This is a genomic window from Serratia sp. JUb9 (genome assembly GCF_014298095.1).
In the GTDB taxonomy this organism is placed as follows: domain Bacteria; phylum Pseudomonadota; class Gammaproteobacteria; order Enterobacterales; family Enterobacteriaceae; genus Serratia_B; species Serratia_B rhizosphaerae.
Genome location: NZ_CP060416.1, coordinates 2,409,975 through 2,467,645, shown reverse-complemented (window position 1 = coordinate 2,467,645; position 57,671 = coordinate 2,409,975). Strand labels below are relative to the sequence as shown.

At 59.6% G+C, this 57,671-nt stretch carries 52 protein-coding genes (2 of these 52 cut by a window edge); 27 read left to right on the top strand and 25 right to left on the bottom strand.

Annotated features, from left to right (window positions below):
* Positions 1–1,477, top strand: the 3' portion of a protein-coding gene (locus HF675_RS11715; RefSeq protein WP_187044649.1) for a sigma 54-interacting transcriptional regulator. The gene continues 503 nt to the left of window position 1, outside the view; the window shows 1,477 of its 1,980 coding nt (coding positions 504–1,980); the start codon falls outside the window, past its left edge; the stop codon is at positions 1,475–1,477.
* Between the two features lie 43 nt (positions 1,478–1,520).
* Here HF675_RS11715 and dpgD read toward each other — a convergent pair whose 3' ends face one another.
* The 8 genes from dpgD to HF675_RS11675 all read right to left on the bottom strand — a co-directional run bounded on the left by dpgD (position 1,521) and on the right by HF675_RS11675 (position 11,193).
* Complete coding sequence (dpgD, locus tag HF675_RS11710; protein WP_187044648.1) at positions 1,521–2,333, bottom strand: enoyl-CoA-hydratase DpgD; 813 nt, start codon at positions 2,331–2,333, stop codon at positions 1,521–1,523.
* A gap of 47 nt (positions 2,334–2,380) precedes the next feature.
* Positions 2,381–3,640, bottom strand: a complete 1,260-nt coding sequence (locus HF675_RS11705) for an enoyl-CoA hydratase/isomerase family protein (protein ID WP_187044647.1) — start codon at positions 3,638–3,640, stop codon at positions 2,381–2,383.
* Positions 3,641–3,647: 7 nt separating this feature from the next.
* On the bottom strand, positions 3,648–4,289 hold the full coding sequence (gene dpgB / locus HF675_RS11700) for an enoyl-CoA-hydratase DpgB (RefSeq protein WP_187044646.1): 642 nt from the start codon (positions 4,287–4,289) through the stop codon (positions 3,648–3,650).
* A 22-nt stretch (positions 4,290–4,311) separates the two neighbouring features.
* Positions 4,312–5,469 (bottom strand): 3,5-dihydroxyphenylacetyl-CoA synthase DpgA, encoded by a 1,158-nt coding sequence (dpgA, locus tag HF675_RS11695; RefSeq protein WP_255427353.1) that lies wholly within the window; start codon positions 5,467–5,469, stop codon positions 4,312–4,314.
* 24 nt (positions 5,470–5,493) lie between these two features.
* Positions 5,494–6,747 carry a PLP-dependent aminotransferase family protein gene (locus HF675_RS11690; protein WP_187044645.1) on the bottom strand — a complete coding sequence of 418 codons (1,254 nt, stop codon included), beginning with the start codon at positions 6,745–6,747 and terminating at the stop codon, positions 5,494–5,496.
* A 102-nt stretch (positions 6,748–6,849) separates the two neighbouring features.
* Entirely contained in the window at positions 6,850–8,091 is a 1,242-nt protein-coding gene (locus tag HF675_RS11685) for an ATP-grasp domain-containing protein (RefSeq protein WP_187044644.1), read from the bottom strand.
* Between the two features lie 205 nt (positions 8,092–8,296).
* Positions 8,297–9,481, bottom strand: coding sequence for a sugar efflux transporter (locus HF675_RS11680; protein ID WP_105231238.1), 1,185 nt, complete (start codon positions 9,479–9,481; stop codon positions 8,297–8,299).
* Positions 9,482–10,284: 803 nt separating this feature from the next.
* Entirely contained in the window at positions 10,285–11,193 is a 909-nt protein-coding gene (locus tag HF675_RS11675) for a LysR substrate-binding domain-containing protein (RefSeq protein ID WP_187044643.1), read from the bottom strand.
* 201 nt (positions 11,194–11,394) lie between these two features.
* Here HF675_RS11675 and HF675_RS11670 point away from each other — a divergent pair, with 201 nt between their 5' ends.
* The 4 genes from HF675_RS11670 to HF675_RS11655 all read left to right on the top strand — a co-directional run bounded on the left by HF675_RS11670 (position 11,395) and on the right by HF675_RS11655 (position 15,384).
* The gene (locus HF675_RS11670) at positions 11,395–12,144 is read left to right on the top strand and encodes an SDR family NAD(P)-dependent oxidoreductase (protein ID WP_105231240.1); all 750 of its coding nucleotides are present in this window, start codon (positions 11,395–11,397) and stop codon (positions 12,142–12,144) included.
* 67 nt (positions 12,145–12,211) lie between these two features.
* Complete coding sequence (locus tag HF675_RS11665; RefSeq protein ID WP_105231241.1) at positions 12,212–13,510, top strand: MFS transporter; 1,299 nt, start codon at positions 12,212–12,214, stop codon at positions 13,508–13,510.
* Positions 13,511–13,525: 15 nt separating this feature from the next.
* Entirely contained in the window at positions 13,526–14,377 is an 852-nt protein-coding gene (locus HF675_RS11660) for a transketolase (RefSeq protein ID WP_187044642.1), read from the top strand.
* The gene (locus tag HF675_RS11655) at positions 14,374–15,384 is read left to right on the top strand and encodes a transketolase family protein (RefSeq protein WP_105231243.1); all 1,011 of its coding nucleotides are present in this window, start codon (positions 14,374–14,376) and stop codon (positions 15,382–15,384) included. Before HF675_RS11660 ends, HF675_RS11655 begins: the two co-directional genes overlap by 4 nt.
* Positions 15,385–15,415: 31 nt before the next feature.
* Here the strand turns inward: HF675_RS11655 and HF675_RS11650 are convergent, their stop codons facing one another.
* Positions 15,416–16,513 (bottom strand): tRNA-dihydrouridine synthase, encoded by a 1,098-nt coding sequence (locus HF675_RS11650; RefSeq protein ID WP_187044641.1) that lies wholly within the window; start codon positions 16,511–16,513, stop codon positions 15,416–15,418.
* A 107-nt stretch (positions 16,514–16,620) separates the two neighbouring features.
* On the opposite strand from HF675_RS11650, the gene HF675_RS11645 reads away from it, so the two are divergent.
* Positions 16,621–17,493 carry a LysR family transcriptional regulator gene (locus tag HF675_RS11645; RefSeq protein ID WP_105231245.1) on the top strand — a complete coding sequence of 291 codons (873 nt, stop codon included), beginning with the start codon at positions 16,621–16,623 and terminating at the stop codon, positions 17,491–17,493.
* A gap of 13 nt (positions 17,494–17,506) precedes the next feature.
* Here the strand turns inward: HF675_RS11645 and HF675_RS11640 are convergent, their stop codons facing one another.
* Positions 17,507–17,749, bottom strand: coding sequence for an acyl carrier protein (locus tag HF675_RS11640; protein ID WP_111737031.1), 243 nt, complete (start codon positions 17,747–17,749; stop codon positions 17,507–17,509).
* Between the two features lie 219 nt (positions 17,750–17,968).
* On the opposite strand from HF675_RS11640, the gene HF675_RS11635 reads away from it, so the two are divergent.
* Together HF675_RS11635 and HF675_RS11630 are read left to right on the top strand one after the other, a co-directional pair.
* Complete coding sequence (locus HF675_RS11635) at positions 17,969–18,316, top strand: helix-turn-helix transcriptional regulator (RefSeq protein ID WP_105233358.1); 348 nt, start codon at positions 17,969–17,971, stop codon at positions 18,314–18,316.
* A gap of 3 nt (positions 18,317–18,319) precedes the next feature.
* A complete protein-coding gene (locus HF675_RS11630) occupies positions 18,320–18,853 on the top strand; it encodes an SRPBCC family protein (protein ID WP_105231247.1) in 534 nt (177 codons plus the stop codon).
* Positions 18,854–18,907: 54 nt separating this feature from the next.
* Here the strand turns inward: HF675_RS11630 and HF675_RS11625 are convergent, their stop codons facing one another.
* The 3 genes from HF675_RS11625 to HF675_RS11615 all read right to left on the bottom strand — a co-directional run bounded on the left by HF675_RS11625 (position 18,908) and on the right by HF675_RS11615 (position 21,174).
* Entirely contained in the window at positions 18,908–19,339 is a 432-nt protein-coding gene (locus tag HF675_RS11625) for a hypothetical protein (protein ID WP_105231248.1), read from the bottom strand.
* On the bottom strand, positions 19,336–20,034 hold the full coding sequence (locus HF675_RS11620) for a hypothetical protein (RefSeq protein ID WP_105231249.1): 699 nt from the start codon (positions 20,032–20,034) through the stop codon (positions 19,336–19,338). Before HF675_RS11620 ends, HF675_RS11625 begins: the two co-directional genes overlap by 4 nt.
* 258 nt (positions 20,035–20,292) lie before the next feature.
* Positions 20,293–21,174, bottom strand: a complete 882-nt coding sequence (locus tag HF675_RS11615) for a LysR substrate-binding domain-containing protein (protein WP_187044640.1) — start codon at positions 21,172–21,174, stop codon at positions 20,293–20,295.
* Between the two features lie 106 nt (positions 21,175–21,280).
* Here HF675_RS11615 and HF675_RS11610 point away from each other — a divergent pair, with 106 nt between their 5' ends.
* A complete protein-coding gene (locus HF675_RS11610; protein ID WP_187044639.1) occupies positions 21,281–21,985 on the top strand; it encodes an SDR family oxidoreductase in 705 nt (234 codons plus the stop codon).
* A gap of 87 nt (positions 21,986–22,072) precedes the next feature.
* Here the strand turns inward: HF675_RS11610 and dcp are convergent, their stop codons facing one another.
* The 5 genes from dcp to guaD form a co-directional block, all read right to left on the bottom strand.
* Positions 22,073–24,274, bottom strand: coding sequence for a peptidyl-dipeptidase Dcp (gene dcp, locus HF675_RS11605; protein ID WP_105233360.1), 2,202 nt, complete (start codon positions 24,272–24,274; stop codon positions 22,073–22,075).
* A gap of 96 nt (positions 24,275–24,370) precedes the next feature.
* Positions 24,371–25,153, bottom strand: a complete 783-nt coding sequence (gene xdhC, locus HF675_RS11600) for a xanthine dehydrogenase accessory protein XdhC (RefSeq protein ID WP_187044638.1) — start codon at positions 25,151–25,153, stop codon at positions 24,371–24,373.
* Complete coding sequence (gene xdhB, locus HF675_RS11595; protein ID WP_187044637.1) at positions 25,137–27,539, bottom strand: xanthine dehydrogenase molybdopterin binding subunit; 2,403 nt, start codon at positions 27,537–27,539, stop codon at positions 25,137–25,139. The genes xdhC and xdhB overlap by 17 nt, the downstream gene beginning before the upstream one ends.
* The gene (gene xdhA, locus HF675_RS11590; RefSeq protein WP_187044636.1) at positions 27,532–28,956 is read right to left on the bottom strand and encodes a xanthine dehydrogenase small subunit; all 1,425 of its coding nucleotides are present in this window, start codon (positions 28,954–28,956) and stop codon (positions 27,532–27,534) included. The genes xdhB and xdhA overlap by 8 nt, the downstream gene beginning before the upstream one ends.
* Positions 28,953–30,284 (bottom strand): guanine deaminase, encoded by a 1,332-nt coding sequence (gene guaD / locus HF675_RS11585; RefSeq protein WP_187044635.1) that lies wholly within the window; start codon positions 30,282–30,284, stop codon positions 28,953–28,955. The genes xdhA and guaD overlap by 4 nt, the downstream gene beginning before the upstream one ends.
* 632 nt (positions 30,285–30,916) lie before the next feature.
* Here guaD and HF675_RS11580 point away from each other — a divergent pair.
* The 3 genes from HF675_RS11580 (at position 30,917) to ydfG (ending at position 33,899) form a co-directional block, all read left to right on the top strand.
* The gene (locus HF675_RS11580; protein ID WP_111737025.1) at positions 30,917–32,350 is read left to right on the top strand and encodes an MFS transporter; all 1,434 of its coding nucleotides are present in this window, start codon (positions 30,917–30,919) and stop codon (positions 32,348–32,350) included.
* A gap of 140 nt (positions 32,351–32,490) precedes the next feature.
* Positions 32,491–33,015 (top strand): GNAT family N-acetyltransferase, encoded by a 525-nt coding sequence (locus HF675_RS11575; protein ID WP_187044634.1) that lies wholly within the window; start codon positions 32,491–32,493, stop codon positions 33,013–33,015.
* A gap of 134 nt (positions 33,016–33,149) precedes the next feature.
* Positions 33,150–33,899, top strand: coding sequence for a bifunctional NADP-dependent 3-hydroxy acid dehydrogenase/3-hydroxypropionate dehydrogenase YdfG (gene ydfG / locus HF675_RS11570; protein WP_105231258.1), 750 nt, complete (start codon positions 33,150–33,152; stop codon positions 33,897–33,899).
* Between the two features lie 34 nt (positions 33,900–33,933).
* Here the strand turns inward: ydfG and HF675_RS11565 are convergent, their stop codons facing one another.
* Positions 33,934–34,260, bottom strand: coding sequence for a YnfA family protein (locus HF675_RS11565; protein WP_105231259.1), 327 nt, complete (start codon positions 34,258–34,260; stop codon positions 33,934–33,936).
* A 167-nt stretch (positions 34,261–34,427) separates the two neighbouring features.
* On the opposite strand from HF675_RS11565, the gene HF675_RS11560 reads away from it, so the two are divergent.
* Entirely contained in the window at positions 34,428–34,796 is a 369-nt protein-coding gene (locus HF675_RS11560; protein ID WP_105231260.1) for a DUF1283 family protein, read from the top strand.
* Positions 34,797–34,886: 90 nt separating this feature from the next.
* Positions 34,887–35,186, top strand: coding sequence for a DUF1161 domain-containing protein (locus tag HF675_RS11555; RefSeq protein ID WP_105233362.1), 300 nt, complete (start codon positions 34,887–34,889; stop codon positions 35,184–35,186).
* A gap of 36 nt (positions 35,187–35,222) precedes the next feature.
* Here the strand turns inward: HF675_RS11555 and HF675_RS11550 are convergent, their stop codons facing one another.
* Positions 35,223–36,710, bottom strand: a complete 1,488-nt coding sequence (locus tag HF675_RS11550; protein WP_105231261.1) for an MDR family MFS transporter — start codon at positions 36,708–36,710, stop codon at positions 35,223–35,225.
* Between the two features lie 515 nt (positions 36,711–37,225).
* On the opposite strand from HF675_RS11550, the gene HF675_RS11545 reads away from it, so the two are divergent.
* From HF675_RS11545 to clcB, 6 genes are all read left to right on the top strand, one after another.
* Positions 37,226–37,942 carry an ABC transporter permease gene (locus tag HF675_RS11545; RefSeq protein WP_187044633.1) on the top strand — a complete coding sequence of 239 codons (717 nt, stop codon included), beginning with the start codon at positions 37,226–37,228 and terminating at the stop codon, positions 37,940–37,942.
* A 10-nt stretch (positions 37,943–37,952) separates the two neighbouring features.
* Entirely contained in the window at positions 37,953–38,861 is a 909-nt protein-coding gene (locus tag HF675_RS11540) for a glycine betaine ABC transporter substrate-binding protein (protein ID WP_105231263.1), read from the top strand.
* Positions 38,862–38,870: 9 nt separating this feature from the next.
* The gene (osmW, locus tag HF675_RS11535; protein WP_105231264.1) at positions 38,871–39,518 is read left to right on the top strand and encodes an osmoprotectant ABC transporter permease OsmW; all 648 of its coding nucleotides are present in this window, start codon (positions 38,871–38,873) and stop codon (positions 39,516–39,518) included.
* A complete protein-coding gene (gene osmV, locus HF675_RS11530; RefSeq protein ID WP_187044632.1) occupies positions 39,518–40,657 on the top strand; it encodes an osmoprotectant ABC transporter ATP-binding protein OsmV in 1,140 nt (379 codons plus the stop codon). Before osmW ends, osmV begins: the two co-directional genes overlap by 1 nt.
* A gap of 206 nt (positions 40,658–40,863) precedes the next feature.
* Complete coding sequence (locus tag HF675_RS11525) at positions 40,864–42,234, top strand: cytochrome c peroxidase (protein ID WP_111737022.1); 1,371 nt, start codon at positions 40,864–40,866, stop codon at positions 42,232–42,234.
* 117 nt (positions 42,235–42,351) lie between these two features.
* Positions 42,352–43,632, top strand: a complete 1,281-nt coding sequence (clcB, locus tag HF675_RS11520) for a voltage-gated ClC-type chloride channel ClcB (protein WP_111738052.1) — start codon at positions 42,352–42,354, stop codon at positions 43,630–43,632.
* Here clcB and bioD read toward each other — a convergent pair.
* The 3 genes from bioD to HF675_RS11505 all read right to left on the bottom strand — a co-directional run bounded on the left by bioD (position 43,629) and on the right by HF675_RS11505 (position 46,750).
* Complete coding sequence (gene bioD / locus HF675_RS11515) at positions 43,629–44,300, bottom strand: dethiobiotin synthase (protein WP_187044631.1); 672 nt, start codon at positions 44,298–44,300, stop codon at positions 43,629–43,631. The two genes, clcB and bioD, sit on opposite strands and share 4 nt — an antisense overlap.
* A gap of 173 nt (positions 44,301–44,473) precedes the next feature.
* Positions 44,474–45,691 carry an ROK family transcriptional regulator gene (locus HF675_RS11510; RefSeq protein ID WP_105231268.1) on the bottom strand — a complete coding sequence of 406 codons (1,218 nt, stop codon included), beginning with the start codon at positions 45,689–45,691 and terminating at the stop codon, positions 44,474–44,476.
* Between the two features lie 150 nt (positions 45,692–45,841).
* Complete coding sequence (locus HF675_RS11505) at positions 45,842–46,750, bottom strand: LysR family transcriptional regulator (protein WP_105231269.1); 909 nt, start codon at positions 46,748–46,750, stop codon at positions 45,842–45,844.
* 126 nt (positions 46,751–46,876) lie between these two features.
* On the opposite strand from HF675_RS11505, the gene HF675_RS11500 reads away from it, so the two are divergent.
* The 3 genes from HF675_RS11500 (at position 46,877) to HF675_RS11490 (ending at position 49,911) form a co-directional block, all read left to right on the top strand.
* Entirely contained in the window at positions 46,877–48,163 is a 1,287-nt protein-coding gene (locus tag HF675_RS11500; protein WP_172606340.1) for an MFS transporter, read from the top strand.
* 172 nt (positions 48,164–48,335) lie between these two features.
* Positions 48,336–49,274: a DNA replication terminus site-binding protein gene (gene tus / locus HF675_RS11495; protein WP_187044630.1), complete on the top strand. Its 939-nt coding sequence runs from the start codon at positions 48,336–48,338 to the stop codon at positions 49,272–49,274.
* Positions 49,275–49,533: 259 nt separating this feature from the next.
* Positions 49,534–49,911, top strand: coding sequence for a hypothetical protein (locus tag HF675_RS11490; protein ID WP_234008573.1), 378 nt, complete (start codon positions 49,534–49,536; stop codon positions 49,909–49,911).
* 60 nt (positions 49,912–49,971) lie between these two features.
* On the opposite strand, the gene fumC is transcribed toward HF675_RS11490, so the two are convergent.
* Positions 49,972–51,369, bottom strand: coding sequence for a class II fumarate hydratase (fumC, locus tag HF675_RS11485; protein WP_105231272.1), 1,398 nt, complete (start codon positions 51,367–51,369; stop codon positions 49,972–49,974).
* Between the two features lie 169 nt (positions 51,370–51,538).
* Here fumC and manA point away from each other — a divergent pair, with 169 nt between their 5' ends.
* From manA to HF675_RS11470, 3 genes are all read left to right on the top strand, one after another.
* Complete coding sequence (manA, locus tag HF675_RS11480; protein WP_105231273.1) at positions 51,539–52,717, top strand: mannose-6-phosphate isomerase; 1,179 nt, start codon at positions 51,539–51,541, stop codon at positions 52,715–52,717.
* A gap of 176 nt (positions 52,718–52,893) precedes the next feature.
* On the top strand, positions 52,894–54,441 hold the full coding sequence (locus HF675_RS11475; RefSeq protein WP_187044629.1) for a YdgA family protein: 1,548 nt from the start codon (positions 52,894–52,896) through the stop codon (positions 54,439–54,441).
* 340 nt (positions 54,442–54,781) lie between these two features.
* Positions 54,782–56,020 (top strand): hypothetical protein, encoded by a 1,239-nt coding sequence (locus tag HF675_RS11470; protein WP_187044628.1) that lies wholly within the window; start codon positions 54,782–54,784, stop codon positions 56,018–56,020.
* A gap of 19 nt (positions 56,021–56,039) precedes the next feature.
* Here the strand turns inward: HF675_RS11470 and malI are convergent, their stop codons facing one another.
* The gene (gene malI, locus HF675_RS11465) at positions 56,040–57,065 is read right to left on the bottom strand and encodes a Mal regulon transcriptional regulator MalI (protein ID WP_187044728.1); all 1,026 of its coding nucleotides are present in this window, start codon (positions 57,063–57,065) and stop codon (positions 56,040–56,042) included.
* A 214-nt stretch (positions 57,066–57,279) separates the two neighbouring features.
* On the opposite strand from malI, the gene malX reads away from it, so the two are divergent.
* Positions 57,280–57,671, top strand: the beginning of a protein-coding gene (malX, locus tag HF675_RS11460; protein ID WP_187044627.1) for a maltose/glucose-specific PTS transporter subunit IIBC. It continues 1,231 nt past the right edge of the window; the window shows 392 of its 1,623 coding nt (coding positions 1–392); the start codon lies at positions 57,280–57,282; the stop codon falls past the right edge of the window.

The following is a 57,671-nucleotide window of genomic DNA, read 5'->3' as shown; positions in this document are numbered from 1 at the left end:
TGATAAACACTGCGCCGCCGCGCCGGTCAGGGACGAAAACGGCGTGACGATCGGCGTGCTGACGCTGACCGCCAACTCCGGCAACTTCCACTACCATACGCTGGGCACCGTGCAGGCGGCGGCAGAGGCGATTTCCCAGCAGCTGATGCTGCGTCAGCTGCTCGAGGAGCAGCAATCGGTGCTGGAATCTATCAATGAAGGGGTGATCGTCCTGGGGCAACGGGGCAATATCCGCCAGCTCAACAGCTACGCCCGCCAGGTGCTGGGCATCTCTCCACGCGCGGACAATCAGGATATCGACAACGTTCTGCAGCCGGAAGCCTGCTCGCTGAAGACGCTGAACGCCTGTAAAGACCGCAGCATTACTTTCTGCCCGGACGGCGGCAGCCGCATCACCTGCCTGATTTCCGTCGTCTGTACGCCGGACGGCGGTAAAGTCATTTCACTGCGGGAAAACCGCCGCATCCGCGATATCACCCACAAGGTAATCGGCAGCAGCGCCAGCTACCACTTCGACATGATCCTCGGCCAGTCGGCCGCCATGCAGGCGATACGCAACCGGGCGCGCACCGCCAGCCGCAGCGACAGCACCGTGCTGCTGGGCGGCGAAAGCGGCACGGGGAAAGAGCTGTTTGCCCAGTCAATCCACAATAGCAGCGCGCGGCGTAACGGCCCTTTTCTGGCGGTCAACTGCGGCGCAATCCCGCGCGATCTGGTGCAGAGCGAGCTGTTCGGCTACGAAGACGGCGCATTCACCGGCTCACGCCGCGGCGGCGCGGCGGGCAAATTTGAACTGGCCGACGGCGGCACGCTGTTTCTGGATGAGATCGGCGATATGCCGCTGGATGCGCAGGCCAGCCTGCTGCGCGTGCTGCAGGAGAACGAGGTGACGCGCATCGGCGGCAACCGCCCGCTGAAGGTCAACGTACGCATCATTGCCGCCAGCCACCGCGATCTGGAAAAAGAGGTCGCCGGCGGCGCTTTCCGCCGTGACCTTTGGTTCCGCCTGAATGTTATCGACCTGCAGATCCCGCCGCTGCGTCAGCGTAAAGAAGACATCAGCGAACTGGCGGACGGCTTCTGCGAGCAGATCTGCCGGACGCTGGGACGAGAGAAGGCGCGCTTTACCGCCGCCGCCTTGCGCCGGCTGGAAGCCTACGGCTGGCCGGGCAACGTGCGTGAACTGGAGAACATCGTCGAGCGCACCCTCAACCTGACGGACAGCCGGGTGATTGACGAGCAGGATCTGCCGGATGTTCTGCAAACCGCCGGCGCGGCGCGCGGCCACGCGATAAGCGGTAGCCACAGCCTGCAGGAAAGTGAAAGAAATCTGATTATCCTGTGTCTGACGGAAAAGGCCGGCAACCTGCGCCAGGTGGCGCTGGCGCTGAACCTGTCGCGCGGCGCGTTGTATAACAAGCTCAAGCGCTATGGCATTGATGCCGACGACTACCGGCGCGACAAAGCGGTGCGTTAACCCCGTCGTTGCCGCGCCGGGCCGGCAGATAGCCTGGCGATATTCACGTGCCCGACCAAACCGGCGGCCTTTTTTCCAGAAAGGCGTCCACCCCCTCAAGCAGGTCCTGGCTGTGCAAGCGCCGCTGTTCTGCGGCATACTGCGCCTGAAAAGCCTCCGGCAGGCTTTTATCGGCGCTGTCGTAGGCGATATTTTTAATCGCGCGCGTCGCCGCCGGCGAGCAGCGCAGAATATCATTCACCAGTTGTTCAACCGTATCCGCCAGTTTCGCCCCGTCGACCACCTGATTGACAATGCCGAACGCCTGCGCCTGACGAGCCGAGATCTGTTTGCCCGTCAGCAGCATCTCCATGGCCAGTTTCATCGGCATCTGCCGGGTCAAACGGAAAATGCCCCCCGCCCCCTGAATCAAACCAAGCTTGGCTTCAGGCAGAGCGAAAACTGACGCTTCACTGGCGACAATCAAATCGCAGGCCAGCGCCAGTTCAAAACCGCCGCCAAAGGCGTACCCCTCCACCACCGCAATAATCGGCTTGTAAATATCAGTGCGTTCGGTCAGTCGCGGCCAGCCTGGACGTCCGGCGCTGCCCAGGCTGGAAAAAGGTTCGCCGTCGGCGTAGCGCGTTTTCAGTTCCTTCAAATCCTGACCGACGGAGAAGGACTTGCCGCCCGAGCCGGCCAGCACCGCCACCCACAATTCGTCGTCATGGTTAAAATCTTCCCATACCGTCAGCAACTGCCTGTGCATGTCAAGATTCATCGCGTTAAGCACGGCCGGGCGGTTCAGGGTGATATAGGCGACATGCCCCCTTTTCTCGTATAACACCGCCGGCGGTAGATTGTCTCGTTCTGCCATATTGCCTCATCCTGTTTCATCAGGCGCGCCGGTCAGCGCGCCTGTCATTACACCACCGGCACCTCAGGGATTTTTTTGGCGAATTTACCGGTCTTTTCTTTTACATCGACGGCATACATTCTGATGACCTGTTCGCGACAGAATGCCTGCATATAGTCGCGGAACGCCGCCAATGGCTCTTTGGCAAGCACCAGCATGCGTTTATTCACCGGTACGGCCGGCGCCGCCATCAGCGTAATTGCTTCCTGCAGGGTTCGTTCCAGCGCCTCTGCAGCCACGACCCGATCGAAGATAAATCCGGCATCAGCATCGTCAGCCCTGACTTTACGTCCATGCAAAATCACCTGCTTGGCAAAGCGCTCGCTGGTCGCGCTGGTGAGCCGCAGATTGGAAACGCCGGGAATAATGCCCTCTTTGGCTGCCGGCAACGAGACATAGCACCCCTGCTCGCCGATCACATAATCGCAGGCCAGCACCATCTGCATACCGCCGCCGATGGCGAAGGTCTCCACCAGGGCGATCCAGGGTTTCGTGATGCTGACCGCCGCCCCCTCTGACGGGCAAACGACGCCGTGGATCAGCTTGTTAATGCACCCCATCTCTCTGCCAATCAAAAATTCCGGATAAGAGATGCCGGCATCGTGCAGTTTTTTCAGATTGATGCCCGAGCAGAACACCCGGCGTCCGGCATATTTCGGATGGCTGACCACGCCGCCGCGCAGCACACCGGCTTTAACCTTGTCCGATAAATGGACAATATCCGCCGCCGTTTCCAAATCGCGGACAAAGTCGCCGTCTTCGGCATGCAGCGTATCACCATCAAGGAAAGTGACCACCGCCGCCTCGCCTTCCTGACGGATCTCCAGCGCCGTCAGTCTGACGTAACCGCTGCGGTTAAAGGCCTCGACCAACGGCAGCGACGCGTCTTTCGGTTGCAGCATGGCGTTTAGCAGATGCGTACCGGCGTCCTCGTCCTGCAGCACCTGCGCCAGGAAAAGCGAAAAACAGTAGTCGGCAGCCGCCTGCTGCGGCGTGCCTTGCGCGATCTCGCCAAACAGCAGTTCCGCAGCAGACTGATAAAGCGCCTCAATACGCTGAGAGCGGCAATAGTGCCCCGTCCATAACCGGTACAACGCCAGCCCGTAGCGCGAGAAAAACTGCGTAACGTCCGGGTCGGCAGCGCATTCGGCAATGATCATATCGTCTCTGAGGGCGCTATTGCCGTAATGCGCCTGCAGCGCGGTCTTTAACGCCGCGGCCTGCTGGCGCAGCGCATGGGAGAACTCATCGGTATGTTCACTCATCATCCGGCGCTTACCCCTGACGCAACGTACGGTCGCTGGCGGACAGCGACAGGCCGATCGTGTCCTCGTACGAGGTATGACAGGCCTCCAGCATCAGCTTGCGGCGTACGCGGATATCGGTAAAGGCGTGCGGGTTCATGCCCATCGCCAGATCCTCCGCCAGCGCAGCGGGCTGCGTGCTGGTGCGGTCCAGCAGGCCGCTCGCCAACGCCTCCTCGGCGCACAGCGTATTCCCCAGCACCAACAGCAAACGCACCCAGTTGGCCGCCAGCTGATTGGTTAAGCGGTGAATCAGCATCCCCGGCAGCGTGATATCTTTCCCGCGCAGGGCAAAGGTGCTGTCAGGCGTGCCCAGACGCAGATCGGCAATGGCGATAATGGATAAGGCCACCAGCCCGCATTCGCCGTCGGTGGTGGCGATCAGCAGCGCATTCAGGTTTTCCACCCGGCGCAGCGCCTTTTCCCACTTGTGCAACAGACCGACATCCATACTCTCTGTTCCCTGCGCCGGCGCAGCGCCGCCCGCAAAAGCGAACAGCACCTGATCGATCGCCGGAGTATTTTCAACCTGAGCGCAAAGTTGATTAAGTTGTTCAATCATGTCGCTGGTAATTGCCGCTGAGCCGGTAAAATTGATTGTTAGACGTTCCATAAATGACCTCAATTACGTTAAATTATTTTTCCCATTGCACCAGGGCAGTTTCAATCGCCGCGCCGGGGCCCATCGTCATAAAGACCCCGATATCTCCGGCTGACGTTATTTTTTCATTTTGCAGACGTTCTAAAGAAAACAGGAATGAACCGCTGGAAAGATTGCCGAAATCATTTAATACGCTGCGCGTGTGGCGCAGATCGCTTTTCGTTAATCCCAAATTGATACAAATTGAATCGAGCACTTTTTTGCCGCCGGAATGCACGACCCAGTGATCAATATCGCTGACGTTGAGCTGATGTTCGCCCAGCAGTTTATGCACCACTTTTTCAACTTTCGATCCCACCACATACGGCACGTCTTTTGAGAGGTAAAAGCGGTTTTTATGCTGCTCATCATTCCAATCAAACTTCATCATGCCGATCGCCGAAGGTTCGGTCAGGCTGAGCTTCGCCCGCAGTTTGATCGCGCCGGCAGGTGGCGCATCGTCTTCCGACGAGCTGACGACCGCCGCAGCGCTGGCGCCGTCGCCAAACAGGCTGTTAACCACCGCGGTAGGGAGCGTGCCGTCCTCAATGTAGGCCGCAGAACAGATTTCCGTGCAGACCACCACCGCCAGCTTGCCCGGATTGGCAAGCGACCAGTTTTTTACCGCGTCCAGGCCGTTCAGCCCGGCGGAACAGCCCATGCCGACAATATCAATCCGGTTGCAAAAGTCCGACACCCCCAGCGATTCACAAAAACGGGCGCTTAATGCCGGCACTAAAAAACCCGTCGACGTCACGCAGCAAATACAGTCAATATCTTCAATCCGCATGCCGATTTTATCCAGACACTTGCGGATTGCATTCCCCCCCAGTTTGAGCGCATTTTTTTCATGACGCGCCAGCATTTGCGCATGCGTTTCACCCTCGGCGGCGCTTCCCGCCATATTGTCTATCGACAAATGTCTTTTGCTGATTCCGCTGTTAATAAATATGGAGCGAATGCGGCTATCCGTAATATTAAGGTTGTCACAGACCTCGCTCTGTGAATAGGCGGTTTCCGGTACATCATGCGCACAGGCCAGAATATAGGCGTTCATTCCGTTATTCGTTCTCTCTTTCATCTGCAAATACCCACCGTCATCTATAAATACCCGCTCGAATTCCATTCGATTAGCGGGAAAATGAAATATCACTCTGTGAATGAAGCTGTTTAACGTTCAGATCTGTTGCGGCAAGAGTTTTTCATTGAGAAACTGACAAAACTTGCGGGTTCCCGCCGCAATCGCGGCCGGCGGGTAATAACTGAAGGCGAGCCGGATACCGTGAGCGCGCTGCCGGCCGTCCCGCACCGCATAACTGACCGGCAGAAATGTCACCTGATACCCCTCCGCACAGTCGAGCAGGTGCGCGGTGTTGATCTCCTGCGGCAAGCGGATATACACGAAAAAGCCGCCGGCAGGCGCGTGCCACTGCAGCAGACCGGCGTCCAATTCCTGCTCGAGCACCTGCAGCATCGCGTCACGCCGGGCACGGTATTCATCGCGGATCGGACGGATCCAGTTTTCCAGTGAGTATTGATGCTCGATTAAAAAACCGGCGACAATTTGCTGATTCAGCGCACTGCTGCTCAGGCTGGTGTGATCTTTAATATGCAGCAAATGGTTAAAGGTTGCGTCGCCGTGCCGGCTTATTACCAGATAGCCCAGACGCAGCGACGGACATAACGTTTTGGAAAACGAGCCGATATAATAGACCTGGCCTGCGTTATCCCGGGTTTTTATTGCGCGGGGCTGTATGCCATCGTAATAGAACGCCGAATAGGTGCCATCCTCAATAATCTTCACCCCCTGCTGAGCGCAGACCGCAAGCAGCGCGCCTTTCTCCGCCTCGCTCAGTTGGTAGGTCATCGGATTATTAAAATCAGGATTGATATAGATAAGTTTTATCTGCTTACCCTGCCGGCGATACTGCTCGATAACCGCCGGCAGCAGCGTAAAATCAACGCCGCCGGCAGGATCGGCAAGATCGTCGATAGCGATTTTAACGGATGACTTCCCCAGGACCGCGACGCAATCGGTAAATCCGAAGTAGCTGGGCTCAATAATCAGCACGCAATCCTCGGGCTGGCGTAATTCGTGCAGTAGCACCAGGTTGTAGGCTTCCTGGCAACCATTGGTCACCAGAATCTCCTTCTCGCCAGCGTGGATCCCCTCATCATTCGCCAACCATTTGGCGAGATGAGCAGTAATCATCCCCTGGCTAGGTCCGTAAGTGTAAAGATTCTCTCTGATTTTCGCGTTGTCATAGTGCTTTTCTGTCCGTAAGAACGCCTGATAGATCCGCGCATAACGTTCAAGATCCAGTCTGGCGTAAATATCAGGGTTGGGACGCCCTAATGACAGTGAACAGGCATGAGGATAGCGCTGGTTAAGCGCGCCCACGATGGATAAAACACTCTCCTGAGTTGGCATACAAACATCCGTTGATTCATGTAGATAGTGATGACGGGCCGCAATAAGGCCGGCCAGACGCGTTGCCTGTCACACGCTCGTCGCCGGCGTGCCGCATGTTATTTATTCATCGACGATGCGATAAATATCATCCCGCTGCTGCCATGCCAGGATTTGATTAAAATCACGCGTTAACTGGGATTGATCCTGATGCAGTAAATAAGCGAATCCGGGCAATCCCTTGGTGTCCGCCGTGCGGGTGACGCGCTGTCCCGGACGCGGCAACGCAAAGAAATTGGAAAAGGAAGGAAGCCGCTCTATCGCGCGTTTCCCCGGCATCGCCTCCAGCACGCCGTCGCGCTTGAACAAAAAGGATATTTCAGACACATAGGCATGCATGCGGTAATGCGTGCCCACGTAGCGGTCGATGAAATCCTGCGGCGCCAGATACATGGCCGCACACAGGCTGACCTGGGTGTAACCGAGGCAGGCGCTGAATGTCACGTCATTGATGGAGGCGCCCATCAGGCGGGCATTGGTTTCAATCAGCACCGGCCCTTCCGCCGTCAGGATCACCTCATTGTGCGCCGCGCCATAATCGACGCCCAAGGCGGATAATACCTCAAGGGTATAGGTCGCCAGCGCTCTGGCGTACGTTTCCTGCGCATCGATCAGGTGCATCCCTTCAAAGTTGTAAGCGCCGCCGCTCACCCGGCTGCGCACCTGCTCCCAGATGTCCGTCACATAATGCTGTCCGTGCCAGCTCAACGTGTTGACGAAATACTGGGTGCCGTCAATCAGTTCCTGGATCAACAATTCATCATTCACATAACCCAGCAGATTCTCTTTGCCCAGCAGTTGTTCTGCCGCACGCTGCACGTCCTCCCCGCTCTCACACAGCGTTACGCCGTCGCTGGCGCCGCTGTTCAGCGGTTTTACAATCACGGGATAACCGTTCAGCTCGGCCCAGGATACCAGTTCCGCGGCTGAAGAGGCCTTGCACTGCCTGATTGAGCGAATGCCTTTTTCCGCCAGCTTTTGCTGCGAAATATACTTATTCCGTCGCCAGTCGGTGGTTTCTGGGTCATTCGCCGCCGGTATCCCCATGGCTGACGCCAGCATATCCGCCAATGCAATGCCGCTGTCCGCACCGGCAATCACATAGCGAATATCATACGGTCTCAGCTGCTGGATAAGGTCATCCAGCGATCCGGCATAATTAATGGTTTCGACAAATCCCTGAGTACGCGTTTGGCGCGAAAAATCTTGCCAGATATGCACCACGTCGCAGCCGCGCGACATAAATGCCGCCGCCAGTTCATTTCCCGTTGATAGCGCATCAATAATAACAATCGTATTTTTCACCAACCACTCCTGTCTTACGTAAGAATAAAACCGGGAAAATAAACACCCAAAATAAACGACACGAATATTCCCGCACCATTATCTGGCGGGCTCTCGCCAGCGGTGCATTAATTATTTATCAGAAAGTAAAAACAGGCATCCCCTGCCAAAATAACGGCCATTATATTTTTCTGATATCTTACCATTATGTTATTGCGAATATCGTTTAGGCGTCTTTAACCTTTAACAACAACAATAATGCCAGCAGCGACAGTGACAGCGCCGCATAATAAACGGCCTGATGATTCCAATGCTGACTGATGGCGCCCTGAAGCAAACCGGCAAAAATCGCCCCGGTGGCAATACTGTTGCTGTACAGCGTACTGGCCGTTCCCGGGCTCTCCGGCATCAATTCTTGCAGATAGAGCATACCCAGTGCGCCGACGATACCGATAAAAACAGCATTCAGCACCTGAATCGCCGCCAGCGCCCATGGAGAAACCGCCTGTGTCATGCCCAGGTAAAACAGCGCGGAACAACCGGCGGCCAGCAGCATCATAGGACGCGTGCCAACGCGCTTGATCACCGGCGAGCAGAACAGCATGATCAGAATTTCCAGCCCTGCCGCGCCTCCCAACAGCCAGCCGGCGAAACTACTGCCCATACCCGGCAGGCTGCTGATATATATCGGCATATCGATCAGGTACATCGTATCGCCGCCCCACAGCAGCGCCAAAGCGGCAAACAGCAGCCAGGCTTCTTGCGACCGACCCGTGGCCGTCGGGGTAGCGGACGTCGCCGGCGTCGCTGAACGTGGCGGCACGTCCCCCGCAGGCAGCGAGGACAGGACGAAAAGTCCGCCCAATACAAACAGCAGAGCCACCAGCAGATACAAGGCGGTAAAACCGAAATGCGCGATGATAAAGAAAGCGACGGGCGGCGCGATCACCCAGGAGATCGAAATCTGGGCACGCATCCGGGTGGTGAATTTGATAACGTCAAAATCGGCGCCGACCGAATACTGACGCGCCAGAGCAAACAGTTGCGGCATCGCCGTTGTCGCCAGCGCCGACAGTATCACGCCTGCCGACACCAGAATGCGATAATCCCGGCTAAACGCGAACAGCAAGGCATTGGCTATGGCAACCGAACAACACAGCAGGATCAGACGGCGGCGATTACCGCCCGAATCCGACTTTCGCGCCATCAGTTGGCTGACGCCTACGCCGGCCAACGCGTTAACGGTATAAAACATCCCCACCATAAACGGACTGGCGCCGATTTCCCGCGTCAGAAACAGGCTGACAACCGGCATTTGTAACGCGCCCGCCATTCCTAATATTAAGGCTACTGCCATAAAAATAATATTGACGCCCTGTCCCTGGCTTACCGTATCACGTTCCAACTCCATAAACCCATTCCGTTATTTAAATAGAGAAATAAAAAACACAGGGGAAATACACCCTATATTTATATCGCAGCGGCACGACCGCAAGGATCATCTTACGGTTATTTTTCACGCCGGTGCTCACATGTTTTATTGATCGTTTTTAGCGCGACAATATCTGATGGGGAATAATAATGTCTTTTTAAGTGACCGTTTCGTTAAAAAGCTGGTGAATATATATAACAGACTTTTGGTCTTTTACAATGCGCCATTTTTCATCGTAGGCGTTATATCCTTATGCCAAAAAAGTGACTTGCATTTTTTTTGACATAAATCACTGAAACGGAAACGAAAGGCTGGGGATTCCACTGGCGTTGCCGGTTAACTCGGACTTATCTGCCAGATGGCGCCGGTCTCGGCAGCAACATGCACATTTGCATCAACATGAAGCATATTAGCAGTGGCTTGCGCCTCATACCCACGGCCACAGGAGGTCATAGAGGAATTCCAGGACGTTTCTGCGCCGCCGGTTTGGCGGCAGTAACGTCTCTGGCTGCGGTGCTTTGGGTCGCTTGCAGGCAACGCCCTGCTCATCCAGCGCCTGCCAGGCGGCCTGCCGCACGCTCAGAACAAAATCTTCCCGCAGCATGCGCAGCAAAATCGCCTGGCCGCCGTCGATCGGCCGCTGGCGCAGCTGTTCGATCAGCGCCAGGCGTTTGCGGTAATCCGTTTTATCGCGCGACAGCCGATCCGCGTGTTCAAGATTGATAGGCGATCTCCAATGTCTGTGTCTGACAACCAGGCGCGATGATAGCGCGTCCGGGCCGTCAGTACATCCTGTCGCTGTCCAGCGCCTGCTGCATCCAGTGCAAAAAGCGCTTCACCCGCGCCAGCTGGCCGAAACCGCGCGGATAAACCAGATGATGGGCGCTGACCGGCAGGCTCAGCGCCGCCGGAAACAGCCGCACCAGCGAGCCGTCGCGCAGGTAGTCCCGCGCCAGCAGTTCGCTCTCCAGCACCACGCCGTGTCCCAGTCGCGCGGCCTGCAGGCTCATGTAGGAACGGTCAAAGCTGAACACCCAGGGGCGCTCCGGCTGGGGCAGATGATGGGCGGCGAACCACTGCGGCCACTGGATCAGCGGCGTTTCCGACAGAATCAGCTGGTGCTCCGCCAGCGCTGCCGGCGAAGGCGCCGGATGACGCTGCAGATAGTCCGGCGATGCCATGGCGGTAATGCATTCATCACGTATCGTTTTGATATCAAACGGCGACCAGTCCGGGAAGCCGTGGCGGATCGCCACGTCGATGTTATCGCGGCTGAACGACAGGTTTTCATAAGAACATGACAGTGTCACGTTAAGCTCCGGACAGGCCTCATGCAGCTGCTTCAGCCGCGGCAGCAACCACAGCAGGCCGAAGCTGGGGGCGCAATGGATGCGCAAGGCATTGTTCTCTTTCTGGTCGCGGATCTGCGCCGTGGCCTGGGCCAGGTTCAGCAGCAGCTGACTGATTTCACGCAGGTAAGTTTCCCCCGCCAGCGTCAGGCTCACCCCTCTGGCCGAGCGGTTAAACAGCGAGTTGCCCACCAGTTTCTCCAGCTTGGCCAACTGGTGGCTGGCCGCCGAGGGCGTGATATTCAGCTCTTCCGCCGCGCGCGCCACATTGCCGAAATGCGCCACCTGCTCAAACACCTGCAGCGCCTTGATTGAGGGGATCGCCGCCTTTTGTATCTCCAACCGCCGTACCTCCGCTTGCCGTGATTTCGTCACAGCCTGTCACGTCGCCGGAGCTGAAAATGTTAAGCCGATCAAAACATAAGTTTAATTCATCATCGACTGAATTTTTTTGCATTGCCGAAAAGTGCATCTCCTTCAATGCTGAACACACCCTACCGGCCGCGATGGCCGTAAAAACATAAAAATACTCAGGAGTCGCAGATGTTACTGAACAATAAAATCGCCGTTATCACCGGCGCCGCCTCCGAGCGCGGCATCGGCCGCGCCACCGCCGCCTGCTTTGCCGCCCACGGCGCACGCGTGGCAATCCTGGATCTGGATCGCCACGCGGCGGCCCATGCCGCGCAGCAGCTTGGCGACGGCCATCTGGGACTGGCGGTTGACGTCGCTGACCCGCAGGCGGTCAATCAGGCCGTGGCGCAAATCCTCGAGCACTACGGCCGCATCGACGTACTGGTCAACAACGCCGGCATTACCCAGCCGGTAAAAACGCTGGAGATCGGCATGCAGGACTACGACCGCGTGCTGGACGTCAGCCTGCGCGGTACGCTGCTGATGTCGCAGGCGGTGATCCCGGCGATGCGCGCCAACGGCGGCGGCAGCATCGTCTGCCTGTCGTCGGTATCCGCCCAGCGCGGCGGCGGCATCTTCGGCGGCCCGCACTACAGCGCCGCCAAGGCCGGCGTGCTCGGGCTGGCGAAGGCGATGGCGCGCGAGTTCGCCCCGGAGCAGATCCGCATCAACAGCATCACCCCCGGCCTGATCCAGACCGATATCACCGGCGGCCTGATGCAGGACGAGCGCCGGCACGCCATTATCGACGGCATTCCGCTCGGCCGGCTGGGCAACGCGCAGGACGTCGCCAACGCCGCGCTGTTCCTGGCCAGCGACCTCTCCAGCTACCTGACCGGCATCACGCTGGACGTGAACGGCGGCATGCTGATTCACTGACCCGGCCTCGCCCGCCTTACGGCCCCCGCACAGCGGGGGATCCCCGTCTGTTTCAGGAGTGGACATCATGACAACGCTTAACCTGACCGCCGCCGCCGGCGTGCGCGACACGGCTTACCGCAAGATTGCCTGGCGGCTGATGCCGATTTTGATGCTGTGCTACCTGTGCGCCTACCTTGATCGGGTAAACGTCGGCTTCGCCAAGCTGCAGATGATGGACGATCTGGCGCTCAGCGAAACCGTTTACGGTCTCGGCGCCGGCATTTTCTTTATCGGGTATTTTTTCTTCGAAGTACCGAGCAACCTGATCCTGCACCGGGTGGGCGCCAGACGTTGGATCGCCCGCATCATGATCACCTGGGGACTGATTTCCGGCCTGTTCGCCCTGGTGGAAACCGCCTGGCAGTTTTACCTGCTGCGCTTTCTGCTTGGCGTGGCGGAAGCCGGCCTGGCGCCCGGCCTGCTGCTGTATCTCACCTACTGGTTCCCGGCGGCGCGGCGCGCGCGCATGACGGTGCTGTGGTTTATCGCCATTCCGCTGTCCGGCATGATCGGCGGCCCGATCTCCGGCTGGATTATGGAGCGCTTTGCCGGCGTGCACGGCTGGGCCGGCTGGCAGTGGATGTTTGCGCTGGAGGCGGTGCCTACGCTGCTGATGGGGCTGGTGGTACTGATGGCGCTGAAGGATCGGGTCGAGGACGCGCCCTGGCTGGATGAACACCAAAAACGCCTGGTGCGCGCCGATCTCGACGCCGACGATCAGCATAAACACCAGCACGGCACCATCGCCGCGTTTATCGGCGACAGGCGGCTGTGGCTGCTGGCGCTGATCTATTTCTGCGTGGTGATGGGCCAGTATGCGCTCACCTTCTGGCTGCCGACGCTGGTCAGAAACGCCGGCATCCGCGAACCGCTGCAGATCGGTCTGCTCAGCAGTCTGCCGTATCTGTGCGCCATCGTGGCGATGATTCTGGCCGGGCGCAGCGGCGACCGTCATCGTGAACGACGCTGGCATCTGGCTATCCCGATGCTGGCGGGCGCTGCGGCGCTGCTGCTGGCCACCCAGTTCGGCCATTATGTCGCGCTGTCGGTCGCCTTTCTCTGCCTGGCGGCGGCGGGCATCCTCTCCGCCTCCTCATTGTTCTGGATGCTGCCTACCAATCTGCTGGGCGGCGTTTCCGCCGCCGCCGGCATCGCCGCGGTGAACTGCTTCGCCAACCTGGCGGGCTTCTTCTCCCCTTACCTGATCGGCGGCATCAGCAGCATCACCGGCTCACCCGCCTGGGGCATGTATCTGATCACACTGGTATTGCTGGCCGGTTCGCTGTTGGTGTTCCGCATCCCGGCCGCGCAGGTTAACCGATAATCACGGAGTTAAAACATGACCACAATCGATGTACCGCAGACCGCCGCGCTCTCACTGCAGCAGCGGGCGTACAACATTCGCCGGCACGCGCTGATTATGGGCCAGGTGCAGGGGCAAGGCTATATCGGCCAGGCGCTCGGCGCTGCAGACCTGCTGGCGGTCAGCTATTTTCACGCCCTGCGCTACCGCGCGGACGATCCCGAATGGGAACAGCGCGACCGTTTCTATCTGTCGATCGGCCACTATGCTATCGCGCTCTACGCCGCGCTGCTGGAGGCCGGCATTCTGCCGCTCGATGAGCGCGAAACCTACGGCGCCGACGACAGCCGTCTGCCGATGTCCGGCATGGCCGCCTACACCCCCGGTATGGAGATCACCGGCGGTTCCTTGGGGCACGGACTGGGCATCGCGGTGGGCGCCTGCCTGGGGCTGAAGCGCAAAAACAACCCGGCGTTTATTTACAACCTGCTGTCCGACGGCGAACTCAATGAAGGCTCCACCTGGGAGGCGGTGATGTCCGCCGCGCACTGGCGGCTGGATAACCTGATTGCCCTGGTGGACGTCAACAATCAGCAGGCGGACGGCCACTCGTCGGAAATCCTCTCCTTCGAACCGCTGGCCGACCGCTGGCAGGCGTTCGGCTGGCATGTGCAGCGGGTAGACGGCAACGACCTCGACGCCCTGGTGACCGCCTTCGACGTCGCGCGCCGCCACGATAAACCCCAGCCTCGGGTGATCCTGTGCGACACCCGCATGGGCAAAGGCGTCCCTTTTCTGGAGGCGCGGGAGAAAACGCACTTCATCCGCGTGGATGAACATGAATGGGATCAGGCGCTGACCGCCCTGGAAATCGGAGAACAACCATGAGCCAGACCACCACCACGCCCGCCGGCGGCAAAAAGCGTTTAACCACCTCGGCGATGATCGCCTCCATCGCCGCCGAAGGCCAGCCGACACAGTCCGCGCCGTTTGGTGAAGCGCTGGTTGCGCTGGCCCGGCAGCGCGACGACATCGTCGGCATGACCGCCGATCTCAGCAAATACACCGATCTGCACCTGTTCGCCAAGGCGTTTCCCGAGCGTTTCTATCAGATGGGCATGGCGGAGCAGCTGTTGATGAGCGCCGCCGCCGGCATGGCGCGCGAAGGCTTTACGCCGTTCGTCACCACCTATGCGGTGTTCGCCGCCCGGCGCGCCTATGACTTTATCTGTATGGCGATCGCCGAGGAGAACCTGAACGTTAAAATCGCCTGCGCCCTGCCGGGGCTGACCACCGGTTACGGCCCGAGCCATCAGGCTACCGAAGATCTGGCGATCTTCCGCGGCATGCCGAACCTGACGGTGATCGATCCCTGCGATGCGCTGGAGCTGAGCCAGATGGTGCCGGCGGTGGCGGCGCATCAGGGGCCGGTGTATATGCGCCTGCTGCGCGGCAAAGTACCGCTGGTGCTCGACCGTTACGATTATCAGTACCGTCACGGTAAGGCCCAGCGGCTGCGTGACGGTAAAGATGTGGTGATTATCGCCAGCGGCCTGATGACCATGCGTGCGCTGGAGGCGGCGGAACAGCTGGAGCAGAGCGGCGTCAGCGTGGCGGTGGTGCATTCGCCGGTGATCAAACCGCTGGATGAGGAGACCATTCTGCGCGAGGCCGGCGTCTCCGGCCGGCTGGTGATCGTTGCGGAGAACCATTCACAGATTGGCGGTCTGGGGGAAGCCGTGGCGTCAACCCTGCTGCGCAACGGCGTGACGCCGGCGTTCCGGCAGATCGCTCTGCCGGACGCCTTCCTGCTGGCCGGCGCGCTGCCGACCCTGCATGACCGTTACGGCATCTCCACCACCGAAATCATCCGGCAGATCAAGGGCTGGCTGTAGCTGTAGGCCGCACCGCGACAGGGAAGTCGCATTACGCCAGCCGCAGCTCGCTCTCTTTGATATCGGCGATAGGCCCGAGCAGCGCGCGGTCGAATTCCTGCAGCGCCAACCCCTGACGCACCCGCCGCGGCCAGTCAGGGTTAGCCAGCGCGCCGCGCCCCAACGCAATCACATCGGCCCCCTGCTCCGTCAGCTGCAGCGCCCGCTGCGGTTGATGCAGCCCGCCGTTGGCAATCAGCGTCAGCGACGGCGCATGGCGATGCGCCAGTGCCGCCAGCGACGCCCCGTCGGCGTCGAATGCCGGCTGCCACGCCTCATGTTCGGTAATGTGCAGAAAATCGATGCCCGAGGCCGCCAGCCGTTGGAACACCGCTTTGGCCCCGGCCTCGCCTTCGGACCATTTATGGTCAAAATCATTCACCTTGCCCTGCGACAGGCGAATTCCCAGCGGCGCCGCACGACCAATCCGCTGACGCACCGCGTCGATCACCGCCAGGCTGAGCGACAGCCGGCCGATAATATCGCCGCCCCAGCGGTCATCGCGCTGATTGCTGTAGTCGGTGAAAAATTGGTCCAGAAGGTAGCCATTGGCGCCGTGAATCTCGATACCGTCAAAACCGGCGTGCAGCGCACGTTCCGCCGCGATAGCGAAATCCGCGATAATCTGTTGAATCTCCTCGTCGTCCAGCGCTCGCGGCAGCGGATATTGCCCTTCACCGCGGTAAAAGGCCATCTGCTCGCCTTTCGGCCGCAGCGCTGAAGGGGCGACGGTATGCATACGATGGCGGTTTGCCTGCGACAACGCGCCGGCATGCTGGAGCTGGGCGAAGATTTTGCCGCCGTGCTGATGCACCGCCTGCGTCACTTGCTGCCAGCCGCGTTGCTGCGCCTGGTTCACCAGCCCGGACTGAAAGTCATAGCTCTGCGAGCTGGCGCTGTCGATATAGATGCCTTCACTGACGATCAGGCCAAACTCGCCCTGCGCGAAGCGCTGATAATACTGGCGCATTCTCTCGCCCGCCACGCCGTCGGCGGAGGCGGAAACCCGCGTCATCGGCGCCACCGCCAGCCGGTTGGGCAACAACAGTTGGTTGATTTGCTGCGTCTGGAACAGCGCGGAATGATTCATGACAGGCCTCTCCGGTTAGCTTATTATAAACAAAACCAATTGTAATCCCGGGTTTGGTCAGGAAAAACACCGGGGCCAGATAAACCCGTATAACGGAATTCGTTATAATGAACCTGAAAGAGATTGAAATTTTCCTGCAGGTGGCCCAGACCGGCAGCCTGACGCAGGCGGCGCACCGTCTGGACATGTCGCCGATGTCGGTCTCGCGGCGGCTGGCGGCGCTGGAAGCCTCGCTCGGCGTGCGCCTGTTGCACCGCACCACCCGCGCGGTGTCGCTCACCCCAGAAGGCGTGGAGTTTATGCCTTACGCCCGCACCATGCTGGAAGCGGAACAAAGCGCACGCGTCCTGTTTTCCAGCGGGCGGCAAGGCGCTGGCGGTCAGCTGCGCGTCACCGCCCCCTCCGGGCTTGGGCAGCGTATTCTGGTGCCGCTCATTCCGACGCTGCTGGCGGAAAATCCTGATATGAAAGTGGATCTGCAACTGAGCGACGAGGTCGTTGATATCGTCGCCCAGGGCTTTGACGTGGCGATCCGTGTCGCCCCGCTGCGTGATTCCAACCTGATCGCCCGCAAGATTGCCGATAATCCGCGCGTACTGTGCGCGGCGCCGGCCTATCTGCAACGGCACGGCCGGCCGCAGCGGCTGGCGGATCTTGCCAGCTTTGCCTGCTTGCGGCTGAGTAACGTGCTGCAGTGGACATTTTCCGACGACGGTCAGACCACCGGAATAAGTATCGACGGGCGCTTTAGCTGCAGCAGCGTTGAGGGCGTGCGTTCACTGTGCAAGGCGGGGCTGGGGCTGGCGCAGCTCACCCACTGGGATATTCGGGAGGAACTGCGCCGCGGTGAGCTGGTCGCCATTGAACTGCAGGATGTTCAGCCGCAGGCATTGGCCGTCTGGGCGCTGTTTCCCAGTCATCGTTACCTGCCGCTGCGGGTCGGCGTGTTTCTTGACGCGCTGGCGAAAGCGATGGGCTAGCGTCGCCGTCCCCTCAGACGCCGCTCAGGTGCGGCGTCAGGTAGTCGACCACGTCGCGCACCCGGCTGAATTTAGCCGCATCCGCCAGCGGGATCGTCATGCCGAATTCCTGTTCCAGCAGCGTCAGCGCCTCCACCCGATCCAGCGAGTCCATTTCCAGATCGAAAAAGAAATCTGCATCAATCGACATGTTGGATTTATTAATCCCCTGTAGTTTGGCCAGTGCGCCGAGCACGCGTTGCTCAATGGTTTCCATACGTTTTCTCCGAAAAATCTTCCAAGACGGGCGATCATTGCCGACGCCAGTGGCTGAAAATATAGGATTATGTTGAAAAAATGCCGCATTTTTGCCAAAAAAATCCCCATTCGTCACGTTTTATTCCTCGGATGCCGTTTTGCCACCTGTATCACGTCGCCGGAAAAAACCAGACAAAAAGAGATTGAATATCCGACGCATCGTTCTATATTCAACCATATGGTTAAATTACCGCACTCTCAGCTGGACGCCGTTTTTCATGCGCTGGCCGATCCGACAAGACGCGCGATCCTGACGCGGCTGTCGCAGGGCGAGCGCAGTATCGGCGAGCTGGCCGCGCCGCTTAACATGAGTTTCGCCGGCGCCTCCAAGCACATCAAAGCCCTGGAACAGGCAGGACTGGTGCAGCGCACCGTGCAGGGAAGAAACCATATTTGCCGACTCGAACCAGAGCCGATGGCGCAGGCCATGCAATGGCTGCAATCCTATGAACATTTCTGGACGGAACGACTCGACGCGCTGGAACAGGCGCTGCGGCAGTCGGAGCCGTCCACTCCCAAGGAGTGAACGATGAATGATTACGGTATGGTAATTGAAACCGGCACGTTGAGGATCCAGCGTCTGCTGCCCGGCCCGATTGAGCGCGTATGGGCCTATCTGACCGAGTCAGACAAACGCGCCACCTGGCTGGCGGCGGGCGAAATGAAGCTGGAACGCGGCGCGCCGTTCGAGCTGGTGTTCAATAACGGCGAACTGGCGGGCAAAGATGAACCCACGCCGGCGGAGTACAAGGCTTACAGCGGCCCGGTCACCAATCCCGGGCATATTATCTGCCTGTTTCCGCCGCAGGTTCTGAGCTTCACCTGGGAAGAAAAAGGCGAAGAACGCCCGTCAGAAGTCACCTTTGAGCTGACCGAGCAAGGCGACAACGTGCTGCTGACCGTCACCCACCGCCGCCTGGCCGACCGTAGCCAGATGCTGAGCGTCGCCGGCGGCTGGCACACCCATCTGGATATTTTGGTCGATCGCCTGAACAATCAGCCGCCGCGACCGTTCTGGGCCACGCTGACGCAGGCCGAAGAGGCATACCGCGCCAAGCTGTAGTCAATGAAAGTCGCATTGGTGATTACGCGCCAGGCTAAAGCCTGGCCGTTTTTATTAACGTGTATAGGGACTGCTGTAAATCTGGATAAATACCCTTTCCGGTTCTGATAGCTGCGCAACCATCACCACATCTTTTGAACCCGTTGTGCGCCAGCACTCGGCCACAACCATACAGGTAGGCTGCGGTTGGTAACCCATGGCGGTCAGATAGTCGTTCACATGACGAGTATCGTCAGTCCCATAAAATGTCACCGCATAGATCAAGGCTTCTGGGCCGGCAACATTTGCATAATTGAAATCATAGTGGTCAGTAATGCGCGGCATGTTCTTGAATAATTCAGGAGTGTAGAACTCATACTGTCGAGAATCTTGCTCGGTATATTGTGCACTGCCGGCAAAATTCATTTTTATGAACGGCCAGCAATAAGTCCATGCTGCGACAATACCGATAATCAGGACAAGGGTAACTTTTACTGACGTCTTCATACTATGGGTTCTCCTTTCCCACCCTGCATAAAAGAGCCATTCCGAGTAGCGACAGCAACATTCCCAGAGTTAAAATCACCGTAGGGTCTGATGGTTTTCATAAAGGGCGGCAGATCTCCTCTGCGCGGTTTAGCATGGGGATACCTGACCGGATCGGGAAATAGTATCGGTAAAAAACTCTCGTTCTTGAACGAACCGATCGGGCCATAATGGTCCCAACGCCTTAAGGCTTCAACTTTACTAACGGGACGCAGGAAAGGAAACGGATTTTCAATAGACATCACGCGGTAAAACCCGAGTAAATCGGAAACCAGATCTTCACCGCTAAAACCGCTGTCGGTAACCAGGTTGATAGGAAATGATGATTGGAATGCCTCAAACTTGCGTGCTAGCGTCATCATCATCGCCAGCGCGATGCTTTGCCGCTCATAATACGATCGCCCCCGTCTGATACGCCATTTAATAAACTTCCCCATACGAGTAAGTTTAAATCTGTCAGTCATAGACTGTGAGTAAGTCACATCATACCGTTCATCGCCTGATAGTTCTCCAGTATTGAGTTTATCCATAAGCAATTTGATATCGGTTCCCTGAGCATGACCCAGATCCACCCAGCCAAGCACTTCCGTATAAACCAGCCCATAAGACGCGGTGTGCGCCTGACTGCTGTCAATAATATCGCTGCGCTTACTCATCCCTGATTATCTCCCTGATTAACGACAGATAGATTCCGCTCTATCTTTATTCCCTGTTAAATCGCGTGCGCACAACATAACCAACCGCCGCGGTCAGTTCAATAACGTCCGGGAGAGAAAACGCAGATAACCGATTGAAAAAGTTAAGTTCAGGAACAATCTTGGATACGTGTGCGGCCGGTACGTTGTATTTCACGTAACGCTTTGCTTTTAACGGACGAAGCGCGCTTCGCCCGTTATGCCGGGGAGAGCGCCCCGCTAATCGGCAGCAAGCGAAAGCCGGGCCACGCACCAGTCCCATACCGCATCCTGCGGGGCAAGCGGCAAGGATGAGCGCTTGCGGACAAGGAAATAGCTGGGCTCTATCATCATGGTCTCATCCGTGACCTGCATGAGACGCCCGGCCTTGAGATCCCTCGCCACAAACGCGCGGCATGCCAAGGCGATGCCCTGGCCGGCCAGGGCCGCATCCAGCGCCAGCGTCGTCTGGTTAAATACCGCACCGGGCAGTTTGCCGTCGGCACGCAGAAACAGCGGCCAATGGTCGAGCGCATCATGCAGGAGCGGAAGTTCCCTAAGCCGTTCTCTAGATAGCGGGAGCGGTAAATCTTTGACCAGATGAGGGCTGGCGACCGCCACCAGTTCCTGATGGAACAGCAGCCTGGCCTCCAGCTCGGATGGAAACGGGGGACGGGTTAGCCGCATTGCGATGTCCACCTGGTCACGCTCAAAATCGCAGAGCGCCTCGGTGGCGACCGTGCGCAATTCCACGCCGGGTAACGCGGCGTTCAACTCGGCCAGACGAGGGATCAGCAGCTTTGCGGCGAAGGTCGGCGTAACGCTGATCGTGACCGTGTCTGGCCGCTCAAGTAGCCGCCCGGTGGCGTCCCCGAGCGTATCGAAGGCGCGGGTCACCTCCGTCAGGTAGGCCGCGCCCTGTGGCGTCAGAGCAAGACCGCGTGGCAGACGCTGGAACAGGCTCTGGCTCAGGTGCTCTTCCAGCGCGCGCACCTGCTGTGCGACGGCGCCCTGGGTGACGCCCAATTCCTCGGCGGCGGCCCGAAAGCTCAGCCGGCGGCCTGAAACCTCGAAGGCCCGCAGAGCATTAAGCGGGGGGAGTTTACGGCGGGATGGCGTCATAGCGGTACCCTATAGTTTTTCTACAGTCTTACGCGTTTATTTATCACACGAAACTTCAGCTGTCACCTGACACAATACCTGTATAACCTAACCAAAGGAGACTGTTATGGCTGAAGAAAAAGTTGCACTCATCATGGGCGGCGGATCCGGTATGGGGGCCGCTGCCGCACGCAGACTGGCTCAGAGTGGCTATCGCATCGCAATTCTCTCCTCGTCGGGCAAGGGCGAGGCGCTGGCCCAGGAACTGGGCGGCGTCGGCGTTACCGGCTCGAACCAGTCCATCGACGACGTGAAGCAAATCGTAGATCTGACAATGGCAACATGGGGACGGATCGACGCACTGGTCAATTCCGCAGGCCATGGTCCGCGCGCACCGCTACTCGACATCACTGACGAGGAGTGGCACCAGGGCATGGATGTCTATTTTCTGAGCGCCGTGCGCCCGATTCGTCTGGTCGCGCCGATCATGGCCGCGCAAGGTGGTGGCGCCATCGTCAACATTTCGACGACCTGGGCTTTCGAGCCGTCCAGCCTATTCCCGACGTCGGTGGTATTCCGGGCGGGTCTTGCCAGCTTCACCAAGCTCTTTGCGGACGCCTATGCGGCGCAGAATGTCCGCATGAACAACGTGCTGCCCGGCTGGATCGACAGCCTTCCCGAAGTCGCTGAACGCCGCGACAGCGTGCCGATGGGCCGCTATGGAACCGTTGAGGAAATCGCAGACACCGTGGCCTTTTTGCTGTCGGAAGGCGCGGGCTACGTCACCGGCCAGAATATCCGCGTCGACGGCGGCGTAAGCCGCTCCATCTGATTGCCTTTGAACGATCCGCCTTCTCTGATGGAAGGCGGATGGTTGCCCGGATCCCCTATTTCACCGTGAGGTATCCCTCGCGATCAATCACTGCTCTTTCAACCCACGGTTGATCAGCATCGGTTCAATGCTCGGCGCTTTACCGCGCCAGGTTTCATACAGCTTTTCCAGATCTTCGCTGTTGCCGCGCGACAGCACCATATCACGGAAGCGCTGGCCGTTTTCCGCCGTCAGGCCGCCGTGCTCGCTGAACCACTGGAAAGCGTCGTCCGCCAGCATTTCGGTCCACAGATAGGCGTAGTAGCCGGCGGCATAACCGTTGCCCCAGATATGCTGGAAGTAGCTGGAACGGTAGCGCGGCGGCACATAGCTGAGATCGATGTTATCTTTCTGCAGCGACTGCGCCTCGAACTTGTCGACGTCCTGCTGCGGCCGATCGGCGCTCAGCATATGCCAGTGCATATCCAGCAGCGCCGCCGACAGCAGTTCGGTCATGTCGTAGCCTTTGTTGAACTTGTCGGCCTTGTTGATCTTGTCGACCAGTTCCTGCGGCATCGCCTCGCCGCTCTGATAATGCTTGGCGAAGTGGGCAAAAACTTTCGGATCGCGCGCCCAGTGCTCGTTAAACTGCGACGGGAACTCGACGAAGTCGCGCGCGGTATTGGTGCCGGACAGGCTCGGGTACTCCTGATCGGCAAAGATGCCGTGCAGCGCATGACCAAACTCATGGAACATGGTGATCACATCGTCATACGACAGCAGCGCCGGCTGGCCGGGCGCCGGTTTGGTGAAGTTGGCGACGTTGTAAATCACCGGTTTGGTGCCGTTAAGCTTCGACTGCTCGACGAAGTTGCTCATCCAGGCGCCGCCGCCCTTGTTATCGCGCTTAAAGTAGTCGGTATAGAACAGCGCCAGCGATTTGCCGTCCTTATCAAACACCTCATACACCCGCACGTCCGGCTGGTAAACCGGGATATCCTTACGCTGTTTAAAGGTGATGCCGTACAGCAGGTTAGCCGCGTAGAACACGCCGTTATTCAGCACGTTATTCAGCTCAAAGTAAGGTTTGATCTGTGATTCATCCAGGTCGTACTTCGCCTTGCGCACCTGCTCGGCGTAGTATTGCCAGTCCCAGGCCGCCAGTTTAAAGCCGCCTTTTTGCTGGTCGATCACCGCCTGAATATCCTTCGCCTCGCGCTGCGCACGCGCGGTCGCCGCCGGCACGATATCGCGCATAAAGCTCAGCGCCGCCTTCGGCGTTTTCGCCATCTGATTTTGCAGTTTCCACGAGGCGTAATCCGGGAAGCCTAACAGTTTGGCCTGCTCGGCGCGGATCTTCGCCAGCCGGGCGATGGTCTGGCGGGTGTCGTTGCCGTCGCCCTTCTCGGCGCGCGTCCATGAGGCGTCAAACAGCGCCTTGCGCGTGTCGCGATCCTTCAGGGTCTGCAGATCCGGCTGCTGGGTGGTGTTCTGCAGCACCAGCAGCCACTGTTTATCCAGCTTGCGTTCGCTGGCCGCCTGGGCCGCTGCCGCCAGTTCGCCGGCGGACAGGCCGTCCAGTTTGCTCTTGTCGCTGATGGCCAGCGCGCCGTTCTTCGCCGCCGCCAGCAGCTTATTGGTGAACTGGGTGCTGAGCGTCGCCGCTTCCTGGTTCAGCGCCTTCAGCTTGGTTTTGTCGGCGTCCGACAGGTTGGCGCCGGCCAGCTCAAAGCTTTGGTAAGCCACTTCCAGCAGACGGCGGGATTCCGCATCCAGCTTCAGCGAGTCACGCTGCGCATACACCGCTTTAATCCGCGCAAACAGCTTGCTGTTGAGCATAATGGCGTCGTCCATCGCCGCCAGCTTCGGTGACACCTCTTCATCCAGTTTCTGCAGGGCGTCGCTGGTATTGGCGGAGGTCATGGCGCCGAATACGCTCATCACCCGGGTCAGCAGCGCGCCGGTTTTTTCCAGCGCCACCAGGGTATTGTCAAAATCCGCCTTGGCCGGGTTATTGGCGATTTTGTCCACTTCCGCCAGTTTCTGTTTGATGCCCTCATCAATCGCCGGCGCGTAGTCGCTCTCTTTAATCTGATCGAACGGCGGCGCCTGATACGGCAGACGGCTTTGGTAGAAGAACGGGTTGTCGCTTTTTTGGTTCTCGTGCTGATTGGCTTCGCCGGTCACCGTCGCCTCCTTCGCCTGGCCGCTGGGCAGCGCCGCATGTTCGGAGGGGGTTTTGCTCTCCTCGGCCTGCGCCTGCGTGCCCAATGCCATGCTCATCGCTAACACTAAAGTGGATAAACGCATCAATTCAAACTCCTCCATGTAGGGTGCGGGGAATCACGCTTCCCCAATGCCATCCCAAGCTTAGGCGCAGTTGTCAGATTCAGCAAAAACAACTGATTAGCGCCGCGCTTCTTGCCCGCCGGCGTAATGGGCGATCACTTCACCGGCAACGGCGACGGCGATTTCCGCCGGCAGTTTGCCCTTCACGTCCGCCAGCCCCAGCGGGCAGCGCATCCGCGCCAACGCCGTCGGTGCTACACCGCGCAAACCGAGCTGATACTCGAAACGCTTCCGCTTGGTCAATGAACCGATCAGCCCGAAATAGGCGGCGTCGTTACGTTTAAGAATACGCTCCGCCAGCGCCAGATCGAGACCATGATCGTGGGTCATCACAATATAGAGGCAACCCGGCGGCAAGTCATCGACCGCTTCCGGCAGATCCTCACACAGCTGCGGCAAAATATTGGCGGCCACCTGCGGCGGAAACTGTTCTACCCGGCTGTCGAACCAGCGCACCTGCAGCGGCAGCGTCGCCAGGATCTGCGCCAGCGCGCGTCCCACATGGCCGGCGCCGAACAGCGCTACCTGCGGCCGTACCGCGTTCTGCGGCTCAAACAGCACGCGGACGTGGCCGCCGCAGCACTGCCCCAGCCGCGCCGCCAGCGGAAAGCTCTCCAGCCGCAGCGCCGTCTCGCCCTGCTGCAGCATGGCGCGGGCAATTTCCAGCGCCTGAAACTCCAGGTGCCCGCCGCCGATGGTGTCCAGCGCCTGCCCGACGGTCACCAGCATCTTCGCGCCGCGGTTGCGCGGCGTGGAGCCGTGCTCATCAATCACGGTGACCAGCACGCAGGGTTCGCCTCGCTGCCGCAGGGCGGCCAAGGCATCAATCCAGTGCGCCATCTTCACCCTCCCGCAGATTTTTGGTGACACTGTCACCTGAAAGCATCTGCTGTACGCCCCACAGCACCCGCTCCGGCGTAGCCGGCGCGTCAATATCCGGCTGAAGCCGGTAATCGCTCAGGCTGGCGACCGCGTCCTTAATCGCGCACCAGACCGAAATCGCCAGCATAAACGGCGGCTCGCCCACCGCTTTGGAGCGGAATACCGTCTGCTGCGGGTTGCGGCGGTTTTCCAGCAGCGATACCCGCAGATCGGCCGGCACATCACCTATTGCCGGGATCTTGTAGCTGGCCGGCCCGTTGGTCAGCAGCCGGCCCTGTTCATCCCATACCAGCTCCTCGCAGGTCAGCCAGCCCATGCCCTGCACAAATCCCCCTTCGATTTGCCCGATATCAATGGCCGGATTGAGCGAGTCGCCGACGTCATGCAGGATATCGGCGCGCAGCAGCTGATACTCGCCGGTCAGGGTGTCGATCAATACTTCAGAACAGGCCGCGCCGTAGGCGAAGTAATAGAAGGGATTCCCGGCGCCGGCCTCGCGATCGTAGAAAATCTTCGGCGTGCGGTAATAGCCGGTGCTGGACAGCGAAATCTGGTTCAGATAGGCCTGCTGGACGACCTGTTCAAAACTGAAGTAGCGCTCGCCGACCCGCACCTGGCCGTTGCTGAACACCACCTGCCGCGCCGGCACCTGGTGTTGTTTGACCAGCATGTCGATCAGCCGCTGTTTAATGGTCAGCGCGGCGTTTTCCGCTGCTTTGCCGTTCAGATCGGTGCCGGACGACGCCGCCGTCGGCGAGGTGTTCGGCACTTTGCCGGTATCGGTGGCGGTGATCTGAATCCGCGCAATATCCACCTGGAACACTTCGGCCACAACCTGCGCCACCTTGGTGTTCAGACCCTGACCCATCTCCGTGCCGCCGTGATTAAGCTGCATGCTGCCGTCGGTATAGATCAGCAGCAGCGCCCCGGCCTGATTGAGGAAGCTGGCGGTAAATGAAATGCCGAATTTCACCGGCGTCAGCGCCAGCCCCTTTTTCAGCAGCGGGCTGCGCGCATTGAACGCCCGCACCGCCGCGCGGCGCGCGCGGTAGTCGGCGCTGTGCTCCAGCCGCCGGGTAATCTCCGCCAGCAGGTTCTGGCCGACCGGCTGCTGATAATGGGTCACATTGCGCGTTTTCTGCCGGTAGTAGTTAGTTTTCCGCACCGCCAGCGGATCCAGCGCCAGGTGGCGGGCAATAACGTCCATAATGTTCTCGATCGCCATCATGCCCTGCGGGCCGCCGAAGCCGCGATAGGCGGTATTCGACGCGGTATGGGTCTGGCAGCGGTGGCCGGTTATCACCACATCCTGCAGGAAATAGGCGTTATCGGCGTGGAACATCGCCCGATCGACGATCGAACCGGACAGGTCGAGCGAATAGCCGCAGTTGCCCGCCAGGTCGATGTTGATACCGCTCAACAGGCCACTGTCGTCAAACCCCACGTCGTAGTGAATGTAGAACGGGTGACGTTTGCCGGTGATCATCATGTCGTCACGGCGGTTAAGGCGCATCTTCGCCGGCCGGCCGGTCAGGTGCGCCGCCAGTGCGCACAGGCACGCCGGCCCGGCGGCCTGCGTCTCTTTACCGCCGAAGCCGCCGCCCATCCGCCGGGTGTCGACCGTTACTTTATGCAGCGGCAGCGCCAGCACCGAGGCCACCAGTTTCTGCACCTCACTCGGGTTCTGGGTAGAGGAAGAGACCCGCATACTGCCGTCCTCGCCGGGCACCACCGCAGAAATCTGGGTTTCCAGATAGAAATGCTCCTGGCCGCCGATGCGCAGCTCGCCCTGCAGCCGGTGTGGCGCACGCGCCAACGCCGCCTCCGCGTCGCCGCGACGGTGGCGATGGCTCTCCTCGACCAGCCAGCCGTTGCGGTATGACTGTTCAACGTCCAGGCGCGCCGGCAGATCCTGATAGTCGATGACGATCGACTGCGCCGCTCGCCAGGCGGTTTCCTCATCTTCCGCCGCCACCACCGCCACCACCTGACCGACATACTCGACCCGATCTTTGGCCATCAGCGGATCGCCTGCGGTCAGCGCGGCGATATCCAGCTCTCCCGGTACGTCCTGCCAGGTCATCACCCGCACCACGCCGGGAAACTGCGCGCAGGCGGCGCAGTCCAGCGCCACAATCTTCGCATGTGCACGCTCGCTCAGCCGTGCAGCCAGATGCAGCTGCCGCGGATACTCCAGCTGGTCATCAATGTATTGCGCCTCGCCGCTGACGTGCTTATCGGCGCTCTCGTGCTTCTGGCTACGTCCGACGCCGCCGCGCAGCGGCTGGCCGAACTGTGCGGCCAGCTCGGCCTGGCTGCGTTCTGGTTGGGGTCGCTTACTCATGGCTGGTTACCTCAATAACGGTGGCCGGCGCGCTCAGCGCGATGAAATAGCGGCGCAGCAAATTTTGCGCCACCAACATGCGGTAGGCACCGCTGGCGCGAAAGTCGCTGAGCGGGGTGAAATCCTGCGTCAGCGCCTGTGCCGCCCGCTCCACGCTGGCGTGCTCCCAACGCGCGCCAAGCAGCGCCTGCTCGCAGGCGACCGCCCGTTTCGGCGTGGCGGCCATGCCGCCGAAGGCGATGCGCGCAGAGCGCACCCTGCCGTCTTCAATCTGCAGGTTAAACGCGCCGCACACTGCGGAAATATCATCCTCCAACCGTTTGGAGACTTTCCAGATGCGGAAATCCGCCGGGATCGACGCCGGCAGCTGGATGCTTTCGATAAATTCCCCCGGCTGCAGCGCCGTCTGCCGGTAGGCGAGAAAGAAGGCGTCCAGCGGCAGTTCACGCCGCTGGGCGCCGCAGCGCAGCGTCAGTACCGCATCCAGCGCCAGCAACAGCGGCGCGCCGTCGCCGATCGGGGAGGCATTGGCGATATTGCCGCCCAGCGTGCCCTGATTGCGGATTTGCTGCGATGCAAAACGCTGCAGCAGCGCCCCCAGCGCCGGATGCTCATGCCCCAGCGCGCGGTAAAGTTCGCTCAGCGTCACGCCGGCACCAATGCGTAACTGCGCGCCCCGCTCAATCTGCCGCAGTTCGGCAAGCTGGCCGATGGCGATGGTCAGCGGCAGATCCTGGTGGCGTTGCGTCACTTCCAGCGCCAGATCGGTGCCGCCGGCCAGTAATTTCGCCTGCGGATGCTGCACATACCATTGCGCCAACTGATCCAGCGTTTGCGGCATCAGGCAGCGTTTGCCGTCGCCAGCCGACTCGTCTGCGGCGGGGATCTGGCGCAGGCGCGCCAGCGTCTCCGCCTGTCGGGCATCGAACTGATCCGGCGTTTTTGCCGTACACGCCTGCTGCGCCGCCGCGACGATCGGCCGATAGCCGGTACAGCGGCACAGGTTGCCCGCCAGCGCCTGCAAAGCCTGCTCGCGCTGATAGCCGTCGCTGTTCTTTTGCAGGCAAAATAGCGACATCACAAACCCCGGCGTGCAAAAGCCGCACTGTGAGCCGTGGCAGTCCACCATCGCCTGCTGCACCGCGTGCAGCCGCCCCTGATGGCGCAGATCCTCAACGGTCAGCAACTGTTTGCCATGCAGCGCGCTGACAAACGTCAGGCAGGCATTGACGCTGCGGTAGCGCAGCCGCTCGCCGTCGGCCTCTGCCAGCACCACGGTGCAGGCGCCGCAGTCGCCGGAGGCGCAGCCCTCTTTGCTGCCGCAGCGGCGCAGATGGCGACGCAGATACTGCAATACCGTGGTATTGGGATCGAGCCGTTCACTTTTCAGCGTATCGTTCAGCAGAAACTGGATCATGCCGCCTCCTGCCGCTGCGGCGCCTGAAACACTACTTTGCCGTCCACATAGGTGCGATACACGTTGCGGTCATCACCGAGCGTCATCAGCATAAACAGCACTTCATCCAGCGTGCGGCTGTTGGCGTAGCGCAGCTGTTGCAGCGGCGAGACCGCCGGATCGAGCACCACAAAATCCGCCTCTTTACCGATGTCAAAGTTGCCGATATGGCTGTCCAGCGCCAACGCGCGCGCGCCGCCCAGAGTGGCGTGATAGAAGGCTTCGCCGGCCGCCAGTTTGTAATCCTGTAACTGCGCCACTTTGTAGGCTTCCCCCAGCGTCTGCAGCATATTAAAGGTGGTGCCGGCCCCGACGTCGCTGCCGATGCCCAGCCGGACCTTCCGCCGCCAGGCCTGCTGCAGCTTAAACAGCCCGCTGCCGAGAAACAGGTTGGAGGTCGGACAAAAGGCGATCGATGAGCGGGTATCGCACAGGCACTGCCATTCGGCGTCTTCCAGATGCAGACAGTGGGCGAAGACGCTTTTCTCACCGGTCAGCCCGTATTGATGGTAAACGTCCAGATAGTTGCGCTGCTGCGGAAACAGTTCTTTCACCCAGGCCACTTCATCGCGATTTTCGCTCAGGTGGGTATGCAGCCAGACGTCGGGAAACTCTTGCCGCAGGCGCTGCACCTGCGCCAGCAGCTGCGGGGAGCTGGTGGGCGCAAAGCGCGGCGTCAGGGCATAGCCCAGCCGCTGTTTACCGTGCCAGCGGCGGATCAGCGCCCGCGTTTGCTGATAACTTTGCGCCGGCGTCTCCAGCAGCGCCTCCGGCGCGTGGCGGTCCATCATCACTTTGCCGGCAATCAGCCGCATATTGAGCGCAGCTGCCTGTGTGAACAGCGCGTCGACCGACTGCGGATGCACGGTGGCGAACACCAGCGCGGTGGTGGTGCCGTTGCTCAACAGCTGCTGCAGGAAAAATGCAGAGATATTCTCAGCATGCTCCGCGTCGCCAAAGCGCCCTTCGACCGGAAAGGTGTAGCGCTGCAGCCAGCCCAGCAGTTGATCGCCATAGGCGCCGATCATTTCAGTTTGCGGATAGTGAATGTGGCAGTCGACAAAGCCCGGCACCACCAGTTTATCGCGGTAGTCCGTCACCGCCGTGCCGGCCGGCAGCAGCGCTGCGCCCTGTTGCCACTCGCCGAACCAGACGATGCGCCCCTGATTCAGCAGCAGCAGACCGTCCGGCAGATGCCGCAGTTGGGCGCCGAGTTGTTCCGGCTGTTCCACGCAGGCGGCAATATCGAAAAAATTGCCACGAATGGCGTGGGTAAATGACATGCTCATAATGCTGTTCCTATTTTTCTGGCGCGCATAGCGCAACCGGCGGCGATAAATATTTCACCGGTTAACGCATGGCGAATTTATCATCAATTGCAGGCGATAAATTAAAGATAGCAATCGCCATGCCAGCATGCAGAAAACAGAATAAACACTGAAAAATCAGTCAATTAAAAAACACTCCATTATGCGTAAAATCACAGGATAAATATCCTCCGCATAAGCAAACGGTTGCGGTTAAATAGCAACCGTTTGCCTTTATTTATGCAATATTGCGCTGCACCATTGTTGCGCAACGATTATTTTTCGCCGTCCGGCCAATGGCTATGCGTATTAGCCTTGAGCCAACGCGTTAGCATTTCTGTTCATTACGCCACATATCCCCGACGCTGCACCATCAGCATGCAGACGGCTGCAGCCCCGCTCGCGCCAGCGGCAGCAGGCCGGCTTGCCGCTCGCTCCTTTGCCATCCGGTATTCACATTTACGGTAATTCTCAAAAGATGCCTTCACTTTATTAACCACTTTTTAACAATGGCGCATTGCGCTATGCTCACCCTCTTGTCTGTACCAATATCTACGCCACTGGGTTGCCGTTATGCCGGAAAATCGCCGCTGTTTTACTCTGGACGCTCTGTTATGAGCGTTTTTTCACGCGTCGGCGCGCTGCCGCTGCTGGTGGCAGGCGCATTTTTTATGGAGAACCTCGACGGTACGGTGATTGTCACCGCGCTGCCGCAGATGGCGGCCGCGTTCGGCGTGCAGCCGGTGGATATGAATATCGGCGTTGTTGCCTACATCCTGACGCTGACGGTATTTATCCCCGCCAGCGGCTGGATCGCCAACCGCTTTGGCGCACGCCGCGTGTTCTCGGCGGCGATTGTCATCTTCACGCTGGCCTCGGTGCTGTGCGCGCTGAGCGCGGATCTGGTCACCTTTACCGCCGCCCGTATTCTGCAGGGCTTCGGCGGTGCGCTGATGGTGCCGGTGGGTCGGCTGGCGGTGCTGCGCAACACCGATAAAAGCGGTTTGATTAAAGCCATCGCCACCATTACCTGGCCCGGGCTGGTGGCGCCGATCCTCGGGCCGCCGGTCGGCGGCTTCATCACCACCTATGCCTCATGGCACTGGATTTTTATTCTCAACCTGCCGCTGGGGCTGCTGGCGCTGCCGCTGGCCTGGCGGCTGATCCCGGATGAGGCGCAGCAGGAGCGCGCACCGTTTGACGGCATCGGCTTTGTGCTGACCGGCGTTGCCTGCTTCGGCCTGATGTTCGGTCTGGATCTGATCAACCATCCGCAGCTCTCCTGGCTGGTGCCGCTGTTGTGCATCGCCGCCAGCCTGGCGGTCGGCGCGCTGGCGGTGCGCCACGCCAAACGGCATGCCGCTCCGCTGATCAACCTGTGGGCGATGCGGGTCAAAAGTTACGCGGTCACTATCTGGGGCGGCACGCTGTTCCGGCTGGCCATCGGCGCGGTGCCCTTTCTGCTGCCGCTGCTGTTCCAGATCGGTTTCGGCCTGAGCGCCTTTGAAGCCGGGCTGCTGGTGCTGGCGGTGTTTGCCGGCAACCTGGCGATGAAGCCCTTTACCTCCGCCATTCTGTACCGCTTTAATTTCCGCACCACGCTGATGGTCAACGGCCTGCTCAACGCCGCCGCTATCTTCGGCTGCGCGCTGCTGACGCCGGAGACACCAATCTGGTTGATTATCGCCCTGCTGTTCGTCAGCGGCCTGACGCGCTCCATGCAGTTCACCGCGCTCAATACGTTGGCATTTTCCGAAGTGCCGCAAAGTAAAATGAACGACGCCAATACGCTGTTCAACGTGGCGCAGCAGATGGGCGGCGGGCTGGGTATCGCGGTGGGCGCGCTGGTTCTGCGGCTGGCGGAGATCTGGTTCCCGCCGGCGGGCGATGCAATCCCGCTGGCCAACTTCCAGCTGGCGTTTGTGGTGATCGGCGGTATTGCGCTGCTGTCGGTGGTTGACAGCTTCGGCCTGCCTGCCGAAGCCGGCAATGAAATCCGCCGGCAAACGCCGCCTATCTCAGCGCCGGAGAGCGGAAAACGCGGTTAACCGCACGCTTTGTGCCCTTTTATCCGCCGGTGGGTAAAAATGGCTCGCATCGGCTGACAATCCACGTAATATCGACGATCCGCCCGGCGTCAGCCCGGCGGATTTTTTGCCATTCGGGCCTGAAAAGCGAGGTAAGAATAATGATTCACAGTGACCTTTCTCAGTGCCGCGTAAACAGCGAACGGCTGTTGCTGACCCCTTTTAGCGCAGCCGACGCCGATGAGGTTTACCAGGCGATTACACCGACCCTGACCCGCTTTATGAGTTTTGAGCCGGAACCCTCCGCCGAGGCGTTTGCCGAGGTATGGCAGGGCTGGCTGCCGCTGATGCGTGAAGGGGAAGAGATCTTTTTTGTCGCCCGCCGACGCGAAGACAAACAGTTTGTCGGTATGGGCGGCGTGCACAATCTGCGCTCGCCGACGCCGGAGCTGGGGCTGTGGGTAAAAGAGGACCAGCAGCATCAGGGCTACGGCCGCGAACTGCTGCAGGCGATTGCCCGCTGGGCCGGCGAACGCTATCGGCCGCACTACTTTATCTATCCGGTTGCGGAGCAGAACCTTCCCAGCCGCCGGCTGGCCGAGTCGCTGGACGGTGAATTCAACGGCCGTCGGGATAACATCAAATTCGACTGCCTGGTCTACCATATCCCGCCGTTCAGCGAATAATCTGCGCTGATTTCGCCACCCGGCAGCACGCTACGGCAAATCTGCGCCGCACCGCCATCTTCCTTTGCCGCCGTGGCGCGGAATATGCTAATCATAGATGCAGACATGGGTAAAAACAGTTGAGGAACAGAGGGATGATTATTTTTGTTACCGGCGCCACCGCCGGTTTTGGCGAGGCTATTGCACGTAAATTTGTCCAGCAAGGCCACCAGGTGATTGCCACCGGTCGTCGCATCGACCGTCTGGATAGCCTGAAGGATGAGCTGGGCGACGCCCTGCATACCGTGCAACTCGATGTGCGCAACCGCGCCGCCATTCATCAGGCCATCGCCGCCCTGCCGGCGCAGTGGCGTCAGGTGGACGTGCTGGTGAATAACGCCGGGCTGGCGCTGGGACTGGAGCCGGCGCACAAGGCCAACGCCGATGACTGGGAAACCATGATCGACACCAACGCCAAAGGGCTGGTCAATATGACCCGTGAACTGCTGCCGGCCATGGTGGAACGCAACGTCGGCCATGTGATCAATATCGGCTCTGTCGCCGCCAACTGGCCGTATGCCGGCGGCAACGTTTACGGCGCCACCAAGGCGTTCGTCAAGCAGTTCAGTCTCGGCCTGCGCGCCGACCTGCAGGGCACCCGCCTGCGCGTGACCGATATTGAGCCAGGCCTGGTGGGCGGCACCGAGTTTTCCAACGTGCGCTTTAAAGGCGACGACGACAAGGTGGACCGCACCTATCAGGGCGCCAACGCCCTGACGCCGCAGGATATCGCCGAATCGGTGTATTGGGTGGCGACGTTGCCGTCGCACGTGAATATCAATACGCTGGAAATCATGCCGGTCAGCCAGTCCTTCGCCGGACTGAGCGTCCACCGCGACGCCTGACCCTCACGCGGCAGACGCTGTCTGCCGCCGTTTCTCAGGCTGCACGCCAGCCGGCCACGATAATCAGCATCCCCGCCAGCGCCACCCCGGCACCCAGCCAGTCGAACGCCGTCAGTTTTATCCCATCCACCACCCGCAGCCACAGCAGCGCGGTCGCCACGTATACGCCGCCGTAGGCCGCATAGACCCGGCCGCTGGCCGCCGGATGCAGCGTCAGCAGCCAGACAAACGCCATCAGACTCAGCGCCGCCGGCAGCAACAGCCAGGCGCTCGCCCCCTTTTTCAGCCACAAATACGGCAGGAAGCAGCCGACGATCTCCGCCAGGGCGGTGGCGAAAAAGAGCAAGGTGGTTTTTAGCATGATGTGCCTGAGCTCTCTAAAAGGTAAACGAAAAGCGCGCCTGGCTGGTCTCCGGCAAGTGCGCAGTGTTATTATTAACCAAACGCTCATCGAGCGCGTGTCAGGTGCCGGATCGCCGCAGCCGCGGCGCGTCCGGCGTCGCAACACTAACTCATAAGGATAACAAGATGAAATCACTTTTCTCCCAACGACTGCTGCGCAGGATGCTGCCGGTCGCGGCATTGGCGCTGTCTGGCGCCTGGCAACTGCCGGCGCTGGCCGCCAGCTGCACCCAGGGCAGTACCTGCGTTACCGTTGACGGCAACGGCGGCACCGCCATGTCCAATGAAAACGCGCGCCAGAGCAAAGAGCAGTGGAACGACACCCGTAACCTGCGCCACAAGGTCAATACCCGCGTGGAGAAAGACTTCGATAAGCTGGACAGAGCGGCGGATGATGAAGATCGCTGTAACGACAGCCTGAACGTCAACGCCTATTGGGAGCCGTCAACGCTGAAATGTCTTGACCGCACCACCGGCCGTCGGATTAATCCTTAAACCGCCTGCAGCCGCTGCGTAGGCGTTAATTTTCACATCGGCAACTGCTATCCTGATAAAGGAAATTCATTCTCAACCAAGGACAGAATGATGAAAAAAGCGCTGATACTGAGTGCACTGTTATTGGCCACGGCGCCGCTGGCGGCCTTTGCCTCATGCGAAAGCGTGAAGGCGGAAATTTCGCAAAAAATTATCGCCAACGGCGTACCGGAATCCGGCTTCAAACTGGATATCGTGCCGAACGATCAGGCCGAACAGGCCGGCGGCCAGGTTGTCGGCCATTGCGAAAACGACACACAGAAAATTGTCTACACCCGTCTCGCCAACGGTGATGACGGCAGCGATGCAGCGGCCACCGGCACCAGCCAGGATGCCAACGCACCGCAATAACCGTTCACGGGCGCAGCACGCTGCGCCCGCTTCCTTTCAGACCCGCTCCGCCTCGCCCTCTTCGCTCTGCGGCCGCTGATGCGCCGGCACCAGCAGCGCGGCGCCCAACGCGCACAGCGACACCAGCGCCGAAACCAGAAATACCCAGTGCAATGACAGCGCAACCTGATGACTCAACGCCCCCAGCGTTTCCGCATCCAGCGCCGCACGCCGCGCCGGATCCATCAGCTGCTGTACCGGATCGGCGGTCTGCGGCAAACGCAGCTGCAGGTTGATATTCAGCGTCGCGCCGAGAATCGCGGTGCCGATCGCCGAGCCCATCATGCGGGTAAACACCGTACAGGCGGTGGCGATGCCGCGGATGCTGTGATGCGCGGCGTTTTGCACCGACACCAGAAAAGTGGTGTTGCACAGCCCCATGCCGGCGCCGACCATAAAGGCCGCCACCCGCCCCCACAGCAGACCGCCGTCCGGCTGTAACAGCAGTAAAATCGCCCCGCCGGCGACCAGCAGCCCGGCCCCCAGCAGCGCCGTGGTGCGATAGGAGGTCAGCAGCATCAGCCGGCCGCTGAAGGTGCTGGCCAGCGGCCAGCCGATCGACATCAGGGCCAGCGTGGTGCCGGCCTGCAGCGGCGTACCGCCCATCGCGCCCTGAATAAAGGTGGGCAGAAATGCGCTGATGCCCATCATCGCCGCGCCGATCGCCAGGCCGCCGACGTTGCCGGCGACGATCACCCGGCTGCGCCACAGCGCCAGCGGGAACAGCGGCTCCGGCGCGCGGCGCTCCTGACGAATCAGCAGCCACAGCGACAGCGCCGCCAGCAGCAGCATCGGCACGATCCCTATCCCCAGCGTATCCGCCTGCAGCAGCGCCAGCAGCAGACTGGCGACGAACAGCGTCATCCAGGCGGTGCCCGCCCAGTCCAGCGCGTGGTTGCGCACCCGCTCGCCGGACGGCAGGTAGCGCCCCAGCAGCGCCATCGCCAGCAGGCCGATCGGCAGATTGACCCAGAACACCAGCGCCCACGGCAGATGTTCGACGATAAACGCCCCCAGCAGCGGGCCGATAATGGCGGAAAACCCCCACACGCTGGACAGATAGCCCATCACTTTCGGCCGTTCGTCCGGTCCGTAGACGTCACCGATAATGGTGGTGGCGATCGGCATCACCGCCCCGGCGCCCAGCCCTTGCAGCAGACGGAAACCAATCAGCCAGTACATATTCGGCGAGAAGCCGCACAGGATAGACCCCAGCAAAAACAGCGCAGCGCCGAAGAAAAAGACCCGCTTGCGACCATAGAGATCCGCCAGCCGGCCATAAATCGGAATGGTAATCGCCTGGGTGAGCAAATAGACCGCAAACACCCAGCCAAGCAGCGAAAAGCCGCCCAAATCGGCGATGATGGTCGGCATGGCGGTCGCCACAATGGTGGCTTCAATGGCAGACATAAACATCGCCAGCATACAGGCGATCAGAATCAGCGGCCGGTGCGCCACCCTGGTGGCAAAAAGGTCATTAGTCATTATTTAACCAATAAATCCGCAAGTGTGAGGCAATAAGAATCAAGTATATCAGCGCAGCTCGACAAGCCGCCGGCTCGCTGTCCGCTCTGCGATCTCGGTAGTTTAAAAAGGCATCAATTGAACATTTTGTGACAGCGTAACGAAAAGTCGGGTAATTTTTTTCATTACCGCCTACGGCTAGCTACCATGCGGGCTAAGGTAAAAAAATTGTTAAATTCAATCGCCTGATTTCGCTGGCAAAACTTGTCAAGCAAAACAACAGGATGTTATACCTTGATTCAGCCGGACGCAGCACGATCCGGCAGCTTTCGTAATCGTTAAAATCATTATTAACAATTGATTTTAAAGCCTTATTGGGACAGCACTCTGCGTAATGCATGGACGAGGCCGCCTTCTGCCCAATAACACCATTTTTAATGCGATACGCCCGTTTGGCCCCCACCGGCAACTGTGGGTCGCCATCGCGCGTCACTGCGCCCTATAACCGGCGTTACGCACTACGGAGGACGCACCACATGACTACCTCAGCGCACCAACGGCGCTTTGCTCTCGGCGGCCTGCTGCTGCTGGCCGTGATCGCTCTGCTGATCTACGGCATCGGCTGGGAGACGATAAAAGCGCGGCAGGTCGACCTGATTTATCTCGGCGAGCAGCATATGTTCCTGGTGTTCTGCTCCATGCTGCTGGCGCTGCTGGTCGGCATTCCCAGCGGTATCCTGCTCAGCCGCCCCTTCGCCCGTCGCTGGGCCGAATACGTCATGCAAATCTTCAACGTCGGCAACACTCTGCCGCCGCTGGCGGTGCTGGCACTGGCGATGGTGATCGTCGGTATCGGTGACAAGCCGGCGGTGGTGGCGCTGTTTCTGGCGTCGCTGCTGCCCATCGTACGCAACACCTATTCCGGGCTGATTTCCGTACCGGCGCCGCTGCTGGAAGCGGCCAACGGCATCGGCATGACCGCCGCCCAGCGCCTGCGCCAGGTCGAACTGCCCAACGCGCTGCCGGTGATTATGGCCGGCGTGCGCATTGCGATGGCGATTAACGTCGGCACCGCGCCGCTGGCCTTCCTGATCGGCGCCAGCAGCTACGGCGAACTGATCTTCCCGGGCATCTATCTCAACGATTTCCCGACCCTGATTCTGGGCGCCGCCGCCACCGCGCTGATTGCGCTGCTGCTCGATCTGGCGCTGGCCGGACTGGGCCGCTGGCTCAGCCCGCACACCGCATCCTGAGGAGAACACCATGACCCCTTGGCTGAAACAAGGTAAAGCGGCGCTGCTCAGCGCGCTGCTGCTGTTTACCAGCGTCAGTTGGGCCGCTCCGCTGACGCTGGCCAGCAAGAACTTTACCGAACAGCGTATTTTGTCGGAAATCACGGTGCAGTATCTGCGCACGCAGGGATTCCAGGTGGAGCCGAAAACCAACCTGGCCACGGTGATCACCCGCAATGCGATGATCAATAAGCAGATCGATATGACCTGGGAATACACCGGCACCTCGCTGATTATCTTTAACCATATTAAGCAGCGCATGACGCCGCAGCAAACCTACGACACGGTGAAAAAACTCGACGCCAAACTCGGCCTGGTGTGGCTGCAGCCGGCGGATATGAACAACACCTACGCCTTCGCCATGCAGCGCAAACGCGCCGAAAAGGAAAATATCCGCACCATGTCGCAACTGGTGGCCAAAATCGAGCAGGTGCGCCGGGACGACCCCGATAATAACTGGCTGCTCGGACTGGACCTGGAGTTTGCCGGGCGTTCCGACGGCCTGAAGCCGCTGCAGAAGCTGTACAACATGCCGCTCGATCGCCCGCAGATTCGTCAGATGGATCCGGGTCTGGTGTATAACGCCATCCGCGACGGCTTTGTCGACGCCGGCCTGATCTACACCACCGACGGCCGGGTGCAGGGCTTCGACCTGCAGGTGCTGGACGATGATAAAGGCTACTTCCCCAGCTATGCGGTCACGCCGGTGGTGCGCGCCGACGTGCTGAAAAACACGCCGGGGCTGGAAAAGGCGCTCAATACCCTGTCGAAGCAGCTGACCAACCCGGTGATCACCCGCCTGAACGCCAAAGTCGATATCGATTATCAGACGCCGCAGCAGGTCGCCCGCGACTTCCTGAAGCAACAGGGCCTGATTTAAGGAGAGATGATGCAAACCTTAATCTATGCATGGCAGAACTGGGGCTACATCGCCGGTCTGACGCTGGAACATATGATGCTGGTCGGGCTGGCCGTCGGCCTGGCCATTTTGATCGGCGTCCCGCTCGGCGTGCTGATCGTGCGCCATAAATGGCTGGCGACGCCCATTCTCAGCCTGGCCACCATCGTGCTGACCATTCCGTCCATTGCGCTGTTCGGCCTGATGATTCCGCTGTTTTCGCTGATCGGTCACGGCATCGGCTACCTGCCGGCGGTCACCGCGGTGTTCCTCTACTCGCTGCTGCCGATCGTGCGCAATACCCACACCGCGCTGGACAATCTGCCCGGCGGCCTGCGTGAAGCCGGCCAGGGTATCGGCATGACCTTCTGGCAGCGGCTGCGCTGGGTCGAAATTCCGGTGGCGCTGCCGGTAATTTTCGGCGGCATCCGCACCGCCGTGGTGATGAATATCGGCGTGATGGCGATTGCCGCCGTCATCGGCGCCGGCGGCCTCGGCCTGCTGCTGCTTAACGGCATCAGCGGCAGCGACATCCGCCAACTGATTACCGGCGCCGTCATGATCAGCCTGCTGGCGATCGTGCTTGACTGGCTGCTGCACCGCTTACAAATTGCCCTCACGCCCAAGGGGATCCGCTAATGATTAAATTAGAAAACCTGACCAAACAGTTCGTACAGAAGAACGGCAAAGCGTTCAACGCCGTCGATAATGTTAATCTGGAAGTGCCCGCCGGCGAAATCTGCGTATTGCTCGGCCCGTCCGGCTGCGGCAAAACCACCACGCTGAAAATGATTAACCACCTGATTATGCCGACCAGCGGCAAAATCCTGATTAACGGTGAGGATACCTCCGGCCTGGACACCGTCACCCTGCGGCGCAATATCGGCTACGTGATCCAGCAAATCGGCCTGTTCCCCAATATGACCATTGAGGAGAACATCACCGTGGTGCCGCGCATGCTGGGCTGGGACAAACAGCGCTGCCGCGAGCGCGCCGAAGAGCTGATGAGCATGGTGGCGCTGGATCCGAAGCGTTTTCTCAGCCGCTATCCGAAAGAGATGTCCGGCGGCCAACAGCAGCGTATCGGCGTGATCCGCGCGCTGGCCGCCGATCCGCCGGTGCTGCTGATGGATGAACCGTTCGGCGCCGTCGACCCGATTAACCGCGAGACTATCCAGAATGAGTTTCTCGATATGCAGCGCCAGCTGAAGAAAACCGTGATGCTGGTCAGCCACGATATTGATGAGGCGCTTAAACTGGGCGACCGCATCGCCGTGTTCCGTCAGGGCAAAATCGTGCAGAACGCCAGCGCGGACGAGCTGCTGGCGCGCCCGGCCAATGAGTTCGTCGCCTCATTTGTCGGCCAGGACCGTACGCTGAAGCGCCTGCTGCTGGTGCAGGCCGGCGACGTCACCGACCAGCAGCCCACCGTCACGGTGCGTAAATCCACCTCGCTGGCCGACGCCTTCGCCCTGATGGATGACAACGATGCGCGTTCGGTGACGGTGGTGGACGATGACGGTAAGCCGCTGGGCTACGTCAAACGCCGTGAGGCGCGCGGCGCACAGGGCGTCTGCGCCGACGCCATTCACCACTTCCGCGTGCACGGCAAAGCCGAGGAAAACCTGCGCGTGGTGCTGTCGAAGCTGTATGAGCACAACACCTCATGGATGCCGATCGTCGATGAAGACGGCCGCTACAGCGGGGAGATTTCGCAAGATTATATCGCTGATTATCTTAGCTCCGGGCGTACCCGCAGGGCCTTGAATCCTCAGTAAATTCTGAAATTTGGCGGCCCCGGCCGCCGTTTCTCTGAACCATAGCCAAAACCTATTCCAGCGATAGCCCATAACTCTATAATTGCTTGATATCAATCAAGTATCATCCGCGCCCGTCCTCCGACAATCCATACTGCCGTTTTTTTCGCCATCCCGTTGGATGGCGCGGCAATCACTGTAAGCAAACTCAATGGAGCGAGAGCAAGATGAAAAAAATTATTTTGGGGTGTGCGATCCTGGCGATCGCGGGGTATCTGGGCATCGTCGGTTATATCTATCATTACGATCAGCAGCGCCAGCCCGCGACTGCCGATAATGACATCAACGCTATTTTCACCAAGCATGGCTGTGATTACTGCCATACCCAATCCGCCGAACTGCCCTTCTACGCCAGCCTGCCGGTGGCCAAGCAGCTGATGCAGTACGATATCAAAACCGGTTCGCAACATTTCGACCTGAACCCGACCCTGAAGGCACTGAGCCAGGACGGCGCGGTGCCGGAAGTGGATCTGGCGAAAATGGAAGCGGTGCTGCAAAGCGGTGAAATGCCACCGATGCGCTATAAAGCGGTGCACTGGTCCGGCGAACTGGGTGACGCCGACCGGCAGACCCTGCTGAACTGGATCCGCACCCAGCGTGAACGCTTCTATACCCGTCCGGGTACGCCGGAAGCGCTGCGCGGTCAGGCGCTGCAGCCGCTGCCTGACTCGCTGCCGACCGACGCACAAAAAGTGGCGCTGGGCTTCCGCCTGTTCCACGATCCGCGTCTGTCCGCCGATAACAGCATCTCCTGCGCCCATTGCCACCAACTGGGCGCAGGCGGCGTGGACGGCCGCGTCACTTCACTGGGGGTCAACGACCAGCACGGGCCGATCAACGCGCCGACGGTGTTTAACGCCGCGCTGAACTTTTCACAGTTCTGGGACGGCCGCGCCGCGGATCTGCAGCAGCAGGCCGGCGGACCGCCGCTCAACCCGGTTGAAATGGCCTCCACCTCCTGGGATCAGATTATCGGCAAGCTGGACCAGGACGCGCGACTGAAGGCGGATTTCCAGCGCGTTTACGCCGACGGTTTCTCCGGCGATAACATTACCGACGCCATCGCCGAGTTTGAAAAAACCCTGCTGACGCCGGACAGCCCGTTCGATCGCTATCTCAAAGGTGACGAAAGCGCGCTGACCGCCCAGCAAAAGCGCGGCTATCAGCTGTTCCGCGACAACAAATGCGGCACCTGCCATACCGGTGAAAACCTCGGCGGCCAGTCATATGAAGTGATGGGGCTGAAAGCCGACTACTTCGCCGACCGCGGCAATCTGACCGAGGCCGACAACGGACGTTACAATGTCACTAAAAATGAAGCCGACCGTCACCGCTTCAAGACGCCGACCCTGCGCAACGTCGCGCTGACCGCCCCGTATTTCCACGACGGCAGCGTCACCAGCCTGCACCAGGCGGTGAAGGATATGCTGAAGTATCAGGTCGGCGTCACGCTGCCTGACAGCGACGTCGACGACCTGGTCGCGCTGCTGGATGGCATGACCGGCAAATACCAACCCTCCTCCCCGCCGGCGAACTAAGCCAGAATGTCGTCTCACCAGCGGATCTGCAAAGATTCGCTGGTTTTCCCACCGCCAGACAAGCACAATGCCTTCCTGCCTCATTCATTTTATTCACTATTTTATTTTGACGGACGCATGAAAAGACGGATTCATCTGCGCCACTATCGCGCCCTGCTGCGCCGCCTGTTCATTGCGGTCTTCCTCGGTATTGCCGCCGCGCTGGTGGTCTGGCTGTTTCACCGCGCCATGCTGGGGCTGGAGTGGCTGCTGCTCGACCATGAAGACGGCAGCCTGGTGGCCGCCGCTGCCTCGCTGCCCGCCTGGCGACGCGTGCTGACGCCGGCGCTGGGCGGACTGGCGGCCGGCTTTCTGCTGTGGATCTATCAGCGCTATCAGCATCAGCAGCCCAACGCGCCGACCGACTATATGGAAGCGATTGAAACCGGCGACGGCCGGCTGGACGTCAAGGCCAGTCTGGTGAAGTGTCTGGCGTCGTTGCTGGTGGTCTCCAGCGGCAGCGCCATTGGCCGCGAAGGCGCGATGATCCTGCTGGCGGCGCTGATTGCCTCGGTGTTTGCCCAGCGTTTTACCCGTGAAAGCGAATGGAAACTGTGGGTGGCCTGCGGCGCCGCCGCCGGGATGGCCAGTGCCTACCACGCCCCGCTGGCGGGCAGCCTGTTTATTGCGGAAATTCTGTTTGGCACGCTGATGCTGGCGTCGCTGGGGCCGGTGGTGATCGCCGCCGTCAGCGCCCTGCTGGTGACCAATCTGCTGAGCGGCGGCCAGGCGCCGCTGTATAACGTTGAACCGCTGCCGGCTCCGTTGCCGCTGCAATATCTGCTGATGGCGCTGCTCGGCGTGCTGGCCGGCATCTGCGGGCCGCTGTTTCTGTCGGCGATGTCCGCCACCGGACACGCTTTCCGCTCATTACGCCTGCCGCCGCCATTGCAGCTGGCGCTGGGCGGGCTGATCGTCGGGCTGCTGTCGCTGCTGTTTCCTGAGGTGTGGGGGAACGGTTATAGCGTGGTGCAGGCGCTGCTTAGCGCACCGCCGGGCGTGCTGTTGGTCGGCGCGATTCTGATCTGCAAACTACTGGCGGTGCTGGCCAGCAGCGGTTCCGGCGCGCCCGGCGGCGTATTTACGCCAACGCTGTTCGTCGGTGCGGCGCTCGGTTCGCTGGTCGGCCAGCTGTGCGCCCTGTGGCCGGAGCTGGGCAGCGCAATCCCGCTGCTGATGGCGCTGACCGGCATGGCAACCCTGCTGGCGGCCACCACCCACGCGCCGATTATGGCGGCGCTGATGGTGTTCGAGATGACCGGCGAATACACCCTGCTGCCCGGCATCCTGCTCTCCTGCGTGATCGCCACTACCATCTCCCGCGGGCTACGCCCGGTGTCGGTCTACCACAACGCTTAGCAAGCCAGCAGCGCGCTGATGTCCAGATAATGGGCCAGTTCGCGCTGCTCCGCGCGTGGCAGGTAAGGAATTTCCCCCAGCAGCGGCGCCGCAATCCGCTGCTGTAGGGCATCGATGGTTTCCGCATAGTGCGCCAGCCCCGGGTTGATACGGTTGGCAACCCAGCCCAGCAGCGGCAGGCCGGCATGGGCGATCGCCTGCGCGGTCAACAGCGCATGGCTGACGCAGCCTTCTTTAATCCCCACCACCAACACCACCGGCAGCTGTTCCTGCGCCACCCAATCGGCATACGGGCGCAGATCGCTCATCAGCACCTGCCAACCGCCGCTGCCCTCAACCACCACCACCTCGGCCTTTTCCGCTATCTGTTTCAGGCCGCGGCTCATCAGCTCGTAGTTGACGCCATCGCTGGCGTGGGCATGAAAAACTTCATCCAGACAGGTGATCGGATTGATCTCCTCATAGCTCAGCGGCACGCAGGAAGAGGCCTGCAGCACCAAAGCGTCTTTATTGCGAATACCTTCGCTGGTTTCCTGACAGCCCGCCGCAATAGGCTTATAGCCTACGGCGCTACGCCCCTGTGCGGCGAAAGCCTGCAGTAAAGCGCGGGAAATCACCGTTTTACCCACAGAGGTGTCCGTACCTGTAACAAATAAACGCTTTAACATGAATAAAATGCCCCGGGATGCTCCGTTAACCAAAAAAAATGCCATCACTTCGGCGGAAGGTAGAACGGAGAAATTCTAGGGGATACAAAATGCGGGCGGATTGAGGTAGCTCAATATTTTGTCGTTAAATAATAACAATCTCTGATACGAGCTGGCGTGCAGCGACAAAAGCGCTAGCCCTGCAACAGTTTCACCAACAGCGAACCGTTGTACAGCGCCTCTTTCACCAACGCTGCGCCGGGCATGGTGCCCTGATTGAAAAATTGCGTGGACTCAACCTGCAGCGCCTGGCTATAAATTGGTAAGGACTGCTGGAGAATACAGGACATGATCGCGGGATGCAGAATCTCCGCCGCACGGTTAAGCGGCGAGCCGATCAGGATCTTTTCCGGATTAAACAGATTGACCATTATCGCCAAAATGCGTCCGACGCTGTGCCCGACGCTTAAAATAATATCTTTAGCCAGTCGATCGCCGGTCAGCGCCGCATCGCACAAGGATTCCACCGTCAGCGGCTGATCGCGCAGCGTAGAACCAGCGGATACCTGCAACCGCTGCTGGGCTATCTCCAGCATATTCTCAATGCTGGCCACCGTTTCCAGGCAGCCGTGGTTGCCGCAATAACAGCGCTTGCCGTACGAATCGACCTGGGTATGGCCAATCTCCACCACCCGCTGGCTGCCGGTGTGCAGCACCCGCCCGCCGGTAATCACTCCCGCGCCGACGTTATGGTCAATCACCACCTGAATCACGTTCTGACAGCCGCGTGAGGCGCCGTACAGCGCCTCGGCCATGGTCCAGGCGCCGATGTCATGCTGCAGGAACACCGGCAAACCGGTGCGGGCCGACAGCGCCGGCCCCAGCGGCATATCTTCCACCGTATAAAACGGCATACGGTGCACAATACCGTTGGCGGCATCGATCATCCCCGGCAGGGTGATGGCGATCGCCGTCAGGCGCTCCAGGAGACGCTGATGGCGGCTGAAGAATTGATCGACTTCCGTCAGAATACGCGTCAGCAGCGGCTCGTCATGCTCCGCCGCCAGCGGCAGTTGCTCTTCCACCACCATTTTGCTACTGAGATCGCGCAGCGCCAGCGTAATGCTGCCGCGGCTGATGCGGGCGGACAGGTAGTGCCAGGCCTCGGTATCCAGCACCAGCCCGACGGCCGGGCGGCCGCGGCTGCCCACTTCCTGATATTCGGTCTCTCTGACCAGATGGGCTTCCAGCAGTTCGCGCACGATTTTGGTGATGCTGGCCGGCGCCAGCTGGGCGCGCTTTGACAGTTCAATTCGCGAAATCGGCCCGTGCTGATCGATCAGTCGGTACACCGCCCCTGCATTTGTTTGTTTGATCTGATCAATATGCCCAGGCTGAGCGTCCGCAATCACAAACCGGCTCCTACTATTTTTCGCGCTGCTAAATAAAGACTAAAGGGTATGGTGGAGCTTTTATAATAAAGCGTCAACTATTTGATTCGTTATGTGATTAGCAGCACAAATTCCGCTTTGTTTCAGTGAAGTTCATCGTATTTACGCCGGTTAAACCGGCGCTTCGGCGCGCGTCAACATCATTTGCATCAGCGCACGGGCGGCAGCGGTTAACGGCCGCTGGCGATGGTGCACCAGCCAGACTTCGGTTTGCGCCTGCGGTTCGGCCAGCGGCAGGTATTTTACGCCGTCAAGCTTCACCCGGCCGAACGAAGCCGGCAGGATGGAAATCCCCAACCCGGCGGACACCAGGCCGATAATGGTCATCGCCTCGCCCACTTCCTGCGTGATATACGGCGTGATGCCGGCGTTCTCCAACAGCAGCAGCGTTTCATCGTACAGCGCGGTGCCGACCTCACGCGAGAAAAACACAAACGGCTCCTGCGCCAGATGGCTAAAACGCAGAGCATCCGGCGCCAGCTGCGCCAGCGGGTGCCCTTCCGGCACCACGGCCAGCATCGGTTCGCGCAGCAGCAGCGTGTGCCGCAAGGCATCCGGCAGCTTGGTATTGCGCATCACGCCCAGATCCAGCTCGCCGTTCAATAACGGTTCCAACTGTTGCTTAGTATTGATTTCACGCATTTTAATATGCACGTCGGGATGCTGCTGCCGGAATGCGCGCAGATTACGCGACACCGCGCCGATAAACGGCGCCGACGAGGTGAAACCGATGGTCAGTTCTCCTGATTCGCCGCGCTCCAGACGTGCCGCCTTTTCCGCCGCACGATTCACCTGGTCGATCACCTGCCAGGCCTCTTTCAGGAACATTTCGCCGGCCTGCGTCAGGCTGACGTTGCGGTTGTTGCGCGCCAGCAGACGCGCGCCGACCATCTCTTCCAACGCCTGTATCTGCTGGCTGAGCGGCGGCTGCGAAATCCGTAGGCGCTGGGCGGCGCGGCCAAAGTGCAGCTCTTCCGCAACGGCGATAAAGTAACGCAGGTGGCGCAGTTCGATATTCATATTTAAAACGTCTCAATTTTAATTATTAATATATTAGACAAAAAATTCGCCGCTCCCTATGATTTTATACAGCAACCATCGCTGTGTATTTCCGAAGTCCGGTAAGGAACCTGTGTGAATTCCCCAATGCGTTCTGCGGCCAAGACGCCGTCGACGCGGGCCGCCAATGATGAAACGGCGGCCGCTGCGCCAAAAACCCAACGCTCTTCGTTGAACAAACTCCCCTATATTGAACGCGGTACGCCGCAGTTTATGCGCGTGACGCTGGCGCTGTTTTCCGCCGGTCTGGCCACCTTCGCACTGCTGTACTGCGTACAGCCGATCCTGCCGGTGCTATCGCAGGACTTCGGCATCTCTCCGGCCGAAAGCAGCCTGTCGCTCTCCTTCTCCACCGGGCTGCTGGCAATCGGCCTGATGTTTACCGGCCCGCTGTCCGACGCCATCGGCCGTAAATCGGTGATGGTGGTGGCGCTGCTGCTGGCGGCGGTGTGTACGCTGATCTGCGCGGTGATGACCAGCTGGCACGGCATTTTGCTGATGCGCGCGCTGATCGGGCTGTCCTTGAGCGGGCTGGCGGCGGTGGGCATGACCTACCTGAGCGAAGAGATTCACCCCAGCTTTGTGGCGTTCTCCATGGGGCTGTATATCAGCGGTAACTCCATCGGCGGCATGAGCGGCCGTCTGGTGACCGGCGTACTGACCGATTTCTTCTCCTGGCGCGTGTCGCTGGCGGTAATCGGCCTGTTCGCGCTGATCGCAGCTTTTGTGTTCTGGCGCATTCTGCCGGCCTCTAAACATTTTCGCGCCAGTTCGCTGCGCCCGCGCACGCTGATGATCAACTTCAAGCTGCACTGGCACGATAAAGGGCTGCCGCTGCTGTTTGCCGAAGGTTTTCTGCTGATGGGCAGCTTTGTCACCCTGTTCAACTACATCGGCTATCGGCTGCTGGCAAACCCTTACCACCTGAGCCAGGCGATTGTCGGCCTGCTGTCGGTGGTGTATCTCACCGGTTCTTACAGTTCGCCGAAAGCCGGCGCGATGACGGCGCGTTTTGGCCGCGGCCCGGTGCTGCTGGGATCGATCCTGATTATGCTGAGCGGCATTCTCCTCACCGCGCTGGCGCCGGTGGCGGTGATCTTTGTCGGCATGATGCTGTTTACCGCCGGCTTCTTCGCCGCCCACTCGGTGGCCAGCAGTTGGATTGGCCGCCGCGCTCGCCGCGCCAAAGGCCAGGCCTCCTCGCTGTATCTGTTCAGCTATTACGCCGGATCCAGCGTCGCCGGCACGCTCGGCGGCGTGTTCTGGCACAGCTTCGGCTGGAGCGGCGTGGTGGCCTTTATCGGCGTGATGCTGCTGCTGTCGCTGTTCGTGGTGCACTACCTGCGCAAACTGCCTGAAGCCGCACGCGTTTAACTCTGCCGCTGTGGGCGCGGCCCTCGCCGCGCCTATATTCTCCGCCCGTCTCACCTTGTCTGTCCTGTTTGGCCTTGACTACACCGTTATTCCCCTTATTTACCGTTGCTGAGGTTGCCCCCTCGGTTGGCCTACCCTACAATGTATGTTGTAACTAAAATACGAGGTAGCGATGAGCAACTACGACCTGATTGCCCGGATGAACCAGTGCTTTAATCAATTGGAGGCGGCGCTGGCGGAACTCCACCAGCAGATCGTGCCGCTGCGGCTGCTGGCCGCGCGGGTGTTCAGCCTGCCGGAGATTGAGAAAGGTAAAGAACACCAGGCCATCGAACAGATCGCCGTTGAGCAGCACCTCGGCCAGGCGGCGCGCGACCTGGCGCTTGAGCACTACCAGCGGCTGTTTATCCATCACAATAAGCAGCACGTCAGCAGCAAGGCGGCGGTTCGCCTGCCGGGCGTGCTCTGTCTGGCGGTGGAGCCGCTGCAGTACGCCGCCCTGCAGCAACAGATCTCACGGATCAACCGTCTGAAGGCAGAACTGGAACATATCATCACCGTCGAATCCGGGCTGGCGCCGGAACAGCGCTTCGACTTTGTCCATACCCATCTTCACGGGCTGATCACCCTCAGCGCCTACCGCACCATTACCCTACTCACCAACCCGGACTCGGTGCGTTTCGGCTGGGCCAATAAGCATATTATCAAGAAGGTAAAGCGCGACGACGTGCTGCAGCAGTTGGAAAAAAGCCTGAAGGCCGGACGCGCGGTGCCGCCGTATAACCGCCAACAGTGGGCGGAGCTGGTCAGCCGGGAAATTGACGACGTCAGCCGCCTGCCGCAGCAGGCGACGCTGAAGATCAAGCGCCCGGTCAAGGTGCAGCCTATCGCCCGGGTGTGGTATCAGCAGCAACAAAAGCAGGTGCAGCACCCCTGCCCGCTGCCGCTGCTGGCGCTGTGTCAGTTGGAGCGCGGCGCGGCGGTGCCAAAGATTGGCGAGCTGCTCAACTACGACGCCAACGCGGTAAAACATAAGCATAAGCCGCAGGCCAAACCGCTGCGGTTGGTGGTAAAGCGTCTGCACCTGTATACCGATGCGCCTACGCGCTGAGGGATTCCCCTTGAACAAGGGTTAATCCGCTTTACTATCAGGATTAAAGATACCGAACAGATATCGAAGCCGTGGGTATCGATGTAAACTGGATAATATTTGCCGAAGCCAAAGAATACAGAAAATTATTAGCCTTATCTGAAAGCATCAACGCCATAAATACCCCTAACGATGAACCTGTCGTTGCTTGATTAAGGAACAATCGCAATGAAACTCAACGCTAGCGTGCCACCAAATCGGATGAATCATGAGGAGTAAAATGGACACTGAAACGATTTATTTTATTTCCAGCCCCTCACCGACGCTCGGCCGCTCCCCACTCCACGGCATGGGCGGAGGGCTTTTTGGTCACTATAAAGAAGAGGAATACCTTGCCTGTTTACGACAAGGATTAAAAGAAAAGCACACCACATGGACCGTAGCCAGTGATAATACCGAATCCGATATAGAGAAGATTATCGCACAGCGGGTCAAACTCCTGGTTTGCGCCCCCGGGCTGCGCTTTCAGTTCTATAGCCAAGGATTTGAGCCAAAAAACATCATCCATCTCAGCACGATGGATTACGTTAATAATAATATTCAGCCGGTAATTAACCGTATAACGGCACTATGCCATGAGGAAAGTTTGAACCGATAATAACCACGTTCAAACAGGACCTGCCTCCCGGCAGGCCCATTTTACACCGCCCGGCAACCGCTACGGCTTCATACTGCCGACCATATTTTCCGGCCGCACCCACTGGCCGAACTGCTGCTCCGTCACATACCCCAGCTTCAGCGCCGCAGCCTGCAGCGTCAGCCCTTCCTTATGGGCCGTTTTGGCGATTTCTGCCGCCTTGTCATAGCCAATGTGGGTATTCAGCGCCGTCACCAGCATCAGCGATTCATTCAGCAACTGGCCGATGCGTTCGCGGTTCGGCTCGATGCCGGAGGCGCAGTAGGTGTTGAAACCGTTCATCCCGTCGGCCAGCAGGCGGATCGACTGCAGATAGTTATGGATCACCATCGGGCGGAAGACGTTCAGCTCAAAGTTACCCGATGCGCCGCCGATATTCAGCGCGACGTCATTGCCCAGCACCTGCGCGCACAGCATGGTCATCGCCTCACACTGGGTGGGGTTGACCTTCCCCGGCATAATCGAGCTGCCCGGTTCGTTCTCCGGGATGGCGATTTCGCCGATGCCGCAGCGCGGACCGGAAGCCAGCCAGCGGACGTCATTGGCAATTTTCATCAGCGAGGCCGCCAGCCCCTTCAGCGCGCCGTGCCCCTGCACCAGGGCGTCGCAGGTGGCCAGCGCCTCAAACTTGTTCGGCGCGGTGACGAACGGTTCGCCGGTCAGCTCCGCCAGCGCCTTGGCAACCCGCACCGCATATTCCGGATGGGTGTTAAGCCCGGTGCCGACGGCGGTGCCGCCCAACGCCAGTTCGGCGATATGCGGCACGCTGGCGTCGATATGCCGCAGGCTGTGCGCCAGCATCGCCGCCCAGCCGGAAATTTCCTGCCCCAGCGTCAGCGGCGTGGCGTCCTGCAGGTGGGTGCGGCCGATTTTAACGATGTCGTGAAACGCCTCGGCCTTAGCGCTCAGCGTACGCTGCAGCGTCTGCAGCGCCGGGATCAGCTGCTGACGCAGCGCAATCACGGCGGCGACGTGCATCGCGGTAGGAAATACATCGTTAGAGCTCTGGCTTTTATTGACGTCGTCATTGGGATGCACCCGGCGCCCCTCTCCCCGTTCGCCGCCCAGCAGCTCGCTGGCGCGATTAGCCAGCACCTCATTCATATTCATATTGGTCTGGGTACCGGAGCCGGTTTGCCAGATAGAGAGCGGGAACTCATCCGGATGCTGCCCCGCCAGCACTTCGTCCGCCGCCTGGATAATCGCCCCGGCGCGCTCGTCCGGCAACAGGCCAAGCTGCCGGTTAACTTCGGCGGCGGCGCGCTTGGTCAGCGCCAGCGCGTGAATCAGCGCGGTCGGCATCTTTTCCGTAGATATATGAAAGTGTTCCAGAGAGCGCTGCGTCTGAGCGCCCCACAGACGATCGGCCGGAACGTCAATCGCCCCCATCGAATCTTTTTCGCTACGCATGACTGCCATTACCTTCTCCTTAGTACATCGCCTAAAAACTCACCACTCCAGTATAGCGATATAATAATTATTCGCATTTGGCGAGCGTTGTCGACTTAGTTTCCGACTTTGCCCACTTGCAAGCCCCGGAGCAGCGTTGTTTACTGGCGGCAATTCATTTCTCACTCAGGGAATCATCATGCAAAAAATGACCAATACGGTGCAAAACTACGCCTGGGGCAGCCACGACGCGCTCACCAAACTGTACGGCATTGCCAACCCGCAGGGAAAACCGATGGCGGAACTGTGGATGGGCGCACACCCCAAAAGCAGTTCTCAGGTGACGGACGCCACGGGTGCGCAGCGCGCATTACGTGATGTTATTAATGAAAACCAACCGCAGCAGTTGGGGCGCCAGGTCGCCGAGCGCTTTGGCGAGCTGCCGTTCCTGTTTAAAGTGCTGTGTGCCGATCAGCCGCTGTCGATCCAGGTGCACCCCAGCAAATCCGCCGCAGAAATCGGTTTTGCCAAAGAGAACGCCGCCGGTATTCCTCTGGACGCCGCCGAGCGCAACTACAAGGATCCGAACCATAAGCCGGAGCTGGTATTCGCCCTGACGCCGTTTTTGGCGATGAACGGTTTCCGCCAGTTGGACGATATTGCCGCCCTGCTGCAGCCCATCGCCAGCGCCCATCATGATATCGCCGCTTTCCTGCAGCAGCCGGACACGGAACGCCTGGCGAAGCTGTTCGCCGGCCTGCTCAGTATGCAGGGCGAACAAAAAGCCCGGGCGCTGGGCGTGCTGAAAGCGGCGCTCAACAATCAGCAGGGCGAACCCTGGAACACCATCCGCTTTATCGCCGGTTTTTACCCGGATGATAACGGCCTGTTCTCGCCGCTGCTGCTGAACGTCGTGCAGTTGGCGCCGGGCGAAGCGATGTTTCTGTACGCAGAAACGCCGCACGCCTATCTGCAAGGCGTGGCGCTGGAGGTGATGGCCAACTCGGACAATGTGCTGCGCGCCGGCCTGACGCCTAAATTTATTGATATCCCGGAGCTGCTGGCCAACCTGCAGTTCCGCCCGCAGTCCGCCGACGCGCTGCTGACCCGGCCGGAGCCGCGCGGCGACGAGCTGTTCTTCCCGATTCCGGTGGACGATTTCGCCTTTTCGCTGCATACGCTGTCCGCCGCGCCCCAGCCGTTGGCGCAACAGAGCGCGGCCATCGTATTCTGCGTGGATGGCGAAGCCATATTGGAACGACAGGATCAGCAACTGCGGCTGCAGCCGGGCGAATCCTGCTTTATCCCCGCCTGCGAGTCGCCGGTGAGCGTCAGCGGCAGCGGCCGCATCGCGCGGGTTTATACTCTTTTGTCGTAACCATTTGGTAAATTTCAGCAAATGGGTTGCTAAAAGCAGGCGCATGCCTTCACAATTAAACGCCTGCGGGCGTTTTTTTGTTGGCCCTGTTCGCCTTGCGACGATGCAGCCACCGCTTACGCGCAGTGTTAAGCGCCACAGGAATGCCAAACCCTTTACAACAGGATGAGAGAACGATGAAAAAGTCAGTCGTCGCCGTCGGCGTTATTGCGATTCTTGGCGCAGCATGGACCGGGGCTTCATGGTACACCGGTAAACTCATTGAGCAGCGGATGGGCGAAGTGGTGAGCAGCACCAACAGCCAGCTGGAAAGCTACCTGCCGCAGGCCGGCATCAAACTGAGCTATGAGGATTACCAGCGCGGCCTGTTCAGCAGCCACCTGCGCTTTGTCATCCGTCCGGACGGCACCGCCAGCGGCGAGCAGGCGGCGCTGCAGCCGGGTGAGGAAGTGGTGCTGCAGGAGGTGATCGACCACGGCCCCTTCCCGTTCGCCCAGCTCAAGCGCTTTAACCTGATCCCCAGCATGGCATCGGTACGCACCGAGCTGGCCAATACCCCGGCGGTGAAAACGCTGTTCGATATCGCCAAAGGCAAAGCGCCGTTTACCGCCGATTCACGCATTGCCTATAACGGCGATACCTCCACGGCGCTCAAGGTACTGCCGCTGGATTACCAGAAGGACGGCAACGCGCTGACATTCGCCGGCGCGGATCTGACCATTGACGTCGCCCGCGATCTGAAAGCGGTGCAGGTAGACGGCAGCAGCGACAGCGCCACGCTGTCCGGCCGTACCGAATTTGGCCAGACCGAGCAGATCACCCTGCAGGGCATTACGCTGAAAACCGACACCCGCACCGGCCAGTACGACCTGAGCCTCGGCGATCAGGCGCTGAACATTAAGCAGCTGAAAGTCGCGGTCGATAACAAAGAGGCGCTGACGCTGGACGGCTTCAATCTGGCGAGCAAATTTGGCGAGCAGGACGGCAACCTGAATGGCCAGATCGATTACACCATGGATGCGCTGAAGCTGCAGGGCGCCGACTTCGGCTCCGGCAAGCTGACGCTGAAAGTCGACAAGCTGGACGGCAAATCGCTGAAAGAGTTCGCCGACCGCTACAATCAGCAAATGGCCGCCCTGCTGCAGCAAAGCCAGTCTCTGCCGCCTGAAGCCTATCAGGAGCAGGCAAGCGCCATCGTGATGCAGAACCTGCCGCTGCTGCTGAAAGGCAACCCGACCATTAACGTTGCGCCGCTGAGCTGGAAGAACGGTAAAGGCGAAGGCACCTTCACGCTGAACCTGGATCTGGTCGATCCGACCCAGGGCGTTTCCCCGCAGGCGCCGGACGATCTGCTGCTGGCGCGCGCGGTGAAGAAGCTCGACGCCAGCCTGAATCTTCCTGTGCCGATGGCGACGGAAGCCACCGCGCAAACCGCCAAACTGCAGGGCTACAACGCCGAAGAGGCGCAGAAGCTGGCGCAACAGCAGGTGCAGGGTCTGGCGGCCATGGGGCAGATGTTTAAGCTGACCACGCTGAAGGACGATGTGATCGGCTCCCGTTTCCACTATGCCGATAATCAGGTGGAGCTGAACGGCAACAAGATGTCGCTGCAGGAATTCCTCGGCATGTTCGGCATGCTGGCCGGCCCGGAACAGGGCGTACCGCCGGCGCCAATGCCAGTCCCGGCTCCGGCTCCGGCTCCGGCTCCGGCTCCGGCACAATAATCGCATTATGGGGGCTGTTACAGCCCCCTTTTTACGCTGTCTGTTCCCCCTCCTCCATAAAATTTCGCCGCTGATCCTACTAAGCAAAGCTCATATTCCCGACTGAGAAAATAACGCCAATTATTTATATCTCTTGACTTACCATATGTCAGGAATATAGTTTTTATATTAAAAAAGAAACGTAGTTTCATATTTAAAACGAAGTTAACATATGGAACATAAATAAACAGCCTGTCTCATGGGCAAAACAATTAGTTTCACCAATAAAACTAACGCCGTCATTATTTGTTGGCGGTACGTGCTCGCGCCAATAAAACATTGACTCTTTACCGGGGAAGATATGCGCAAGGTCATCGCTTTAATTTTACTTGCATCACCAATGGGTTACGCTGCGGAAAATGTCTCGAACAAAAGCAACGCCGCGGCCACCGCGCCTGCAGTAAAAAGCAAATCGGCGTTTCCGCATCTGCATTGGCAAAGTGCTGACAATAAAAACAATCTGGATATTGGCGGCGCGCTGCGCGCTAATTATCGCTACGAAGATTGGGGTAGCAGCAATTATCGCAATCCGCCACATTTACGTTTTGATGCCTTTCGTATCGACGCCAGCGGAAATTATCAGGATGCTTTTTTCGATGCCGGGTTCTGGTTGCAGGATCGGCGAAAATACGCCATTGACCGCGCCTATATCGGCTATCACCTCAACCAACATGCCGATATTCAACTGGGTGCACCGTTCAAGCCTTTTGGTCTGATGCCCTATCCGCAATTTGGCTGGTCCTACGGTATCCCTTTCTATCTGGGATTTGGCGTTAATGCCGGGCTGGGAGCTAAATACCAGTATCACAGCAGCGATTGGACCTTTGATGCAGCCTACTATCCCCGTATGATGCCGGCCGGAGTGCGCTATGCGCCCGACGTGGGCAGCTACAATGATTTAAAGAATACCAACGCCGGCGCGCAGCGGTTGCAGCAGAACGAAAAGCGCGATCAGGTCAATCTGCGCCTGGCGCGCGAATTTCAGCAAGGCAACTGGCGCAATGAGCTGGGCGCCTCACTGGCGGCCTCTCGCCTGTACAATCAGGCAACCGGCGATAACGGCAGTTTCTGGGCCGCAGGTCTGCACACGCTGGTGAATCACGATCCCTGGCATTTATCCGGCCAGATTATCCGCTACTCCTATTCCGCCAAAGGGCCAAGCGGTGCGGACAACTCAACGATCCTGATGGGCGGCAATGGCCTGACGCCCTCTTATCTGATCCCGGCACAGGCCACAACGGCATCACTTAACCTGGCTCGCGATGTGGCGCTGGACTGGGGGCCGGTACAAAAGCTACGGTTTTACAATGACTACAGCGTGCTGTGGAAAGATGCAAACGGCGGTTCAGACTCGAAAATGAACACCCTTGGAGTACAAGTTTTCGCCCTGCCGGTGATGCTGTGGGTCGATCTGACCTGGGCGCAAAACGTCAACCCGTGGGGCGGTGCAGAAAATGCCACCGGCTGGACCAGCACACAATCTGCCGGCAGCAACAAATGGTATTTTCGCACCAACGTCAATATCGGTTATTACTTCTGAAACAAAGGAAACCCGGCCGCTATGCCGACGCCCGCTCAATCAGTTTCGGCGCCAGAATCACGTCCTGCGGCGGCAGTTCGGGGGACTCAATCCGCTGCAGCAAACGGGCGGCGGCGCTGCGCCCGACGTCACGCGCCGACGTGGAAACCAGCGTCAGCGGCGGTTCACTCAACGCCGCATCCGGCGCGTCGCCAAAGCCGATCAGCGCCACCTGCTGGCTGAGGAAACTGTCGATGCCGTCCGAGCCGATGCCGCGCCCGCTGCGGATAATGCCAAAATAGGCGCCCAGCGCCACCGAGGCTTTATCGCACACCATGGCGCTGATGTTGGGGTGCTGACGCAGCAGCTGTTCGGCGGCCAGCGCCGCCGCCTGTTGTTGGCTCTCACACTCGATAATCCACTCGCTGCGAAAAGGTAAACCGTACTGCACCAGCGTGGCGCAAAAGCCTCCCAGCCGCTCGGCACGGGTCAGCGAGTCGCTGCGCCCGCCCAGATAGGCAATCTGCCGGTGGCCGCGTTTAATCAGGAATTCGGTGGCAATCTGCGCCGCCTGCATATTGTCCGGCCGCACCACGTCCACTTCCGCCACGCTGCCGGAGCGCGCGGCGCACACCAGCGGTACGCCCTGTTCAGCCGCCTGCGCCTGCAGGCCGTCGACAGCACGTGCGCCCCCCGCCAGCACCAGTCCGTCGACGCCGTGCGTCAACAAGGTGTCAAAGCAGCGCATCAGCCCGGCGCCGTCGCGTCCGCTCTGCATCAAGAACAGCACCTTGCCCTGCGCTTCCAGCGCTTCGCTCAGGCCGGCGGTCATCTCCGCATAAAAAGGATCGCCAATATCACGCAGGATCAGACCAATCACGCCGGACGCCGCGCCGCGCAGCGTCGCCGCCTGTCGGTTGCGCACATAGCCCAGCTGTTCGATAGCCTGATGCACCCGCGCCACGGTAGCCGAAGAAATGCGCCCTTTGCCGCTCAGCACCAGCGAAACCGTACTGACGGACACCCCGGCGTGCTGTGCAACATCGGTAATGGTGATCTTTTTGATGGTGTAACCTCAACAAACGATGGCCATGGCGCTAAATGTATACCCATCAGTCCGATACAGTAAAACGATTTACCGGCTTTCTGTATAGCGGTGAAAAGTTCACCGTTTAATTGTGATAATCGGCGCATTTTTAATAGGTAAATCGTTTTATCTTATTTTTACCTTCGGCAGGCGCGCTTGCCTGCTCATTTTCATTCGCCAGGAGTCTCCGGTAATGCCAGCAAGTCAAAAACCCAAAGTTACCCTCTGGGAGTTTTTCCAGAGCCTGGGCAAAACCTTTATGCTACCCGTCGCGCTGCTCTCGTTCTGCGGCATTATGCTCGGTATCGGCAGTTCGCTCAGCAGCCGCGATGTCATCAGCCTGCTGCCGTTCCTCGGCCACCCTGCCTGCCAGCTGCTGTTTACCTGGATGAGCAAGGTGGGGTCTTTCGCCTTCAGCTTCCTGCCGGTGATGTTCGCCATCGCCATCCCGCTCGGCATGGCGCGGGACAATAAAGGCGTCGCCGCCTTTTCCGGCTTCGTCGGCTTCGCGGTGCTCAATCTGGCGACCAATTTCTATCTGACCGCCAGCGGCGTACTGCCCAGCAGCGATCCGCTGGTGCTCAA

Bases quoted from the DNA above. Each gene is read 5' to 3' on its own strand.
- dpgD (WP_187044648.1), bottom strand. From the start codon at position 2,333: ATGGCAGAACGAGACAATCTACCGCCGGCGGTGTTATACGAGAAAAGG.
- HF675_RS11705 (WP_187044647.1), bottom strand. From the start codon at position 3,640: ATGATGAGTGAACATACCGATGAGTTCTCCCATGCGCTGCGCCAGCAG.
- dpgB (WP_187044646.1), bottom strand. From the start codon at position 4,289: ATGGAACGTCTAACAATCAATTTTACCGGCTCAGCGGCAATTACCAGC.
- HF675_RS11690 (WP_187044645.1), bottom strand. From the start codon at position 6,747: ATGCCAACTCAGGAGAGTGTTTTATCCATCGTGGGCGCGCTTAACCAG.
- HF675_RS11680 (WP_105231238.1), bottom strand. From the start codon at position 9,481: ATGGAGTTGGAACGTGATACGGTAAGCCAGGGACAGGGCGTCAATATT.
- HF675_RS11670 (WP_105231240.1), top strand. From the start codon at position 11,395: ATGTTACTGAACAATAAAATCGCCGTTATCACCGGCGCCGCCTCCGAG.
- HF675_RS11665 (WP_105231241.1), top strand. From the start codon at position 12,212: ATGACAACGCTTAACCTGACCGCCGCCGCCGGCGTGCGCGACACGGCT.
- HF675_RS11660 (WP_187044642.1), top strand. From the start codon at position 13,526: ATGACCACAATCGATGTACCGCAGACCGCCGCGCTCTCACTGCAGCAG.
- HF675_RS11655 (WP_105231243.1), top strand. From the start codon at position 14,374: ATGAGCCAGACCACCACCACGCCCGCCGGCGGCAAAAAGCGTTTAACC.
- HF675_RS11650 (WP_187044641.1), bottom strand. From the start codon at position 16,513: ATGAATCATTCCGCGCTGTTCCAGACGCAGCAAATCAACCAACTGTTG.
- HF675_RS11645 (WP_105231245.1), top strand. From the start codon at position 16,621: ATGAACCTGAAAGAGATTGAAATTTTCCTGCAGGTGGCCCAGACCGGC.
- HF675_RS11640 (WP_111737031.1), bottom strand. From the start codon at position 17,749: ATGGAAACCATTGAGCAACGCGTGCTCGGCGCACTGGCCAAACTACAG.
- HF675_RS11635 (WP_105233358.1), top strand. From the start codon at position 17,969: ATGGTTAAATTACCGCACTCTCAGCTGGACGCCGTTTTTCATGCGCTG.
- HF675_RS11630 (WP_105231247.1), top strand. From the start codon at position 18,320: ATGAATGATTACGGTATGGTAATTGAAACCGGCACGTTGAGGATCCAG.
- HF675_RS11625 (WP_105231248.1), bottom strand. From the start codon at position 19,339: ATGAAGACGTCAGTAAAAGTTACCCTTGTCCTGATTATCGGTATTGTC.
- HF675_RS11620 (WP_105231249.1), bottom strand. From the start codon at position 20,034: ATGAGTAAGCGCAGCGATATTATTGACAGCAGTCAGGCGCACACCGCG.
- HF675_RS11615 (WP_187044640.1), bottom strand. From the start codon at position 21,174: ATGACGCCATCCCGCCGTAAACTCCCCCCGCTTAATGCTCTGCGGGCC.
- HF675_RS11610 (WP_187044639.1), top strand. From the start codon at position 21,281: ATGGCTGAAGAAAAAGTTGCACTCATCATGGGCGGCGGATCCGGTATG.
- dcp (WP_105233360.1), bottom strand. From the start codon at position 24,274: ATGCGTTTATCCACTTTAGTGTTAGCGATGAGCATGGCATTGGGCACG.
- xdhC (WP_187044638.1), bottom strand. From the start codon at position 25,153: ATGGCGCACTGGATTGATGCCTTGGCCGCCCTGCGGCAGCGAGGCGAA.
- xdhB (WP_187044637.1), bottom strand. From the start codon at position 27,539: ATGAGTAAGCGACCCCAACCAGAACGCAGCCAGGCCGAGCTGGCCGCA.
- xdhA (WP_187044636.1), bottom strand. From the start codon at position 28,956: ATGATCCAGTTTCTGCTGAACGATACGCTGAAAAGTGAACGGCTCGAT.
- guaD (WP_187044635.1), bottom strand. From the start codon at position 30,284: ATGAGCATGTCATTTACCCACGCCATTCGTGGCAATTTTTTCGATATT.
- HF675_RS11580 (WP_111737025.1), top strand. From the start codon at position 30,917: ATGAGCGTTTTTTCACGCGTCGGCGCGCTGCCGCTGCTGGTGGCAGGC.
- HF675_RS11575 (WP_187044634.1), top strand. From the start codon at position 32,491: ATGATTCACAGTGACCTTTCTCAGTGCCGCGTAAACAGCGAACGGCTG.
- ydfG (WP_105231258.1), top strand. From the start codon at position 33,150: ATGATTATTTTTGTTACCGGCGCCACCGCCGGTTTTGGCGAGGCTATT.
- HF675_RS11565 (WP_105231259.1), bottom strand. From the start codon at position 34,260: ATGCTAAAAACCACCTTGCTCTTTTTCGCCACCGCCCTGGCGGAGATC.
- HF675_RS11560 (WP_105231260.1), top strand. From the start codon at position 34,428: ATGAAATCACTTTTCTCCCAACGACTGCTGCGCAGGATGCTGCCGGTC.
- HF675_RS11555 (WP_105233362.1), top strand. From the start codon at position 34,887: ATGAAAAAAGCGCTGATACTGAGTGCACTGTTATTGGCCACGGCGCCG.
- HF675_RS11550 (WP_105231261.1), bottom strand. From the start codon at position 36,710: ATGACTAATGACCTTTTTGCCACCAGGGTGGCGCACCGGCCGCTGATT.
- HF675_RS11545 (WP_187044633.1), top strand. From the start codon at position 37,226: ATGACTACCTCAGCGCACCAACGGCGCTTTGCTCTCGGCGGCCTGCTG.
- HF675_RS11540 (WP_105231263.1), top strand. From the start codon at position 37,953: ATGACCCCTTGGCTGAAACAAGGTAAAGCGGCGCTGCTCAGCGCGCTG.
- osmW (WP_105231264.1), top strand. From the start codon at position 38,871: ATGCAAACCTTAATCTATGCATGGCAGAACTGGGGCTACATCGCCGGT.
- osmV (WP_187044632.1), top strand. From the start codon at position 39,518: ATGATTAAATTAGAAAACCTGACCAAACAGTTCGTACAGAAGAACGGC.
- HF675_RS11525 (WP_111737022.1), top strand. From the start codon at position 40,864: ATGAAAAAAATTATTTTGGGGTGTGCGATCCTGGCGATCGCGGGGTAT.
- clcB (WP_111738052.1), top strand. From the start codon at position 42,352: ATGAAAAGACGGATTCATCTGCGCCACTATCGCGCCCTGCTGCGCCGC.
- bioD (WP_187044631.1), bottom strand. From the start codon at position 44,300: ATGTTAAAGCGTTTATTTGTTACAGGTACGGACACCTCTGTGGGTAAA.
- HF675_RS11505 (WP_105231269.1), bottom strand. From the start codon at position 46,750: ATGAATATCGAACTGCGCCACCTGCGTTACTTTATCGCCGTTGCGGAA.
- HF675_RS11500 (WP_172606340.1), top strand. From the start codon at position 46,877: ATGCGTTCTGCGGCCAAGACGCCGTCGACGCGGGCCGCCAATGATGAA.
- tus (WP_187044630.1), top strand. From the start codon at position 48,336: ATGAGCAACTACGACCTGATTGCCCGGATGAACCAGTGCTTTAATCAA.
- HF675_RS11490 (WP_234008573.1), top strand. From the start codon at position 49,534: ATGGACACTGAAACGATTTATTTTATTTCCAGCCCCTCACCGACGCTC.
- fumC (WP_105231272.1), bottom strand. From the start codon at position 51,369: ATGGCAGTCATGCGTAGCGAAAAAGATTCGATGGGGGCGATTGACGTT.
- manA (WP_105231273.1), top strand. From the start codon at position 51,539: ATGCAAAAAATGACCAATACGGTGCAAAACTACGCCTGGGGCAGCCAC.
- HF675_RS11475 (WP_187044629.1), top strand. From the start codon at position 52,894: ATGAAAAAGTCAGTCGTCGCCGTCGGCGTTATTGCGATTCTTGGCGCA.
- HF675_RS11470 (WP_187044628.1), top strand. From the start codon at position 54,782: ATGCGCAAGGTCATCGCTTTAATTTTACTTGCATCACCAATGGGTTAC.